Source organism: Clostridium sp. DFI.5.61, assembly GCF_024462915.1.
GTDB classification, from domain to species: domain Bacteria; phylum Bacillota; class Clostridia; order Oscillospirales; family Oscillospiraceae; genus Lawsonibacter; species Lawsonibacter asaccharolyticus.
This window is the reverse complement of record NZ_JANGBZ010000003.1, coordinates 111541-153329: the sequence shown is the minus strand read 5'-3', so window position 1 is coordinate 153329 and position 41789 is coordinate 111541. Positions and strand designations below refer to the sequence as shown.

Sequence of the window (41789 nt, the reverse complement as noted above, 5' to 3'; positions counted from 1 at the left end):
TTTCTCTTCCTCAATTTTTCTTCATCTCCCTATTGACTTTTTATTTGCAGACTTCCATGAGAACGGTCCTGGAGCATTGTATGGCGCGTCAAAAAAATTATGCAGATGCCGCCGTATAATCCATGAAAAAGAAGGGGAGATTAGGAACGAGAATTTTTTGGATCGCGGAGGTGTGCCATGGATATGACGAATCAGGACTATGGAAAACTGGTCAACCAATACTCTCAGTCCTCCCCTCTGGGGAAAAATATGGTGTGGGCCTTTTTGGTGGGCGGCGCTATCTGTACCGCGGGGCAGGGGCTGTCCAACCTCTATCAGAACTGGGGGATGGATCAGGATGTAGCCGGCGGCGCCGTCTCCATCACCCTGATCCTGGCGGCGGCGCTGCTGACCGGGCTTGGGTGGTTTGACAAGCTGGCCAAGCGGGCGGGGGCCGGAACCCTGGTGCCCATCACCGGTTTTGCCAACGCCATGGTCTCCCCCGCTCTGGAGTTCAAAAGCGAGGATTGACCTATAATAGACATACAGTCGGTTCTATGGAGTGAGTATGCTGATTTAGTCCAAAATCAAAGCTTCCTCCCGACTTATCATTTGCACGCATTCACCTTAAATGGTGGGTGCGTGCTTTTTTGTTTTCAATGCATTTTCATAATACCTCATCAGCCTATTTTAGTCGATGGGGAAATTTTTCTTTTTTGAAGGGTGGTCAAAAGGGGTGCCATTTCTACATTCATTACGAGAGGTGCATTCGAGGTGTTTTATGACTTGCCGACCGCAGACTCTCAACCTGTTACCACAGCACTGTACCTTGAAAACCGAATACGATTCCAAGACATCACCGTGTTCGAGCCACTATGAGCAAGTGAAAGGGGCCTGGTCAAGCTCCATTGCGACGACAGCACGGGAAAACAATGGTACACTCGTCCGGCTAGGTCTCAAACCGAGGGACGACGCACCCACAAGCATGGGCCGAGGCTGAAATGCCTGTGTCCCCCTGACCAGGGGACTTGGAATCGACTCTATTTACAACTCTGTCAGGAAGGAGGTGTATGAGATGAGCTGCACACAAAAACAACAGTTGGTGTGCTTTCCGAAGGTAAGAGTTTATAAGCCGTGGTTCCGACACTTCAATGATCACAAGGATTTCCGGAACGAAGGAACTGTCCATCTATTCAGTCTCATGGCGCTCTTCAGCTACGCTAATTTTCGATCCAATGAACGCGTGATCAATGGCGACCGATATATGGAGGCACCGGGTCAGTGGATCTGCAAGCTCGGGGCATTGCCCAGAATCCTTCGAGTCCACTCCAAGACTCAGGCGCTTGAGCTGATGGAGTACTTCCAGAATCATGGATTCCTTACCTTTGAGATCTTGGATGAGGAAAAGGAAATACTCCGCTTCACGATTGCCGATTGGAAAGAGCACTGCACACACCTACAGTATAACTATTACAGCTATAAAGGATCGGGATTCTTTTTCTTCCCGCTGCCTGTCGGCAGACTGCTTCTGAAGACTGCACGAAAGGAAGTCGGAATTGTATTCAGTGAATTGGACGCCATCATGGATATGTGGCTCCACACAATCCTGAATGACCCCAAAGTGCGAGGATCTGAGTATATGCCGGTTGTCTATTACTCCAATATGCGAGGTATGCCGCTGCTCTCATATACTTACCTTGCTCGTCGTTGGGGCTGGTCAAAGTCCCGAGTCGGACGCTTCATGTTGAAGGCCGGCGAATATGGAATTATCAGCCGTGTGAGTTTTTCCAGCTCACGCGGCTCTGTCATTTCAATGTGCCGCTATCGTGAGATGATCTACGGTGAAGGCTGTGAGGAACTCGAACTAAGCAGGATTGGCGAGATCATTGGTATTGCTAAGGCGATTGATGTGGTGGAAGCAGACGACAGCAAACTCGATATCAGCGTCGAGTCTCGCGTCCCGCCAGAGAAAACAATAGGTAAAGCCAGAAAGTCCTTGAAAATACAGGTGTTTCTGGTGGTTCGCTCCTCTTTTTTTGCTCGGCAGATTCCATTAGTCTTCTACAGTTCTTTAGACTGGGAGATGTCTGAACAGGAGAAGAGTAGTCGTGACCCGCCCAAAGAATCCACACTCGGAAAGGAGATGAAATCATGACCTCTGACAGCACACCCGTCTTTGCGCTTGAGAAGGAAGCGTTGAAGACTGAGATTGAGACTGGCCTTCAGGTTGGCGTAGATCATCTGGAGGACAAGCCGATGAAACGCAAGCCGGTGGAAAAGTATCACAACACCAGGTACTTGCTCAAGCAATACCGCAAGGTGGCCTATGCGATCCAGATCTCGGAGTCTGACATGAATGTCAGGATGGAGATGGAACATGGCACCCGGCTTTCCACACTGGAGGTCAATGCAGAGCTTGCGGGGGTTGATTTATCCGGCTCAAAGCTTGAAGGATATGCACGCACAGTCATCCGGAGCAAGAATATGCTCCAGATCATCAAAAACGCGCTGAACACGGTAAGGCTGGATCCGGATCATGGGGAGTTGATGTACCAGATCCTCTATCTCACCTACTTCTCGGAGAGGAAGCTGGCCAACCGTGAAGCAATCCTTGCAGAACTCGAGCGAATAGGTTTCCAAATGTCGATGGTGACTTATCACAGTTACCTCAATATGGCGATCAAAGCCATCGACCGCATTTTATGGGGTTATACGGCTCGTGATTGTATGGAAATCATCAAGCAATTTCTGCCCTGAACTAAAATTGAACTATTTCCGAACTGTATTTGAAGTCCTGCTTAATTGCATCTGTATTCCATAAATGCTAAGATGATAGCGTCGAAAAGTTTCATCGATGGACGGCCCTCTGCTCTGCCGGGGGCATTTTTCATGCATAAGCCAGGAGTTTGGGTCGCACTGCCCAAGCCCCTGGCTTTTCTTTTCGGCTCTAGTTGAAAGGAGGACTTCCCAGTATGAATCAGAACAAACCTGCCGTCGTCAAGAAGCTGCAGGAGCGATTCAGAAATGTAAGCGTTGGTCGTGGACTGTATATAGCATTTGTGATGCCTACGATGCTGAGCATGTTTTCCACTCGTGCTTTCGCCGCGGATACCATTTGGACGAAGGCGAGTGCGATCATGCAGGATGTGTATACGCAAATCCTCAGCATCAGCACCATTGCCGCAGTTGTTACGGCTGCCGTTGCGCTTCTTCTGATGAACTTCTCCAGATCCGGACGGACGGTTGACGAGTCCCGTGCTTGGTTGAAGCGGATCATCATTACTTGGGCTATCCTGAATAGCCTTGGCTTTATCATGGCCTATGTGACGCCTTTCTTCGCCGGTGGCACTTGGACGCCTTAAAGGAGAAACAAGACATGAAAAAAAGCATCATCTGCTTGGTATCCGGTATCGTCGCTGGTATCGCCATGTGTTTGACAGCGGCTTACTTCCTGCCTGAGAGCAGCTTCGACGACGAGTTGGGCTGCTTCTGATCTGACGCAGGAGGTGTTACATGGGTATCTTAGACAGCATTGTTGAGTGGATTGCCACGCAGATCATGAACCTGCTGGACCTGGTCACAGGATCCGTTCTTGGAGCGCTGGGTTGTGACATGAGCACTTTCTTGCGTTACTTTCCAGCCGCTGAGACACTCTACGAAGTCTTTGTAGCGATTGCTGTTGGCTTTATCCTTTTGAACCTCGTGTGGCAGCTCTTCAAAAACTTCGGGCTTGGTGTGGGCCTTAGTGCGGAGGACCCTACCAAGCTCGCTATCAAGTCTATCCTCTTCATTTTTCTGGCACTGTTTGCCGATCAGATCATGGTGCTCGTCCTGGGAATCGCCGGCACACCATATGGCTGGGTTGTCGATACAGCACTACCTCCCATTGAGTTTTCCAACTTCGGTAGCGTGCTCACGGTGATAGTCGGATGCCTCGCCTCCGGATCCGTGAGCCTTATTGTTTTGATCCTTGTGATCATCATTGCCTGGAACTATATCAAGCTCCTGTTTGAGGCAGCGGAACGATATATCCTTGTCGGAGTTCTGATCTATACGGCGCCCATTGCGTTTGCGACAGGTGCGTCAGAAAGCACATCTAATGTATTCAGCGCGTGGTGCCGAATGCTTGGTGGTCAGCTTTTCCTTTTGATCATGAATGCATGGTGCCTGCGCCTGTTCACAAGCATGGTTGGCAACTTCCTTGCCAATCCGCTGTCCATATGAGGAGGTAGACATGAAACGAAAACGCATATTCACAATCCTTGTGCTCGTGCTGCTCACCTGTGCTCTGTCCACAACTGCTTTTGCCATCGATGAGAGTGAAGTGGAAAGTGCCATTGCAGCGTCCAGTCAAGAAGAAGTTGCCGGCAATATCTTCATCTGGTTCCTGTGTGCCATTGGGTTTCTCAAAGTAAGTCAGAAGATCGATAGCTTCATGGCTTCCCTGGGAGTCAATGTTGGCAGGACAGGAGGAAGCATGCTGGCAGAACTCATGGTAGCCGGCCGTGGTATCGCCACTGCTGCAGGTGCATTTGGAAGCACGGTTTCTAATCGTCACTCCTCGCACGGTACACACAATGGTGGTCAGGCAGCCGGCGCAGCATTTACCGGTGGCGGAAACGGCCTTGTCGGGGTCACCAAACGAGCTGTGGGTAATGCTGCAGCATCAAGTGCAACAGGCACCGGATCTGGTCTTAGCAGCATCATTGGTGGTGCTATGTTCGGCTCCAGCTTAGCAAGCGGGGGCAAGTTCGCAACTAGTGTGATCGGAGCTGTTGCAAAGGGAGATATATCCTCTGTCGGTTCGATCACCGGAGAACAGGCGTCGGAAGCATTGACCAGTTATCTTGGCTACTCAAGTGCTGCGGCGAGTGAGATACAAACGGATGATCCGGTCACAATTCCCACGGCGCCTACCCCAATGAACGGCGAAGATGTTGTCACCCTCGATGGAGGATCAGCAGCCGGTGTTATCCCACCCGAAACTCAACCGTGGGCGGCGCCCAGTGCCCCCAACCCGGTGGTTTCCTCTCCGGTGGGAGCAAAACCAGTTTCTGAAGGAAGCGCATTGACCGGCGTGATCACAACTGCTACGCACACAGCTTCGACCACCCCCACGGCCCCATCTCCCGGCACTGTCCGCGAGGGGGCTGGTGTTCCCAGTTCGCCTCCCACATTCCGCAATGTCGAAATTGGCGGAGGGCGCATCACAGGACACGAAGTTGCTCCTGATGGTCAGTCTGAACGGGAGTTCGCTATGTATAGCACTGAGCAGTATATGGCTCCTACCGGCCCCTACGATACCGTAGAGACGATAGATGGCTCTTCCTGGTACAGGCAATATGCACAGCCGACTGTCGAGAAGACTCCCTATAAGGATGGCGACGATAAGATTCGGTATGAGGAGCGCATTGTTCCTCAAATGCCGCCCGTGCCCAAGAGAAAGGACAAAGTCTAATGAGTGAAGAGAACAGACAGCAACAGTCATCTGCTGAATCCACAGTAGCTGGCGCTGCGAAAACCGGTAAAGCCATTGCCAGCATCGCAAAGGGTGCCGCAACTGGTGGCGCTCATGGGGCGGCCGTTGAGGCTGCAAAATCCTCAAAGAAGTGGACCATTCCCATCGTAGCCGTCATCTTGCTTTCGGTTTTGATTATTGCCATGCTGCCCTCGGTGATATTCGGATCCCTGCTTGGCGATGGCACTGATACTCCTAACGGGATTTCCGATGATACGGTGCTGGTGCAGAACTTGGCGGATATCAACAGTGGTATCAGCATGATCCTCTCTGCGGGACTCGATGATGTGCTGGCACGGATCGACAGTGATTTCACTGCTTCCGGCTGTGACGGTAAGGAAGTCAATAATCCGTTCGGTTCCGATGTGGTGTTTAACGCCAATGCAATCGTTTCCCTGTACTGTGCCTATAAGGACACTGACGCGACCTCCATTTCCAAGGATGATATGGAGAGCCTGCTTGCAGCAAACAAGGACAAACTCTATTCGTTCACCTATACAGACGAGGTGAGAGAAGTCCCCTCTGAGCCTGAAGCAGAAAGCACGGAAACGGTTGCGCCTGACACCACAACCGAGGAACCTCCCGAGCCGACTTATGAGACCATCCGAGTCTACACCATCTCATACAATGGCGAGGCTTATTTTGCAGATCAGGTATTCTACCTGTCTGACGACCAGAAGCTGCTGGCAAGCCAGTATGCGCAAAACCTCACCGTTCTGTTGGGCGATGGTGTTTACCAGGGCCTGAGTGAAACCGAATTCTCTGCCATGGGACTTTCCTATGACGGAGTCATTTTCTCAGATGGTGAGACGCAGGTGGTCTACTACAACCAGTTGGACGAACGCTGGAAGTACGAACTGTACGGCACAGACACCATTGGCGGTTACGCCTGTGGGCCTACCGCTATGTCCATCGTCGTATCCAGCCTGACATCCGAAACTGTCGATCCTCCTCACATGGCACAATGGGCCTATGAGAACGGCTATTGGTGTAGTGGAAACGGCTCGTACCACTCTTTAATTCCCGGTGCTGCTGAGGCTTGGGGATTGAGTGTAGAGGGCTGTACGGCAACAGAGCCCCAGCGCATCGTTGATGCCCTAGCTGATGGAAAGCTCGTGGTCGCCATCATGACAAAGGGACACTTCACTTCCAGCGGCCACTTCATTGTGCTGCGCGGTTGCACAGCTGACGGAAAGATACTCGTCGCAGATCCTTCCAGTTATAAGCGCTCCGAGAAGAGTTGGGATATGTCCATTATCCTCAACGAAGCTAGTAAGCGCGCTGGATCCGGTGGGCCGTTTTGGATCATCGGAAACTGACAATAGAATAGAGGCAGAACATGAGCAAACCGAATGAAGATCGGGATGTCTACTATATCCCACCAAACTTTCTCACAAGTGGGCGCTTATTTGGCGGCATGATTCGGGCACGCAATGCGATTGAAGCTTGCGTGCTCGTCTTATTAACAGGTGTCCCCATTATCAAGTTGCCCTCTTCCCTTACTACACGGATCATCATTTTGTGCCTGGTGTCTCTGCCACTTGGAATCTTTGGTGTGATTGGATTTGAAGGTGATTCGCTTTCTGAGTTCGCTGTTAACTGGGTGCGTTGGCTCATCCATCGCAGGACACTATACCGATCAGACACTCCGGTTCCAGAGGCACCTGAAAAACCAATGAAGGCTGTGTCGGGAATGTCGGCACCTAAGCCGCCCGAGCAGTTAGGGATCAAGATCAAGGAGAACCCCAAGAAGCGGAAAAAGCGCAACCCTGTGAAGAAACCCCATAAAGCAAGCAAGCACAAATCATCAGTTGCAAAGAAAAAGCAGCCCCTCCACGCAGAGGACTTCATCCCGGTCAGAGATATCCGAAACGGCATTATCGAGACTACAGATGGTCGCTATCTCCGTGTGATTGAGGTGGAGCCGATCAACTTCTTGCTCCGTAACATTTCCGAGCAGAAGAACATCGTCGCCAGCTTCGCAAGTTGGATGAAGATTTCTCCTGTAAAGGTCCAAATCAAAGTGCTGACAAAAAAGGCCGATATCGGCAAGCACCTCAATACCATTGAGCGTGAAATGGAGGCAGAGGATAATCCCAAGTGCCGGGATCTCCAACTGGACTACTACCATCTAATCCAGACGATCGGTTCCCGTGAGGCCATCACACGACGCTTCCTCGTCATCTTTGAGTATGAGGCAGTCACCAATCGTAAGCCGGAATACGCAGAGATTGTTTCTGCACTGGAGACCGCTGTTCAAACAGCACGTCAGTACTTTCTGCACTGTGACAATGCCGTTGTCGCTCATGAGGATGAGAACATCTTCCTTATGGAAGTCCTCTACACCATTTTCAATCGTGCCACCTGCGAAGTAAAGCCCGTTGAGAAGCGGGTCCGTGAACTGCAGGCAGCGCGGAAGGACACCGACATTTCGGTTCCTGTACCACTCAAAAGTGTGCTGGCACCTGAGTCCATTGACCTGACCCGTGGGTCCTATGTCGTCATGGATGGTGTCTATCATGCATATCTGATCGTACCCTCTGACGGGTATAACCCCCGAGTGGTCGCCGGTTGGACGAGCATTCTCGTCAATGCGGGCGAAGGCATCGATGTGGACTTTTTCTTTTCCCGCGAACCAAAAGAGCGTATCCAGGCTAAGCTGGGTCAGCAGATCCGAATTAACCGCAGCCGACTCAAGGATACATCGGACACGAATACGGACTTCGATGATTTCGAAAGCGCCATTCGATCCGGATACTTCCTGAAGGAAGGTCTTGCGAACTACGAGGACTTCTACTACTGCAACACCCTGGTCACGGTTACTGCAGATACTCTGGAAAACCTGGAGTGGCGCATCTCTGAAGTGCGTCGCCTTATGATCTCACAGGATATGGACATTCGTATCTGCCGCTTCAGGCAGGAACAGGCGCTTCTCTCGATCCTTCCGTTCTGTAAGCTGGATAAGAAGTTGTTCGAGGCCAGCAAGCGCAATATGCTGACATCCTCTGCGGCCAGTTGCTATCCCTTCACCTCGTTTGAGATGAGTGACGAGAATGGCATCTTGCTCGGTGTTAATCAGCATAACAACAGCCTGGTCATCGTGGATATCTTCAATAGCCGGGTTTACAAAAACGCCAATATGGTACTTCTTGGAACAAGCGGCGCAGGTAAGACCTTCACGCTCCAGCTGATCGCTTTGCGCATGAGGCGTAAAAGCACGCAGGTATTCATTATCGCTCCTCTGAAGGGACATGAGTTCCTGCGCGCATGCAACAATATAGGAGGTGAGTTTATCTCCATAAGCCCTGCCTCCAAGCAGTGCATCAATGTCTGTGAGATCCGTAAGCAAGACTTGAGCGCCAATCAGCTGATAGATGGCGTTGTCAATGAGAACTCCATTCTGGCAAAAAAGATCCAACAGCTGCACATCTTCTTCTCTCTGTTGATCCCCGATATCAACCATGAAGAGCGTCAGCTTCTGGATGAGGCTCTGATTCGAACCTATGCAAAAAAAGGAATCACTCACAACAACGAGTCGCTGATCGACCCAGACCACCCGGATCGGTATCGCGAGATGCCCCTGCTGGGAGATGTCCATGAGATCCTTATGGAGTCTCCGGAAACGAAGCGCATGGGCAACATTCTCAATCGTCTTGTCAACGGCTCTGCGAAGACCTTCAACCAACACACCAATGTCCAACTCGATAACCTCTATACCGTACTGGACATCTCTGAACTTACAGGCGAGCTGCTCCCTGTGGGCATGTTCGTTGCTCTGGACTATGTTTGGGATAAGGCAAAGGAGGATCGCACCAAGGAGAAAGCCATCTTCATTGATGAGGCGTGGGAGCTGATCGGAGACGACGATACCAGTAACCCGAATAACGCAAAGGCGCTGGCCGGAGAATGGGTCCAAGAAATCTTCAAAATCATCCGTGGCTATGGCGGCGCAGCTGTTGCAGCTACGCAGGATATCGGCGACCTTGACAGGAGCCGATTTGGCAAAGGCATCCTGAATGTTGCCAAGACGAAGATCATTTTGAATCTGGAGGAGGATGAAGCCCGAAGAGTGCAGAGCATCCTCCACCTGTCGGATGCTGAGATCATGTCGATTACCCGTTTTGAGCGCGGCCAGGGCCTAATCTCAACAAACTCCAACCACATCACTGTTTCCTTCAAAGCTTCCCCTCTGGAGAAGCAGTTGATCACTACAGACCGCATGGAGCTCAATCAAATCCTCCAGGAAAAGATGGCTCAAAATGCGCATAATGCTGACTTATGAAAACACACCACGAATGTCGTTTACATTAGCTCTACACTATGCGTAACAGCAAAGATCTTTTACACTATGCGGTTTCCTAAGTCTACACAAAGGAGAGCAAAATGAAGTTTGCATATGCTGCCCGAGATCGAGAAGTGGCCTTTATCATTCGGCTGCTGACCATCTTCGGGGTCGTTGAACAGCGACAAATGCGGTTGCTCTTCAATCATTTGAGCAATCGTTCCTATGGCCAGATCCTCGCACGACTCCGGCGAGAGGGTCTGGCCTACTTTTCGCCGGACGGCCAATTCCTTGCCACAAGTAGGTACTCGCTGGACCACGGAAAGACCCTTGAATCTGTCATGGTATTCTGGGCATTCATCAAAATGCGAGACAATGTGCTGGACTTCTGCGCAAGCGACCCTCCGGCTATTTTATCGTTCTCTTCTGCGGCCAAGGATTATGACCTGATCCCTGGCAGTAAGCAGAATATCCCTGCAATCAACGCAGCTCGCACCGTGGTTGCGGAAGCGACAGTCCGCCTGATCGTTGTTGATGATCTGAGCACTCTGGATGAGGTAGAGCCCAGACTGGTCAACGATTATGGCATCTTAGTCGGCCCGAATGGTGTTGAGCAAATCTATAAGATGTGAGGTTACACGATGGAAAACCCCAAATATATCCTTGTTATGCGCCAGGTCGCTTCAGATTATGACGGCATCAGCCATGAACTCTTCCAGATAGCCAATAATCTGGAGCGCATGGATCAGTTCAACCCCCAGCAGAAGCTGTTCAGCCTGGTTCGTAACGCTGAAGTTTCCACGGTCTCCCTGCGAAATCTCACGGCTCGAACGGTCCGTGATGATACCGCACACTTCTACGGTGAGGTGGCTGATCTGCTTGGAATTCGGATCGATGAGACCCATGACTGGCTCAAAATCACAGTGCCTGCAATCCTACCGAAGCGAAACCAGAGGGATAATCAGGCGTTTCTGACACGCCCTCTGCGCTATGCGCTCCTCGACTTCCTCAAGGAAAATCCGATGGAACGGTTCGGAAGCTGTGCTATCTGCATTGTCCATAACTACGATGAGGCACTCGGTAAGCGGCGCATTCGAGACTACGATAACATCGAAACCAAGAGATATCTGGATGTGATCGAGTCTATGCTACTGACCAACGACAGCGGGCTGTTGTGTACGGTGCTTCAGGCCACAAAGGTGTCTGATCGAGACTGCACAGAGTTCTATCTGATGCGACCCGAGACCCTCTCTACATGGGCTAAAAACCACATAAAATCAACTACCAATTCCTGCTTTGAATGAGAGGCAGAAATAGGTAGTGATTTTGAGCCTTCGGGCTGTCCTCACCCAGGGGCTGCAGAAATAGGTAGTGATTTGAGTGAGGTGTTCTGGCTGGGTGTTTTTTGCTTGGTCAGTTTCTGCGCAACTTCGGCAATGCATGCCGCAGCCTCGGGCAGCCTGTCGGCAGCCTTACTGTTTTCAAGATTGGAGTGCCTATGATTACTTGCAAGAACGATCGGTTGCTTGAACTGCTGTGGTTTGTTGGGTACTGTATTGAGTTTCCGACGCAGTTGGCGGTTCGCATCGGTGGTGGTGCTGAGTGGAATCGCAGAGTGATGTATCGGGCGATTCGAGAGGGCTATGTGAAGCTCTACCGCAGGAAACATAAGCGGCATGTAATCCGGTCTCTGAGCTTAACGCAGAAGGGATTTGATTATGTGGCGCAGAGTGATCCTGAGGCAGTGGCCATGATCTATTCTCGAATCAATTGTTCCGAGCGCGTGTACCCATCAAAAGTCGATAAAATCCTGAGACTTCACGCTATCGCCGTGGGCACGGTCATGGCCCATGCGGCCGATGCAGAGATTTTGATCTCACAAAAGCCATCCCTGATGTCCCCGGCAAAGCGCACCTCAAACACAATCACCCCAGATCCAACCCAGTGTTACTACTATGCGTCCCACGAACTGCGAGTCGCCATCGAGGAGTACTCACCGGAATCCGTTTCCAAGAGTTCCCGCACGATTGGTATTGTGGTCAAGGGGAAGCATTGTTATTTCCTCTACTTCACCGGCAGCACACGGATGTACTGGATGAAGAACAGCGAGGAGAACTACGCCGCAGCTGTGAAGAGCTTACTTCTGGCCAGAGGCTTTGGCGTCACCACGATCCATCAGGTCGTGATCGGCTCTACTATGAGCGTGGCGCAGCGCCTATGCCACAGTGCAAAACCATTTGGCAACAAGTACTTTGTAGTTTCCACATTCTTCGCCCAGTGCCTCTTCCTAACCAACAACCCCGATGGTGATTCTCTATTGAAAATCATCCTCAATCCGGACATGGCGCTGGAACTGAACCAGGCCATCCTTGCACCTTACCATCCACCACGGACTCCCAACCGGGAGTATGACGCCATCGATGTCCAACACGACAAACCGGTCATCCTGAATTATCAATGTGATCTCCTGAAGCTATCGGATATCCGTCCGATCCCAGAAGGGTTCCGTGGAAGTCCCATTATGCTCTGCTTCGATTACCAGGCTCAGACGGTTCAGGGAATTGTCGGACCGGCCATCGAAGTGCGTCCAGTAGAAAGTATGAGCAACCATGGAAAAAAGAAAACTGAAAATAGCCCTTAGCCTTGCTGTCCTGATCCCATGCGTGTTGTATATTGCCGGTATTATCGCCCAGTTCATGATCAACATCAACGCATGGAAGGCAGCCGGCAGTGACTATAGCGTCTCCCCAGGTCTCCCATCCCTGGAGCTTGCAGATGTCTTTCGATCCATATTCCACTTTCCAGAAGGCCTGATTGCCATCGGTGTGGTAGTGGTGGGAATTGTACTCATCTGCATTTTTGGACTCCGGATCGGATGGGGCCAAAACGGAGTCACCGATTCCGATCGGAATCTCACTGTCTCAAGCTCTGGTAGCTACGGCACAGCGAGCTTCATGTCACCGAAGGAGGCAAGCGCCTGCTTTGATGTGACAAGTGCGAAGAAGACCGAGCAGGACATCCTTGGCATGTTACCTGATGGTCAAATCCTCACACTCCCCAAAAACACACGCCTCAATTCCAACCTCGCCGTATGTGGCTCGTCGGGCACAGGCAAATCCAGATCCATATCCCGAAATCTGGTCCTCCAAGCGGTGAAGCGTGGTGAGAGCCTGATCCTTACCGATCCAAAATCTGAACTGTATGAATCCATGAGCGAATACCTTCGAGACAATGGATACACAGTTAAGGTCTTCAACCTAATTGAAATGGATCATAGTGATTCGTGGAACAGCCTCAATGAAGTTGGTTCCAGCGAGCTGATGGCTCAGACCTTCGCCGACATCGTACTGCAAAACACCAGCGGAGACTCGAAAGACGCGTTCTGGTACAACGCTGAGCTCAACCTGCTAAAAGCGCTGGTACTGTATGTGGCGTTGGAAATGCCCCCGGAGCAACGCAACCTGGCTACAGTCTACGATCTGCTCTATACACAGACGGAGAAGGGCCTGTCCGACATCATGGCCAGTATCAGCCATGAGCATGTGAACCAATACACCGGCGAGCTTCTTCCGCCATCCCCTGCAGCCGCACCTTACGCCATCTTCAAGCAGTCCAGCGATACGGTTCGAACCAGTGTCATCATTGGCCTAGGCAGCAAGCTGGCCGTACTGCAGGCGCAGCAGGTGCGGAACATCACTTCCTATAACGAGATCGATCTGGAACTTCCGGGAAAGCAAAAGTGTGCCTACTTCTGCATTGTGTCCGATCAGGACAGCACCTTTGATTTTCTCAGCTCTCTATTCTTCAGCTTTCTATTTATCCGCCTGATTCGCTATGCAGATGGATACTGCGAAGGCGGTATGCTGAGCACTAAGGTCAAGTTCGTGCTAGATGAATTTCCGAACTGCTGCCTGATCCCTGACTTCACCAAAAAGTGCTCTACCATCCGGTCACGCGGATGCTCGGTAGCCGTCTTCTTCCAAAATGTAGGTCAGATGCGCAACCGATACCCTGATGACCAATGGCAGGAGATCCTCGGTGCCTGTGACTCCACGGTGTTTTTGGGTTGTACCGATATGCTTACGGCGGAGTACTTCAGTGATCGCATTGGTACCGCTTCCGTTGAAGTGGAGGGTACAATGCGAGAACTCAATACCATGCACATCACCAACTACACACCAAGATTCCGCAAGACCAACTCACTTGGCCGGCGTCAACTGCTTACCCCTGATGAGGTCCTGCGTTTACCCCCGGATCAAGTTCTGATCTTCATTCGAGGTCAGAAAGTCATGCGAGCCAAGCGCTATGACTACTCCCTGCATCCGGACTATAAAAAGCTGAAGAGCCGCAAAGCGATCCTGCATGAGCCTGACTGGAAGACCAGCCAGGCTTCTTCTGTATCTGCAACCGGCCCTTCACCATCCTCATCCATGGCCACCCCTGTGGAAAAGGGCAGCGGCAATCGGCAGAAGAAACCACCTGCGAAGCCAGCCCGTAACACTGAGCGCGAGGTTGTGAATGCGGATGACATCTTCTAGGAAAGGAGCAGAAGAAATGCCTAAGAAGAAAGTAACTGAAGCTGTTGAAGAGGTCGTTCAGGAACCGGTTGTTTCTGAACCTGTGCCCCCTCAGGCACCCCGGCGTCAAGGCAGTGATGACCTGCTTGAACTCAATGATCTGGAGCGTGGCGTTACCCGTGAGGATAGCGAAGACGCCAAGTGGGGCTATCTTGCCGGCGCAGCGCGCAGGCAGCAGATCCTGACCGGCATCGTCAGCAGCGGCATTATTCAGACCGAGAATGGTCTTCCTGTTTGCCCGGTTGATTTTGAAGGCCTCCGCATCCTGATCCCCATTCGTGAGATGGTGTTGACGGAATGGCCTGAAGAGGATCCCATTCCTCGATCTGTCAGAATCCAGATCGGGCGTATGCTGGGTGCGACCATAGACTTCATCCCCGCGGCCGTGGATATCCGCAATCGTGCGGCAGTTGGTTCCCGTAAGGCGGCCATGCTGCAGCGTCAGAAGCGGTACTATGCCACCGGCCGTGTAAAGCCCGGTATCCTGATGGCGTGCCGTGTTCTGGGTGTCGGCAACAACACCATGACGGTGGAAGCTTGCGGTGTGGATACTGAGATCTATGCCCGCAATGTCTCCTGGGAATGGTTCTCTGACATTGCGGATCTGCACTCCACCGGCGACCTGGTCGTGGCCAGGGTCATGGATGTTTCTTACAACGAGGAGCGGGATGTCTATTCGGTCAACCTCTCCATCAAAGAGGCATCTGAGAATCCCGATCGGGCAGCCCTGGAGAAGATCACTCCCAACTCCAACTATTTCGGTGTCGTTACCGGCGTGAAAGACCGCGTGTTCTTCGTCCGCCTTCAGGTGGGCGTCAATGCCAAGACTAAGCTCTATCGTTCCATCGACATGCCCAGCAGACTGGATACGGTCAGCTTCCGTGTCACCGGAGTCGATGAGGAAAACGGCATCGCGCTGGGCTTCATCACCAGAATCATCAAACGCCATACCAGATTGAGGTAACCTTATGAAATACACTCCCAGCAGCCGAGATGCTCTTGACGCTCACTGCAGGGAGGTCATCCGGTCCTGCCTCAACATTGTGGAGCAGCATGGTGACACCTATGTCGCCATCCACAAGGACGACGAGATCGACTGCGTCGTCCTTGTCTCCATGATTCGAAGCTATCCCATCATGTCCATCATTGTCGCTGACAAGATCCTGTTCGCTGACATCAATGCCGATCAGATGTATGGCGTTGCGAACGAACTGAATCTGGACTCGGTCACAGGTTGGCACTCCGTCTTCCTGGCAGATGACAGCATGATCTACATGTACCGGCAATGCCTCTGGCTTTCGATGAATCTGACCTACGAAGACCTCCTTGCCATGCTGAAAGAATGCATCAGCGAATACAAGCGCGGCAAAGGCCGCCTTACTACCGGTGATCATCCGACTAACCCGGTCGCATGACACCCACGAACAGAAAGGATCAAGATCCATGAAGGAAAAAATCACTTCCTTGGTGCTTGTTCTCGTCGTTGCCATGTCCATGACGGTGGGAGCAAGTGCAGCATCGTACATTCCGGACGATGTGACCTATCAGAATCTCAACGGGCAGCAGCTTGCGATCAAGACCTATACGCTCCTGCCCGACCAGGACCCTGCAGATCTCTATGAAGAGGACTTCGAGCATGATGGCTTCCTGTACTCCATGAGTGACATCATCAAAGAAGAGCAGCACTTCCAGGAAGAGAATCTGCACACCGAGGTCGTCACTGTCACAACTGCCAGTAAGAACCTTGAAGATATCCTCGCAGAGCTGAAGCCCACGATCGAGTTCGACGACGGCATTTCTTCCGGCACTCTGTCTCTGGACCACAGCACGATCAAGACGGAGGCAGCCGGCTACAAGAGCAGCTCCTACACTGTCACCGCAACCAAGAACTACACCGGCCTCGATCGAAATGATTCTTCTTACATCGATAAGACTGTAGAGAAGAATGGCAGAACCCTGAGCCTGTCCAATGTGACCTGGAGCGTGGAGCGTACGGCGCTGGTAGGCGATGAACTCGTTCCCGCCACCTATTCCGCAGTCGCTACTTATTCCGGCACTGCCAGCTCCACTGTCGCAACCGGATACATTACGACCGCTGAGTACAAAGGCACCGTCGTCTCTTCCGGCATCTCCAGCATCCTTTATACCGTAACCTACCTGGGCACCGAGATCGTTCCTGTGGAAGAGGAACCCACTTTCAATGGCTCGATCGTGGTGATCCCCGTTATCGGCGGAACCATTCTTTTGGCCACTTTGTTGTTGCTCGGCCTTCTGCTTCGTAAGAATACTACAGTTTACAAAGCGACGGGCAAAGGCAACGAGTATGAAAAGTGCGGCCGACTGCGTCTGAAGACCAAAGACCCCGAACTTCGTATCGATCGCCTGAAGGATATTCCGGAAGGTATGATCGCAGTCGAAGTGGATCAGGCAGTCGCAAAGAAGCTGTTCGGCCAGACCATCGCCATCCACTGCTATGACAACACAGTCGAGCATACTGTTGGCACGGTCAATGGCCAGTACTGGTTCAAGGTCGATATCGGCACTCAGGAAGGTGAACCCGATACTGAGGAGGAACCCGTATGAAACTCAAACGCATTTTGACCCTGTGCTGCATGTTGACTATGGCCCTCGGCATGGCGAGCTCTGCCAGTGCCGCAGACTACTCGTTCGAAACCTCGGCCAATCCCGTCTACTACGGCAGCACCAACTACGAGGATCTGTATGATGCCGGCTACAACTACGGTGCCCGCAACCAGATCGACTACGATATTCCAGAAATCCAGTACGGCCTAAGCCAGGAGTTCCTGGAGACCTCGCTCAATAACCCCTATCTGAGCAGCGGTATCCAGTATGGCCTGAGCGGTGGATCCGCAACGACTGTATATCCGGAGTCCGATTTCAGCAATTCCAGCATCATCTCTGGTGGCAGCCTAATCGAAGTTCCGTATCAGCCCTCTGTCACCATTACTGATCTGAAACAGAAAGATGGCAGCATCGGCAAAGTCTCGATCGACCGTGTCAGCCTGAGCTGCAAGGTGTATGAAGGCGCTACTGACAGCTCAATGTCCAAAGGAGCTGGTCACTATACCTCGTCTGGCATCTATACCGGCAACATTGGTCTGTTCGGCCACAATCGTGGCAGCCATGCCTATTTTGCTAAGCTGAAGAATGTGAAGATCGGTGACATCGTGGAGTACAAGACCGCGATCGGCACCAAGACCTACCAAGTGACTTTTGTCGGGTCCATCTCCTATACCGACTATTCGTACCTGAATGAGATGGGAGATAACCGAATTACCTTGATCACTTGTATCGCTAACCAGCCCTCTCTGCGTCTGTGCGTGCAGGCAGTAGAGATTCGATAAATGAACTGGAGGAACACTATGAAAACCAATAAGCCCCGCAATCGTGAGAGTCGTACCAAGCCCATCCCCACCGAGTCCAGCGTAGCCATTCGGCTGCGCCTGCCTCGCGAGTCCTATGACCAGATGAGAGATCTGGTTAAGAACAGGCGGGCAACCAAGGAAGACATCTTCCTGCGTGGCCTCCAGGCCTACTGCAATCAGTAATTCATCCCTACGCCTTTCCCCCGCAGAGAGTGGCTGGAATACACTTGATGAGGTGAAAGAAAATGAAGAGAATCGGATCCTTTATCGCCGGTCTTCTGGTCGGCACCATGCTCTTTGGCGGCTCCGTGGCCTATGCGGCCGGCGTCGTTGCTGAGCTGAGCAGCCATCGGTTCTTTGTCGATGGTCAGGAAGTGAAGATGACCGCATACGCTATCAACGGCAACAACTATGTGATGCTCCGCGATATCGGCAAGGCGGTTGGTTTCAATGTTCATTGGGACAGCACCAACGGCTGTGTCCAGATTGAGAGCGATAAGCCGTATACCGGCACAGCTCCCGCGAAGACGCAGAGCGTGGCAGTGGGAGCTAAGAAAGCTGACTACACACAGGCGGATGTCATGCCCGAGCCCAAGGCGGGCGACAAGATCCCCTGCAGCGACGGCTATGTGTATGAGATCACCGATGTGAGCAAGTACCAGAACAGTATGTTCGCTACGCAGGAAACTGACACCCTGCCGGACCCCACCTGTGACTGGAGCCTGCTGGATCAGCCGACTCTGCCCGAACCCGAGGCGAACCACTTCACTTCCGGTGGTAAGGAGTACATGTTCGTGCGCAACCTCTTTGAGACCCGTCGCATGCAGTACACCCTCTATAACGCCATCGGCGACAATCCGCAGACCTGGCAGAACGGAAAGCCCGTAACCAGAGCGGATGGCAGCCCTCTTGTGACCGTGAAGCTGTCTATTCCCGAAAGCGTGGCAGCCAACAGCTTCTGGCCCTGGCGTTCCGACCAGATCGTCGAACTTTTCAATTCCTGCCCTCCCGGCGAGTACGCCTTTGAGGCATGGGATGTCTATTGTGACGGAGCCTTCCAGTACACGGAATATTACATCTCCGTAAAATGAAAACTGAATATTGTTCCCTGCGGAGGCAGTGTGCTGAAATACGCACACTGCCTTTTTCCATACCGATCCAACCCAAGAATGCTTTATGCATTCACGATAATAAGCACGGAGGTCAATCCAAATGAAAAAACGAGTTGTTTCGATGCTTCTCGCAGTTGTCATGATGCTTGGTATGTTTCCAGGCACAGCTCTGGCAGCCGGTTCTGTCGAAGAGGCGCTTGGAGAAGTCAACATCTACAACGGCGAGCAGAAGCTCAGTTACCTGTCGATCAACGGCAGAGTGCGTGAGCTGATCTATACCTACTACAACTATGTGGATCGCAACGGTCAGACGAAAGAAATCCCTGCGTACTGCGTCAACCCCAATATCAAGGGTGTACCTCAGACTGTTGCTCCCGGTGAGAGCATCAAGTACCTCGCCAACGAAATCGGCAGTGATCCCAAAGTCATGGGCATCATTGCAAATGGCTATCCCCATCGCAGTCTGAGCGAACTCAAGCTGGAGAATAAGTATCAGGCATACTATGCGACCAAAATGGCGCTCTGGGCGTACTTGCTGCCCAACTGGGACATCAACAACATGAAGGTCAACCCCAATCTGACCGGAGTGGAGCTGGAGCGTGCCAATAAGATGCTGGCAGCCGTGAAGGATATCTACCGTCGCGGCACCGTATGGAGCACTGCCCTTTCTCCTAATGTCACGGTGGAAGCCGACCAGGAGACCGCCTATCCTGCAACCATCAATGGTCAGGAATATCTCCAGCAGATCTTCACGGTCACTTCTGAAACCTGGGTGTGCAACTACGCTGTAAATGTTGCCTTTAGCGATCCCTCTGCGGTTCCTGCCGGCACGAAGATCGTTGATATGGACAACAAGGAAATTGATGTCATCACCACCAAGGCCATCGGAAAGGGATATGCCGGACAGTTCAAGGTCCTGTATCCTGCCAGCGCAGTCGATGGACAGAGCGGCAGCGTCCAACTGAGCTTTCGTACCAATGTCTATAAGTACGCCATCTACTACGCTGTGTGCGCCGAGAAAGACAAGTATGGCAACCTGCAAAATTACATGTGCGATACCGATCCGACCACGCCTCTGGCTCTGACGGCATACAGCAACTACACCGACACCCCTGAAGAGGAACCCACCGAGACCAGCATGAAAATCCTCAAGTACGAGGAAGGCACGACCATCCCCCTGAAGGGCGCGATGTTTGAAGTGGTTGATCCCGAAGGCGCATCGGTCGGAACCTTTGCCACCAACTCCAAGGGCCAAATCGTTATTCCTCTTACTCTGGCCGGCAACTACACCGTCTATGAGCGCGAAGCCCCTAATGGCTACCTGCTTAGCGAGGAACCCGCCCAGAATGTCAAAGTTGAGTACGGCAAGCAGGCTACGGTGACTTTTGAAAATGCTCCGTATGGCAACCTAATGGTGAAGAAGTACTCCGACTCCGGTATGCAGCTGCCCGGTGCCGCGATTCGAATCGAGCACATTGAGTCCGGTGCCGTATATACCGGAGAAACCAATTATGCCGGTACTGCTGTTTTCACCGAGATCAAGCCTGGCGCTTATCGCATCCAGGAGATCGCAGCGCCTGCCGGCTATATCAAATCCGATGAAGTCTATACTGCAACCGTCATCTCCGGCGACACTGTGGAAATTCCTATCGTGAACGAGGAGAAACCCGGCCTGCGTGTGATCAAGTATGACTCTAAGACTCACGAGGCTCTGCCCAATATCTCCTTTGAAATTTCCAAAGATGCACAGTCTCTGGGCACCTTCCAGACTGATGAATTCGGCGAGATCCTGTTAACCGATCTGGAACCCGGCACCTACCTTGTAAAGGAAGTCGCTACCGACTCCTCTCACATCATCAATTCCACACCTCAGCAGATTGAGCTGGAAGGCTCCGATGGCATTCTGGAGTTGATCTTCTTCAATGATCAGAAGCCGGGTATCCATCTTGTAAAGCTGGACAGCACCACCTTGGAGCCTCTGCCCAACGCACGGTTCCGTATTGAGCTTGTCGGTGGCACCTTCTCCAAGGAGTACACCACCGACGCAAATGGCGAGATCGACCTGACCGATCTGGAGCCTGGTGCCTACAAGGTGACGGAGCAGGCCGCGCCGGATGGCTACCTGATTGATGACGCCACTCGTGTCATCCAGATTAACGGTAACGAAAATGCCCAGTTCGTGTTCACCAACACCCAGAAGCCCAGCTTCCGTCTGGTGAAGCTGGATAGCTACAGCGGCCTCGGCCTCGCTGGTGCGACCTTCAGAATTGCGCAGATTGAGGACGGCTCGCATTACCTGGATCGCGTAACTGACACCAAGGGCGAAATCAACATCTCCGATCTGGAACCCGGCATTTACTCCGTGGTGGAGATGGATGCTCCGGAAGGATATGTGAAGGACTCCCGTGAGTATCATGTGGAGCTGTTCCCCGGTCAGAACAGCGAACTGGTCGTTTCCAATGATCGGATGCCCAATTTGGAGATCCTAAAAACTGATGCCATTACTGGAAAGCCTGTCGCCGGTGTGACCTTTACCGTCAAGCGTGTGGATTCTTCCACACTGACCACCGTGACCTCTGACGGGAATGGCCGCTGCTATCTGGAAAAGCTGATGCCCGGTGTCTATGAGATCTGGGAGCAGTCAGTACCCGATGGCTATCTGCTCAACGAAGCACATCAGATGATCACGCTGTTTCCCAACAGGACTGGCACCGTCCAGTTCCAGAACTATCCCAAGCCCACCCTGACAGTCAATAAGATCGACAGCATTACCGGCGATCCCATTAAGGGTGCGAAGTTCAATGTTACTTTCCGTTCCGATAAGACCTCTACCGGTGAGATTCGTGATCTTGGTACCTACTACTCGGATGAGAACGGTCAGTTCTTCATCGATAAGCTGGATGACGGCTGGTACACCATCACCGAGCTGGAGCCTGCTGCGGGCTATTCCATCAAAGATCCCACTTCCCAGCAGGTCTATGTGGAAGCGGGGCGCGGCAAGGTCGTCACTTTTGAGAACACCCCCCTGAGCGCCATCATCGTCAAGAAGGTAGACTCCAGCACCGGTGATCCTCTTCAGGGTGCATGGTTCCGCGTGCGGTTCCTTGGCGGCACCTCCGGTACTGGAGGCACAGTCATCGCTGAGCGTCAGACTTCTTCCAACGGCACTTTCATCCTCACAGGTCTGAAGGCTGGCACCTATGTCGTTGAGGAGATCTCCGCACCAGACGGCTATGTGCTGAGCGAAAACGATATTCAGACGGTATATTTGAGTGGCAACGAACAGGATGTCATCACCGTCACCTTCGGGAATGAGGCCAAGGGTAGTGTCCTGATTAAAAAGATTGATGCAATTACCCGCGAGCCTCTGTCCGATGTGGAATTCATGGTCACAGAGTCCAACGGCACCGTCGTGGGCAACAGAAACGGTAAGTATGTAACCGATAGCGTCGGCACCATTCTGATCGATGGCCTTGATCCCAACACTACACTGGTCATCAAGGAAGTGCGTGCAAAATCCGGCTATGTCCTGGACGACACGCCACAGACCGTCAAAGTGCGCTCCCACGAGGTCGTGACGGTGGAGTTCCGCAATCAGCCTCTCGGCGGCCTGCGCATTGTGAAACTGGACAGTGTTACTCGCAAGCCTCTGGCAGGCGTTGAGTTCCGTGTGGCTTACGCCGATGGCAGCTATGTGCCTGATGAAGGTGGCAAGCTGTCTTCCAACGGGATCTATCGGACGGACGAAAACGGTGAGATCTTGATCAGCGGCATCGTTGGCACGCTGGTCGTCACAGAGACGAAGACCATCTCCGGCTATGTGATCGATGAAGAGACCAGATCCCAGACCGTCGTAATCGATCCCGATGATCTTCAGACGCTGACCTTCTATAACAGACCTGCTGGTGGTCTCCAGATCATCAAATCTGATGAGGATACCGGCGCACGCATCAAGGGTGTCAAATTCGAGGTTCGGAAGATCAACGGCGAGATCCTTGGCACCTACACGACTGACCGCAACGGTGTCATCAGCATCCCCAATGCGGAGAATGGATGGTATACCATCACCGAGCTGAAGGCAGCCGAGGGCTACGAGCTGGATGCCACGCCCGTCAATGTCTGCGTCAAGGACGGTGAGACCACCACGGTGGAGATTACCAATCAGCGCATGGCGTCGATTATGATCCATAAGGTCGATGCGGCTACCGGCGAGGGTATCTATGGTGTCAAGTTCGTCCTGTACGATGCAGGCAAGAATCCCATTGGCGAGTATGCGACGGATCAGGATGGCTACATCTACATTGATGACGAGCTGACTCCCGGCAAGTACTATATCCGTGAACTGGAGGCGGCCGAGGGCTACATCCGCGATGAGCAGTACAAAACCGTCTATGTTGAGGCGGGTAAGTGCGCGCAGATCGAATGGGAGAACAGCGCTGTAACCGGTCAGATCCAGGTCCGCAAGTATAGTGCTGACGATAACCTCGTCACTGGCCAGCGCGCCGGCTCTGCTCTGGAAGGTGCGGTGTTTGAGATCACGCAGGCCCGTTCCGGTAAGGTCGTGGGCTATATTGTGACCGATGCACGCGGCGTCGCCGCTTCCGATCCTCTGCCTCTGGGCCGCTACTTTGTTACGGAGGTGTCCGCACCCAAGTACTATCAGCTCAGCAGTGAGAAGATGGAGGCCGAGATCGAGTATCCAAACCAGATCATCAAACTCTCCGCCTACAACAAGTCCGCCAATCTCGGCGTGACCATTAAGAAGACCGGTAACCGCGAGGTACAGCCCGGACAGGTCATGAGCTATGACTTCTCCGGTATCGGCAACACCTCCAATGTTGCGCTGAACAGTTTCTTCTGGCATGACCGTATTCCGACCGATGCCACACGCGCAATCAGCGTGACCACCGGTACCTACAATGCGAGGCTTTATTACAAGGTCACCTTCAAGACCAATCTGAGCGATTACCGGACTCTGGCCAGCAACCTGCTGACCTCCAACAACTACTCTCTGAGCCTCAATGCAGCAACCCTCGGCCTTGCTCAGGGCGAGTATGTCACGGATGTCCGGTTCGAGTTCGGCACCGTGCCCAGCGGCTTTGCGTCCGTGGTGAAGCCCACCATGCGTGTGCAGGTGCTTGGCACCGTGAGCAACGGCTACCAAATCATCAACAGAGCTGATGTGGGTGGTCAGTACCTCAACGAGTGGCAGACGGCCAAGGCCACCTGGGTCACCACCGTCTGTCGCTTCAACAACAACCCGCTTCCCAAGACCGGATATTGATCTCGAGAGAGGTCGTTTCCTATAACCCCCGCCAGCCCCGGAGCTCACGCTTCGGGGCTGATCTTTTGAACATGAGGAGAGTATTATCATGAGCAAGTTTTTACCTATTGGTACCAAAGGCGAGCTGCTGAACAGCGACATGATCGCCCGCATCATTCCCAAGGAAGATGGCGGATGCATCATCCTCACCAAAGATGGTCAGCACTTCCACAGTGAGATCGACCTTCACGACGAAGTCAATGACTACAACTCCATTCGTTCCATTATCCCTTGCCAGGGCGTCAGCGCTGTCTATCTTGATGATGATGATGGCGACAGCGAAATCTGCCCCTGCGCTTTTGTGATGCTGATGTCTGACGGCAAAATTGAGCCTTTCGTCTTTGCAACAGACAAAGACATCGAGCGAATCGCCAATAAAGGCCATACCGGTTTTACCGGATTCGTTCCAACCAAGTAAATAACGAAGGCCGCTGCTCCGGCAGCAGCCTTCTATTCCAATACAAGTGGAGGAATGTCAAACATGGGTAGATTTATCAACCTCGGTATCGCGATTGTCAACACCAGCTACATTATCCGTGTGGAGATGGAATCCGATGGCAGAGCGGAAATCTATATGTCCGATGGTACGATGTTTCGCTACGATCACTTCGATGCCTCCCAACTATATGGCACAAATGAAAAGAAAGAGGGTGCGACCTCGTTGCATCTGCAAGAGGAACTCCGATATGACCAATCACACTCCATGTCTACTTGATGAAGCAGCAACCTTCATGAAAGTACAATACCTCTCTTACCTGCGGTTCCTGTCCACTGACGGTCGATCCCGTTTAGCCGCATTTCTTGAGACTTTTGATGCCGCAGAATACACACTTTTTTAGTGGAATGATGCCATTGAATACTTGAAAGCTGGAGTGAAACAGCAGACCGCGCAGGTGGCTCGTGCACAACTCCTACGCGCCCTTAGAACCACCTGATGGCTCTATATCAATATTGCATAGGTGGACATGTTCAACCAAACACCCAGAACTGGCATTTCCATCATGTGCGCCCACTATTTCTATTCGGACGAAGGAGGATCAAATATGCCCTGGATTATCAGCAATGGAAAAAGCTATGTGGAGATTATCGGCAACAATCAGATGATCACCACTGCCTATATCGATCGCGCGCATACATTCAACAATAAGAAGACGGCAGAGAAATACTGCTCTTTGCTGCCAAAGGCGATGAAAAACCTGAAGTATAAGGTCATCTTCATCTCAAACCCCAATCCCGAAAATCCTGATCTGCAACTGGAGCTACTGACGCCTGAATTCTACCTGACACGGCTGAAGAATTTCAGCGATTTCATTCACACCATCCAATGCCAGAGAGAAACACTGGTGACCGGCCAGCGGAAGGCGGAGCTGGAGATTGAAGACATCGAGCACGCAGCGGAGTTCTATAACCTGGATGCCTCACATGGATACCAACTCTATAAACTTCTGCACGATGCCCGTGTGCGCCGGCGCAAGTGCAAGAATGCAATCGCTTGGATCGATTTCATCTTAGAGCAGCGCCCTGAGCGGTTTGTGGAGAACGATCCATCAGCTCGCATTGTGGGCACTCGCTCTCGCGATTATGCGCCACGAGCCCTGCCTGAACTCTTTGAGTGGGAGAACGAAGGACAGACCAGTATCTCGGTCAGTTAATTGTCGGCACCAATGGACAGAAGCCCTTGAATATGGTATTCTAAGCGCAAGAAAACATCAGTTTTTGCAGTATTTAGCTGTACCGTGACCCGTGGAATAGGGGGCTTTTATGAATAACCAGGCATACGATGATACAGCGACTCGGAACCCGAGAAAAGCATATACCGACTATGAGAACAGTACTTATACTGTTGTTTCGAAGGTGGCTTATTTAATCGGAGTCCAAAAGCGCATTTTTGAAAACGAATATGAACCACCAAAGATGGAATGGTATGAGAAATTACACGCAGACAAGAATGCCCGCATCGTGCGCAACCTCTGCATGATTCGAACGGCTTTGGAACTCAATTTTAAAGCCATCAATAACCGTATGCGTTTCGATATGTGCAATCTCCACTCGCTTCCAGAGTATGTTCCGCAGGATAGCCTGAACGAACTCTTGCAGGATGGTATTACGATTGTTAGATCCAGAGCTTTGCCTGCCGAGTATATTGTAGATATCAATAAGCATATCAGCAACCGCATTAACAACTGCAAGTCGCTGTTTCCATTATGGCTGAAGTGGGAATATGTCCGGAAGCTCTTCCTCATGCCGGATGGCCTCAACAAGAAGGGCATCAAGGCAGCAGCGGCAGATTATTACGCCAACAAAAATAAGTACCCGTACCAAGTCTATATCAATTGGTCCTACATGGACTCTGGCAACATCCTCTACAATGACAAGAAGTTTGTTTCGCTTCTATATGAAGCCAATGAGGATTATTTCACAGACTTGAGCAAAGTGTCTGATGCCGGTAACCTCACAAAGGCTGGTATATACAAGTTCCTGGACAAGAGTGAGCGCGTCGTCGTTGTGGTGGATTGTGAAAACTCCGATCCCTACAAACTGTACGCAACCTTGAACAATCTTAATCAGGAAGCACTACTCAATAAGATTTGTAAAATCATCCTCTATGATGATATTCATACCACATCGGCGTGGAAGATTTTGGAGCGCTTCACCCAAATTCCAATTGAGCATGTCCTGATCGAACGCATCAAAGAAAACAAGTCACTTGTTGACATCCGTTTGACCACCGGGACCTGCCGTGAGTATTATCAGAACAATGTGGACTCGTTCATTCTTGTATCCAGCGACTCCGACTATTGGGGGCTGATTTCGGCAATGCCGGAGGTTCGGTTCTTCGTGATGGTAGAAAGCGAGAAATGCAGTCCGACCATCAAAAATGCGTTGATCAATGCCGGCATTTCTTATTGCTATATCGACGATTTTTGTACTGGTAACAGTAATGATATCAAGGTTGCGGCAGTACTTCGCGAGGTTCGCCAGAAACTCGACCAGGCATTTCACCTTAATGTTCGAGATATTCTGGATGAGGCCTGTAGGGCGACCAGAGCTGACATGACGACCGCAGAGAAGAACCAATTTTATGACAAGTACATTAAAACCATGCATGTTGATATCTCTCCCAACGGGGAAGCAACGATCGTGCTTGGAAAATAGTCCCGCATATTGGAACGAGAGGCTTTGACCCTCTCGTTCTATTTTGCTGCTATTAAACCAGCAGTTCAATGACAACTTCAAAAAACAAGGTTATCATGATATCAACGACAAGAACAAGGAGTGAGCGATATGAATCTCAAAGAAGCTTTCCGCTTTCAGAATAAGCTGCAGTCCATGATGGCCGATGCGCAGAGCATCCTCGGCAACAATGGCAACATTACCAAGGTGCAGAACACCTATCTCCGCCACAAGGTCATGGCAGAGGCGGAGGATGAAGTCACTATGGAGGCACCTTCCACCGAGTATAGCGAGAATATCACCGAGATGGCAGAGTTCCTGCTGTTCCTCCTGGACGAGCGGGAAAAGCTGAGTGCTGCGATCCATAAGGCGAAGGTATCCCTTCCGCTTGGGGCCGGCCTGGATGGCGAAGTGAGCCTCAACGGGAAGCGCCAGGAGATCGCCACTCTGCTCCGTCACATGGCCGGCCTGCGCAATGGCGAGGTTTTGATCTCTAACGGGGGAGTTGGCTATCGGTTCAACAACGAGGGTAATCAGGTCTCCTACCGCTGCGATGTCAAGCGTGTGACCACCATCAATTTCGATCGCAATAAGATTCGAAAGATGTGCGCTGATCTGAGCAAGAAGTCCGATGAGACCTCTGCCGCTTTGGATGTCGCTCTGGTCAACACCCCGGTGGAGTACGAAGCTCCGTTCGATGTGAACGAGACCTTCGCAGAGGCTTTTGAAGCGCATATGTCCGCACTGAGCTGATCAAGCCCTTGCGGCTTTGCTCCGACTATCATGGATGCGGCAGAAGAAGAGAACGTGGCGACCGGTTCAGTTGCAGACGAACTATAGTGCTGCAAATCAAAACAATCCGCTCGGTTGATTCTGAGCTCCAAAAGAAGACATGATCCGTTTCATTAACGGATGCTACGAACCGTCTTCCTATCCATCAGCGCCCAACGCTGTTGCACCATGTCGTGAATACGCTAACGCCGAATCTCGACCTTGCCACCTCACATCTCCCTATTCTGTTGGATATAGATAGATTTCCTATCTTGATATTGCTGGCCTTTGAGCCGTTCATACGTCAAGGAATGCTACCCTCGCTCCTCAGGGAGCCGGCGAGCGCATGGCCTTGGCAAAAATGGTCTAAGCGATCTTGGCTCTCTGCCGTATCCGTGATAGTCGGAGCAGTTCTCCCATAAATAGAGGCGAGCAGCAGGCTTCGGCCTGCTGCTCACAAATAATCAGATTCAGTTGTGATGTCCGAGATACCAGGATGTCCTCCATAGGTACTTCAAACAACGCGCCGAGAGCATACAGATTATCAACGGAAGGCAGGCTCTTTCCTTGCTGCCATTTGTAGATCGCCTGTGGCTCTTCAAAACCGAAGTACGCCTGCAGGTCGCGGACACTCATCCCGCGCTCGACGCGAAGACGGATGATGTTCTTTCCGGTCGCAATCGGATCAATGACTGGAAACTGCTTCGTGTTCATGGCAATCGCCTCCATCTAAAGAGTCTTCCCAAACGGGAGTACTCCAGAATACTGGAAGAGGCTTCAAAAAGCAAGAGCAAACGCAATTTTGTAAAGAAACTGTCACATAAGGAGGTCCAATCGTGAGTCGAGAATACAATGAATTCTGCTGCTGGACGATTGAAAAGTTCTCATTCTTCCACAACTACTTCGCAATCATCGATACAGCGGATTACCTTGCAGACCAGCTTTTTATCAAGCATCAGGTCAGAGTAGGGTTCGGCCCTGAGTTCGTTTGCCCGGATGCTCCCTATCGTGTCATCATGTGCAAGTGCCGGAAGCGTGATGTCGATGCTTTCCTGGCAGCGATCCGTGAATTGCCCAACAAGATGCTCCTGTGCGGGCATCCTGACTACCTTACATTCTGCGAGGATCTCAAAAAGAAAGTCCAAACCGTTCGAGACAATGGAGGTGTTCTCACCAATGAAGCAGATGATACCGCTCAAAAAGCAGAGCAAGAAAGCGCAAAAGGAGCAACATGCCAAGCAGCGCGGTAGCTGGTATGGTATTTCTCCTGTCACAAGAACTGTTCCAAATGGTAAAGCCTATGACCGAAATCGAGTTAAACGAGAAGATCGAGAATTTACTGACTGAGTCAGCTCCCGTGCAGTCATCCAGGCGAACTGGCTCTGCGTATCGAAGAGAAATGCGCATCCGCAAGAATGACGCGCTCATGCGCATTGTCACGAGAAGGTATGTGCCTCATGCCGGCTATATCGATTACGGCTTTGATGGTGACACGCTGCTCCATTCGGGAAAGTACATCAAGTATCCCAAGAACAGTAATTGCCAGCGGTGGATGAAACGAGAAACCTGCCGAAAGTCCCGGAACTGTCAGGATCTGCCCCGAAAGGGGAACTACTATCGGCGCCTTTTTGACTACTGGTGGACATTGTATTAACTAGAGAGAGGATTCCTGCAGCGCAATGTGCGGGAACCCTCTCGTTTCTTAGTCTATATCTCTTTCAGGCGCCTGTAGAATGTTGATCTCGAACTGATACCGGTGCGATGCATGGCTTCTTCTTCCGTTACTTTATGGTTGCGGAAATCCTTGGCGATTTGGCGGAACAGATTTGGATCGACTGCAATCTTCTTCCGACCAGCGTATTTTCCATTGTTCTTTGCCTGTGCGACGCCTTCCTGGTGACGCTGCTTATTCTGCTTCGCTTCCATCGATTCCTGAACCATGAGCAGGTTTAGTAGCAGACTGCACTCCTCTTCAGAGAGCTGGTGCGAGTCCGTTTCATCCCAGATATGAGCGCCACTCCTCAAAATCTGAAGGAGAATCTTTCTGAGCTGGCGGCTGGTCTTCGCGATACTTTGAAATCCCTGAATCGAAACAAGGTCGGCTGGCTGGAGATCGGGCGGCAGGCTGTTGATCGTTTCAAATGTGATAGTACGAGCAACTTCCGCCCGCTCAACGATCAGGTTATCGGTACCACAGCGCATATCCGACCGGAGCAGCCACTCAAAGCGATCATAGTAATCCAGACCAACTGCTTCAAGTAGTTCCCAGAGATCTTCTCGACTTTCGCTGGGGGTACGCTCAGAAATGAAGTACGGCGTCATATTAACACGATAATATCGCTCAAGCCGCATGGACATATCCAGCCCGGGAATACCCTGGAAAATGGAGGACGGCAGGGTATCGATTACACTCCATTCAGGAGTGAAAACATACTGGAAGTTCTGATCATCAAAGCGCTCAAGATCAACTCGCCCCACAGCATACTTATTGCCGTTGCGGTCCACGGCATAGATTATGCCGCTGCTGCGGTAATAGGGCTTTCCCTGCAGGGGAAGCGTATATTCGTTTAGGCTTTGGTAATCATGCGTAACAGGCCTCATGAGCCACTCCTTTCCATGTCACAACTGGCGATATGCGTACATAAGGATCTTTTCATATCGTTGCTGCAGCATGACTTTATAGAAACGCTTACGCACCTCTGAGATCCCTTCCACTTCGTCAATAAGAGTATTGATTTGATTAAAATCAATGCGAGGAACAATTCGCTTTAGGGCATCATTGCAAGCCTCGAATTGCAAGCTGCTGATCACTTCAAAATAGGAACTTTTGCGATTCTTCACCTTGATGTGTGAGGTGGGGAACTTATAGATCCGTTGGTCAATTTCTTCCCCGGAGGAGAGTACGGCCTCCAGCTTCTCGTCCGTATTCAGCTTCGGGTAGAGGCTTGAGCCATTGTCATATACCGGGGCGATCCGGTATTGATTATCTTTCTTAATGAAGCCCCAGTTCCCACCATGCCGGTCAAAATTGCCGATCAAAGCATCCACGATGAACATATCCCAGAAACGGTCGATTGTCTCCTCGACATTTGTTGACTTCATATTCTCGCGCAGCATTGCGGTAATATCTTCATAAGTGTACTGATAGAGCTCTTTGTCCCTTTCCAGCGAGCTTTCGCCGACACCGTTGAAGGCAACAAGATCATCTTCGGGCTCTAAGAAATTTTTCATAACGACTACATTTTTGCCCTCATAAGTGCCAAGGAAGGTTTCCTGTACGGGAATGCCAAGTAGTTGAAAAATATGGCTTCCCAAATACTCAGAAACATAATTGAAGATCAAGCCCACTTCGGAATTTTTCTGAAACTTGACGATATAACGATACCCGTCAATAATGATTTCGAACTTCTTTTCTGCCCCAGAGAATAACACGGGTGTCTTTTCGTACTTGCTGTAATCTCTCATGATAGACCTCCCATTTTGATCTTCACCATTATTATATCCACAACGAGTGAAAGTGTCAATAGAGCCGGTATATATTTTGATACGCTCATAAGCCGGCGAGTGTGAATCAAATGAAAAAGCCGCACCATGTAAATGGTGCGGCTTAGGAGGTAGTACTAACCGTGTCGAAATCGATGCGGTTAGTCTTTTTCACCCTTCCGGGTCTTATAGTCCGCTTCAATTGGCGCTTTCCAATCGGCACTCATAGGAGCTCCGCTTCTCATGCTTGTAATCGCGCAGCTGACCACTTCATAGTTCAGCCTTGTCCCCACGCTGTCGGAGTGGTAATTGACCGCGCGGTCTTCACTAATACCAAAATGCTTTGCCGTCTCGACGGCGTCAATATTGGCGCCGAGGAACAGGAATTCCCAACCATACTTGCTCTTCTCATGCTCGATCATCTGCTTAACACGAGCGCTATCATAGCGACGACTCGCATTTTCCATTCCATCCGTCGTGATGACGAACAGGGTGTGCGCCGGAACATCTTCCTCTCGCGCATACTTGTGGACGTTGCCGATGTGGTGGATTGCGCCTCCAATCGCATCCAGCAAGGCGGTGCAGCCGCGCACACAATACTCCCTATCAGTCATGGGCTTGATGTCTCGGATATTAACGCGGTCATGGATCACTTCGCTTACATTGTCAAAGAGGATGGTGGAGACCAGCGCTTCGCCGGGAGCTTTCTTCTGCTTTTCAATCATGGCGTTGAAGCCGCCGATTGTGTCGGACTCGAGCCCACTCATGGAACCGCTGCGGTCAAGGATAAAGACGATCTCAGTCAGATTCTTATTCATTGCAAATACCTCCAATAAATTATGGCTGTTTGGTGTTTCACCTTACAGCCATATCTTACTTTGATATTCGCTTCATTTGGTCGCTTGTTAAGCGACAATTCAATGAAAGGCGCAAGCAAGGATGCTTGCGCCTCTGGATTTCTCAGGATGTGTGATGTGCGTAAAACTCGCTCTCTGCAACACGAATCACGAAATTGTATTCCAGTCGATTTGCCTTGGACATGTCGATGTTATACCGCTTACTGACCTGACGCAAATAGGCAAAATACTCTTTGTCCTCACGAGTCAACGGAGACACCCAGCCTGTCCGTGAAGCATGATCTTCTACCTGACGCAGATACTCAAGCTCTTTTTGTTCCATCGCAGCACACCTCCGGAAAAGATAGCATATCAATCAGAGTTCCACCGACGAAAAGTCGCAGCACCTGATAACTATTATGCGCCAATCAGGCTTTGATCGAATGCAAACAGCGCCTCATTGATCTCAAACACGTTGTAGTTCCCTCGCTCGACAAAATACTCCACGATGATGTCGAATTTGCTGGAGTGCGACAGGGCAAATCCTGCTTTCGAGAGCATATCCTTCAATTCGTCAAGCGGCAATTCGAGTGCAAGCGCAAAGGCAATCACAGTAGGCTTTGATGGCCGATAGAGCTTATCCGACCGAATCTTTGAGAACAGCTTTCGATCAATGTTGGCCTTTTTATAGCACTCTGCATCCGTCATACCACATTCATCAATCTTACGAAGCAGCATCTCGGAAAAGCTCTCGTCGATCTGCTTCAGAGCATCGTCTAGGGAAGCTGCCTTTGCTACCATAGGTGCAGCAGGGATAGGGCAGCTCTCTTCCGCTGCAAGGCTACGCAGCCGGCTGATCCGCTCAGCATAGCTGTCTCGATGCTCTTCTACATATCGGTCATCTATGTAGGCGTTGATGTCCGCAAACAACTTGCTGCTGATCTGATACGCCTTGCGATCGAAGATGACGATGTAAACCATCATATCATTTTCAAGCAGAAAACTGCTGATCGTGTCGATAGCTACTTTGAGCGCCTCATCCTTTGGATAGCCGAAGATTCCCGAGGAGATCAGAGGGAATGCGACCGACTCGCAACCATGCTCCTTTGCGAGCGCGAGTGACGTCTGGTAGCACGAGACAAGCTTGTCATGCTCCCCATACTGCCCACCGTACCAGCGAGGGCCAACCGCATGGATCACATATTTGCATGGCAGCTTATATCCCTTTGTTATCTTGGCACTGCCAGTTTTGCACCCATTGAGCTTTTCGCATTCGACCAGGAGTTCCGGGCCGGCGGCGCGATGAATGCAGCCATCTACGCCGCCACCACCCAAGAGAGAACTGTTTGCGGCATTGACGATCGCGTCAACCTTCATTTTTGTGATGTCATTTCTTACAATCTGGAGCGGCATAAACAGACCTCCTGTGATATCTGCCTTCTGAGTAATTAAACGGCGAGCTTCTTTGGCAATAGATATATCTTCTTATCATCGAAGCAGATTTGCTCGGTACGGTTATAGATCTGGATCATCTCATCCATCTTTTCCATAAACATCCGTGTCCCTGGATTGCCTATGGAAGCGAATCGGTGAACGGCATCCTTTTCCATATCCAGAGCACTCTTCTTTAAGTGTGTTCCGCCATCCTGAAGGAATTCATCAACTGGCCCCTCTTTTACGAGCGGGATACTTCCAATGAATTTCCCGACTGCATTTCCTGCCGTGCCGATACCTTTCATGACATTAGCATCTACTGCTGAGTTACTCAGTTTCTCTAAATAGTGTGAGCTCTCCTCGAACAAATCGTGGTAAGCGTCCGACATCTGCTGCAGTTCATCCCGAATCCCGGAAATATAGGATTCTTTGAAATTGCCGCTGAGCATGACCTCCATGAGAGAAGACAGCGAGAATGTATAAAGGGACAAGCGGTAGTATTTGAATTCCTTCTCCACAGAGGTGAATGTCTGCTTCACGCCAGCCTGCGTGACGATATGCGGCTTCTTCCCAATCGACTCGGCGATCTTCTTCTGGTAACCAAGCATGTTCTTGCGTGCGCGATTTTGGTAGGTGAGAACCTGGTTATGATTGCCGCTGACGAAATGCTCGTTGTCCCAGTTATCCTTATACTTTTTGATGATGCTCATGAGGCTTTCAACATCCGCTTCTATCTCAGATTCCTTTTCGATTTCAAGGAACGAGACGATCTGCCTCTGCATATCCTCAATTTTCCCAAGCTCCTGTTCAATTGAGAATAGAGCGACCGCCATCATCATAGTGGCGGGATTGAATGCTGCCGCTGTCTGTGTGGTAGCGGTAATTGACCCAGCTTTTTGCAGCTGAACCATTTTAGATGTTCCTTCCGCAGTTTTGAGTGAGGCCCAGAAATTTCCGTTCTTTGCCGCTTTCAGTACATCACCGACACCAGCGTTGGCTATCGTATAGAGTCCATCCGCTGCGATGCTCGTCGTCTGCGTAACAGTATTCAACGCAGGGATGAGCGAAGAGACTCCAGCACCAAGCGTAGAGAGTTCCGCAATAGGAACGCTTAACACACCGCTGCTGTTCAGAGCAGTCCTTGCATCCGCCAAGAGGCTTTGGGTAATATCCAATAATGCCCCCGCATCACCGCCAGGCTGAGTCTCTATAGCGGTATTCGTATTGATGATCTCTCCCATGTCTTATCCTCCTCAATCGATTGAGAGTGTTCTCATTAGAGTCGTTGCTTTTTTCGCGGATTGGAAAAAGGCCATGTGGGAGCGGTCGCATACAATATTGCTTTACACGACCGATGCCCCGAAGGGCATTAAAGACAGCTTGGCCATTTTGAAGCATTGCTTTCCGATTGGAATGCCAAGGATCGTGATGCACCAGAGACAGCCCAGAATGCAGTATCCGATTGCCATCTCAAGGCCAAAGAAAATGATCCAAATTAGGTTGACGAGGAAGGAAAAGCCTCCACCGCCATACACAACTTCTTTCCCAAACGGGAAAAAGGCGAGACTTGCGAATTTGAAGCATTGCAGGCCAACGGGTATGCCGATGATGGTGATGCACCAAAGACAGCCGGCCAGTACCCAGGCAAGCCCGCCGATCAATCCTCCAAATAGGAACCAAAGAATATTTCCAATCGTAGACATAGTTGTCACCTCAATTTCTCGCTATTTCGCATCCGTTGCAAGCTGTCGCTCGATCCATGCCATCAGCAACCTCACGATGCGTTTCTGCTCATCCTCCGTCAGCTCACGCCCTATCGGAACATGATACCACTTGTTTAAGCAGCTGCGACAGCAGCAGGCGCAGGCATGCTGGGCAATAAACACTGGATGCCCGCGCATCGGTGTCTGTTTGCCGTCATTTGGGATGATCGCCGGCGCAAGCCGCATTCGGATGAAGTCGGCCGCATGATGCTGAATGGTTTCCATGCCCTTGCCCATTATGTACTGCCTGTCCTTTTCACTCAAATGGAACTTTGCGCGGAAAGCAGACTGTTGTAGGCGTAAAAGTGTTTGCTCAATGGTTGACATGTTGCTCACTCCAAGACCTTCAGTCCCAACTCTTTCATCTTGCGAATGATATCTTTCTCATCCATCATTCCCTCTGGAGATGATGCCTCCTGACCAGGGAATGCTTCGATACCGCTAAACTTAGCTGCCAGCTCATCCGGTTTCCAACCGCAGGTACACCACAAGCGGCTTCCATTGTGATACTGCACGATGAGCTGCATAAGAGTATCTTGCTGCTTTTCCGTCAGGCGGACACCTACCTCGCACAATTCAATCAGCACATTCTGGATCATATCCGTTGTGCGCAGATGACCAACATTCTCGGCTCGCCGATGAAACCGCATAATCTTTTCCGCCTCTGTACCGCTGTACTCTGCCAACAGGGCAGAATAAGTGGCGGGGACTTTCTTGTAATAATCCAAATTGAACCGCTCGTTCAAATTGAGAAAAGAAAACTCGTTTAATTTCTTCCCGCGATTCTCATTCGGATAGGTTTTACGTTGTTTTGGGGCGCACTCCATCGCCGTGGACTTCAGGTTCCCAATAAAAACTGCGAGTGATTTCTCCTCTACAGATGCTGTTGGTTCCGCATATGAGAGAAAATCATCGGGGACACAATAGGGGCGATCATTGCGCTCGTCCATCAGTGCATAGAAGGAAAACATCTTACCATAGCCAGCACCAATCAATTCTTTTGATACGATGTGCCGATCCAGATCATTGTGAGGTTCCTCCGTGTACAGTTCTTCGATCTCATAAACCCGATAGGGCTGCACTTCTCGACGGACAATTGCGGAAAAGGCAATAAGGTCGCGTCGATGAATCCGCGGCACATCGCTTTTTAGCTCCTGATAAACCGACCATACATCGCGAAGGGCGATGGTGCCATATAGATTTGCACAGGCGGCGAATAGAGGATGGAGGAAAGCACATGTTTCCGTTGATAAACCCGCCTGCATATATAGCCGGTTTAGAGATTTCTCCGATAGTGGTTTTGGATAGGACATATACCGTTCCTCCGCGTCCAAGGTTCAAGCTTTATTCGTACTGTGCTGCGATCGACTTGACGTGCTCCGCCATCTGCTTGACTACATCATCAGGCCCAATGACCTTCGCCGCCGTCTGAAATCCGCAGAGCCACGCAAAGAACTGTGGGCTGACGATCACATCTGTCCATACTGTAAAGTGATCTTCTCCATCCGGGACTAAGATCACATCCCGCCCGAGACGGTCGAGTACGGCGCCCACGAGATGATTTTCGAAACGGAGATGAACCTTGACCTCCTCGCCGGTGAACATGCCGAATGTCTTACGCGCATAGACGGCCATATCGAGCGCCTCGTAAGCGTCCTGACCATCTCGTTCTTCATCCAGAACGGTGATCTTTTCCATCTTATCGACGCGGTAGTGTTTGATGATCCCTGCAGCAGAATCAAAGGCAACCATGTAATAGTTCTCATCGTCCCATGTCATTGCAAAGGGACTGACAACATAATAAGCTCCGTCATGGCGGTACACGCGCTCCTTTGCGACATTATACTCGAAATACAGGAACCGGATCTTCCGATTGCTTGAGATGCCATTATGAATCTCATCGACATTATAGTAGATGGACTCATTCATCGTTTTGATCCTGTTCTTCACGAATACCTGTCGGTTGAGCAGCTGTGCGCTATGGATACTGGCCAGCTTCTCGATTTTCTTGATCAGGGACAGCGTCTTCTTATGTGTAATAAATTTTGAGGATTGGACGCTATCCACGAGGAGCTTGAGTTCCGGCAGTTCAAAGTCCCGGCTTGCTACATAGTAGCCGTGATTGTTCCCCTCGGATACCTGAATGATGTCCAAGCCAAAATCCCGCAGAGCTTCAATATCACTATAGATCGTCTTTCTCTCCGCAGTAATATAATGAGACTTCAGGTAGGCAATGATCTGGCTGGTGGTTACGGCATGGTTTTCATCTGAGTTCTTCAGCAGGTACTCCATGATGTAGATAATCTTCAGCTTCTGAAATGAGGAGCGAGGCATATGTTCATCATCCTTTCAACCTGGTCGAACCAATTTCTGTCAAGCAACGATATCATAACATAAACCCTGTCCAATAGAAAGGACAACCTTCGATAATGGCTATTTGTATCGCAAAAAGAAAGCCACGGGTTGAATACTCTCAGGTATTCAACCCGTGGCTTTCTATGAGTGTCCTTTTATTGCATCGTTATCCGGATGTTCCTCGAGGCTGCTCTCTTTGGTCAAGTAGTCTAAAAGAGCCAGCTGTGTTTTCGCTTCTGCTCAAGCAGTACACGCTCCGCTCTTTGGAGTATATCTGGAGAATAGGCTTCAGATAGCAAATTCAGTTCTGACCTCAGTTCTTCATGCGATATGCGAAAGGTGAGTTGTCTGCCATAGAGTTGCTCAGCCGCCGTCACCTGCTCCACATGATCCGAATCAAAAGGCTTCGCTTGTACTCGCTCAATACAGGTATATAGATCATCGGTAAGCGGGTAGTCATTCAGATCTGAAAGAAGAGAGAGCCCATTATCAAAGATCGGGCAAAGGCGAAATTCCTTTGTTTCTTCATTCCGCAATACAGCGAGATTGTTTGTGTGGCGATCTTCATTGAGCGTCAGGCAGTCCAATTCAAGGATAGCAGTAAGATATGCTCCAACACCGGTTAGATTTGTGACGCGCTCAACAAAACCAACCGTGTAAGCAATTCGATCCGCAGGAGAGTCGAATTTTGTCAGCGCTTGAGCAAGTCCGCGACCTTCATAGGCGCGATGGAGCCGTTCAAATGGAATCAGCATTTCATCTTTGCGCATGAAGTCATGGCTGGAGCATCCCGGTATTACTTTATCGTTATAGTGAATGAACACTGGTTGATAAACCACGAAATCATCCGCATTTGACCATGTGAGCAAACGTGAAACGATTATTTCCGAGAGTGCTTCGTATCCCATGTGGTCCGCTTTATACCAATTGCCTGACTGCTTCCATTTGGGTTGATCACCCTTTGAGGTATGGCCTTCGCTCATAATTCTATCCGCGCTCGTAAAATCAATGACTTGCATAAATGATCTCCTTCCTCGGAAGATAACGAAGTCTTAACCACATTTCGTCATCAGCTAAACGACCCCTCGTCTTTTCTACGATCTTCAACGGATCATAATCCGTTAGATCCATTTCTTGAAGCAGTTCTTTGCAGTTGCCGCGTGTCTGAGGAAAGCAGCGATCCCGTAAGAAATTTTCAAAGTCATTCCAGGTTGGGTGCTCCAGCACACCGAATGCACGATGCAGAATGTCATCCGTTTTGTTCTGGATGACCACCTTTTGGTCAAGGAAGTCTACATCAATAACCGTACAAGGCTGCCTTCTGAACATATAAGTGATGCGCATTGTGCATCCATCGCCTGCGGCTGTGTTTAGGTATCGCTCAACCGTTTGACGAGAGAGCCCAAATGTCCTTGCCAGTTCCTGCATGGATGTGCCGGCGTTGCGCATAGCCCTCATTTTATGGATAACTTCGTCGGCTATTTTGCGTTTCCGGCCAGCGTTGCGTGTGTTCTTCTTCCTATATTCTGCAGCGATCTTGCGAAGTGTGGCCTCATCGTCAGTACCGAACAGTTCTACACATAGCTTTCTATAGTCCATTGTTCTTCCTCCTTCGCATCGAATATATGCAACTAATTTAATTTTGATACATTATAGCATAATCTGGTCAACGTGTCAAATTTCACATGACCACGTTACAAAACTCTGTATTTCTCTTCAAGAGCTATTGCATTTTGCGTGCAATAGCTCTTTTCACATCCGTTCACAAAAAGTTTACAAATTTCTTTTCGAAGCGACGGGGGGTACCCCCCTGTTTTTTGAGTGAACTCTAGTAGAACGCAAAAAGGAGATGACCATTTTGAAAAAAAGAAAGACCCGAGCCCAGCGCAGCAGACCCTTCCGCTGCCCCCATTGCGGAGCAGCCATGATCTTGAGACCAGCAGCGGAGATCTACCGCGACTGCCAGAACGATCGGAAACTCTATGTCTGTCACAACTACCCCGCGTGCAACACCTATGTGGCAGCGCATCCCGGCACCAATCAGCCGATGGGCGTGCCGGCGAACGGAGACCTCCGGAACCTGCGCATCCAGGCGCACCGGAAGTTTGACCGCATCTGGCAGACCGGGATCATGACACGAGAGAATGCCTACCGTTGGTTTGCGGACTCCTTTGGATTGAGTCTGAAGGATGCCCACATTGGAATGTGCAGCGAGTACCGATGCAAGGAGCTCATCCGGCTTTGCGATGAAGTGCTCGCAAGAAACCATCGTGTCGCATAAAGGAGGTGCCTGACATGACTGATTATCAGAATGAGCTTGTAATGGAACATTTGGATCTGGTCAACTGGGTCATCCGAACCAGAATCTCAGTTCCCAACAGACCGCTATTGACCTATGATGACTTCTATGCCATCGGTTGTGAGGCCATCTGCCGTGCCGCTTTGAAGTACCAGGCGGATAGCGGCGAATTCGCACCCTTCGCATGTCGCTATATCTACAATGCCATTATCGATCACTGCCGTGCGATGAATTACCGACTCCAGAGAAGTGTAGATGCAGGTTTTGAAGAGGGCGAGGTACTCTTTGATCTGCTTGCCCATACCACCGTTGACTTCGAGGCCGAGGTCACTGACGATTCCGCTATGGCAGCGTTGCGCGCCTGTAAGGAGAAGTACCAGGGTGTTGCTCGGAAAGGCGTCGAGGCCATTGAGCTGAAGCTGCAGGGATATGAGTCTGTTGAGATTGCAGATCTCTACGGGACCACCGTCAATAATGTCAATGCATGGATCTCGCGAGCCCGCAGCAAGCTCCGGAACGAACCTGCCCTGATGGAAATTTTGTGCTGATTTGTTGTTCTTCCCAAGCCACCTTCGTAAGAAAAGTGTAGAACGGATAAGGAGGATACAGCAATGATGACATTTTATGCTGCTGCAGGCAGTTATCAGATCAGAAGCGAAGACGGCAAGAATATGCCTTATATCATGCGGCTGGGAAAGCTGCAGCCAGTCTCCATTCCGGAGTTCAGTCTCTGGAGTATGCTCCTGTGGGATGTATTGACCTATGAGGAGCTTCATAAAAAGTTCTATGACAAGATGGAGGAAACAGAGATCGAACCTTCCTCTTTTGATAAGTCCCTGGAGATGCTGGTTAAGCGCAAGCTCATCATCAAGGGTGTAGGATACACCGGTGCGGATGCGCTCTACAATATGCTTTCGGACACCTATGTGATTCCTCTTCGAGGCGTCCAGGGTACCCGGAAGCTCATGAATGTAGCCAAGCTGCTCAAGCAGAAGAAGGTAAACTTCTTCGAGGCTGTTTATCTGCTGCAGCCGGAGAAGAGTTCGGTTGCCGAGCGCAGGATCATGAAGCTGGTGCTTCAGACCCCGCTGAGCGTACCGGAGCTGGTTCGCTGCTTTGAGAACAATGTGCGCGATGTGAGTTCGGCCGACAAGGTCATTTCCGCCATCTACACGGAGGAGTCCGACAATCAGGCGCGGCTGAACAACGCATCAAGCCTCTCAGACTACCGCCACGATGTCCTGGAGGCGACAGCGAATCTCTACCTGACACGCCAGGTCATTTTGGAACATGCATAGATACAAGCCCAGAAAGCTTCATCGCTTTCTGGGCGCTTGATTTTACCACTGTCTTATAAACAGAGAAAGGAACCTGTTATGAAAATGCCACCACCCATAGCAACTAAGTTCACTCAGTTGGTTCTTACGATCCTTGCCATTACCATTCTCGGCATCATCCTCTCGTTCGTCTCCCAAGACCATACACTCCTTATGCTAT

The 41789-nt window shown here is 50.8% G+C and carries 43 protein-coding genes (1 of these 43 running past the window's edge); 30 read left to right on the top strand and 13 right to left on the bottom strand.

Features of this window, described 5'->3' with window-relative positions; translation table 11 throughout:
• The 25 genes from NE584_RS03320 to NE584_RS03200 all read left to right on the top strand — a co-directional run.
• The coding region (locus NE584_RS03320) for a hypothetical protein (protein ID WP_256181764.1) at positions 1-187 on the top strand (187 nt) is incomplete at its 5' end.
• Positions 178-510, top strand: coding sequence for a SpoVA/SpoVAEb family sporulation membrane protein (locus tag NE584_RS03315; RefSeq protein ID WP_256181763.1), 333 nt, complete (start codon positions 178-180; stop codon positions 508-510). The genes NE584_RS03320 and NE584_RS03315, both read left to right, overlap by 10 nt.
• Before the next feature lie 544 nt (positions 511-1054).
• Positions 1055-2134, top strand: a complete 1080-nt coding sequence (locus NE584_RS03310) for a hypothetical protein (protein WP_226907853.1) — start codon at positions 1055-1057, stop codon at positions 2132-2134.
• On the top strand, positions 2131-2736 hold the full coding sequence (locus NE584_RS03305) for a hypothetical protein (protein ID WP_148337152.1): 606 nt from the start codon (positions 2131-2133) through the stop codon (positions 2734-2736). Before NE584_RS03310 ends, NE584_RS03305 begins: the two co-directional genes overlap by 4 nt.
• Positions 2737-2951: 215 nt before the next feature.
• Entirely contained in the window at positions 2952-3341 is a 390-nt protein-coding gene (locus NE584_RS03300; RefSeq protein WP_187014372.1) for a fimbrial protein, read from the top strand.
• Positions 3342-3492: 151 nt separating this feature from the next.
• A complete protein-coding gene (locus tag NE584_RS03295) occupies positions 3493-4203 on the top strand; it encodes a hypothetical protein (protein ID WP_195324853.1) in 711 nt (236 codons plus the stop codon).
• A gap of 10 nt (positions 4204-4213) precedes the next feature.
• Entirely contained in the window at positions 4214-5437 is a 1224-nt protein-coding gene (locus NE584_RS03290; protein WP_226907852.1) for a hypothetical protein, read from the top strand.
• Positions 5437-6816 (top strand): C39 family peptidase, encoded by a 1380-nt coding sequence (locus tag NE584_RS03285; RefSeq protein ID WP_227151445.1) that lies wholly within the window; start codon positions 5437-5439, stop codon positions 6814-6816. Before NE584_RS03290 ends, NE584_RS03285 begins: the two co-directional genes overlap by 1 nt.
• Positions 6817-6836: 20 nt before the next feature.
• A complete protein-coding gene (locus NE584_RS03280) occupies positions 6837-9779 on the top strand; it encodes a PrgI family protein (protein WP_256181760.1) in 2943 nt (980 codons plus the stop codon).
• Positions 9780-9880: 101 nt separating this feature from the next.
• A complete protein-coding gene (locus tag NE584_RS03275; RefSeq protein WP_108979817.1) occupies positions 9881-10411 on the top strand; it encodes a DUF5697 family protein in 531 nt (176 codons plus the stop codon).
• A gap of 9 nt (positions 10412-10420) precedes the next feature.
• Positions 10421-11083 (top strand): DUF6100 family protein, encoded by a 663-nt coding sequence (locus NE584_RS03270; protein ID WP_108979816.1) that lies wholly within the window; start codon positions 10421-10423, stop codon positions 11081-11083.
• A 194-nt stretch (positions 11084-11277) separates the two neighbouring features.
• Positions 11278-12420, top strand: a complete 1143-nt coding sequence (locus tag NE584_RS03265) for a hypothetical protein (protein ID WP_226907849.1) — start codon at positions 11278-11280, stop codon at positions 12418-12420.
• Positions 12389-14317: a VirD4-like conjugal transfer protein, CD1115 family gene (locus NE584_RS03260; protein ID WP_226907848.1), complete on the top strand. Its 1929-nt coding sequence runs from the start codon at positions 12389-12391 to the stop codon at positions 14315-14317. The genes NE584_RS03265 and NE584_RS03260 overlap by 32 nt, the downstream gene beginning before the upstream one ends.
• Positions 14318-14333: 16 nt before the next feature.
• Positions 14334-15320, top strand: coding sequence for a hypothetical protein (locus NE584_RS03255; RefSeq protein ID WP_148341922.1), 987 nt, complete (start codon positions 14334-14336; stop codon positions 15318-15320).
• 4 nt (positions 15321-15324) lie between these two features.
• Positions 15325-15771 (top strand): hypothetical protein, encoded by a 447-nt coding sequence (locus NE584_RS03250; RefSeq protein WP_148341921.1) that lies wholly within the window; start codon positions 15325-15327, stop codon positions 15769-15771.
• A gap of 28 nt (positions 15772-15799) precedes the next feature.
• The gene (locus tag NE584_RS03245) at positions 15800-16939 is read left to right on the top strand and encodes a hypothetical protein (RefSeq protein ID WP_148341920.1); all 1140 of its coding nucleotides are present in this window, start codon (positions 15800-15802) and stop codon (positions 16937-16939) included.
• Positions 16936-17721: a class D sortase gene (locus NE584_RS03240; RefSeq protein ID WP_148341919.1), complete on the top strand. Its 786-nt coding sequence runs from the start codon at positions 16936-16938 to the stop codon at positions 17719-17721. The genes NE584_RS03245 and NE584_RS03240 overlap by 4 nt, the downstream gene beginning before the upstream one ends.
• 18 nt (positions 17722-17739) lie before the next feature.
• On the top strand, positions 17740-17925 hold the full coding sequence (locus NE584_RS03235) for a hypothetical protein (protein ID WP_108979809.1): 186 nt from the start codon (positions 17740-17742) through the stop codon (positions 17923-17925).
• Between the two features lie 62 nt (positions 17926-17987).
• Positions 17988-18833 carry a hypothetical protein gene (locus NE584_RS03230; protein ID WP_226907846.1) on the top strand — a complete coding sequence of 282 codons (846 nt, stop codon included), beginning with the start codon at positions 17988-17990 and terminating at the stop codon, positions 18831-18833.
• Between the two features lie 121 nt (positions 18834-18954).
• Positions 18955-24138, top strand: coding sequence for a SpaA isopeptide-forming pilin-related protein (locus NE584_RS03225; RefSeq protein ID WP_256181755.1), 5184 nt, complete (start codon positions 18955-18957; stop codon positions 24136-24138).
• Between the two features lie 88 nt (positions 24139-24226).
• The gene (locus NE584_RS03220; protein WP_256181753.1) at positions 24227-24595 is read left to right on the top strand and encodes a hypothetical protein; all 369 of its coding nucleotides are present in this window, start codon (positions 24227-24229) and stop codon (positions 24593-24595) included.
• 63 nt (positions 24596-24658) lie between these two features.
• Positions 24659-24892: a hypothetical protein gene (locus NE584_RS03215; protein WP_256181752.1), complete on the top strand. Its 234-nt coding sequence runs from the start codon at positions 24659-24661 to the stop codon at positions 24890-24892.
• Between the two features lie 328 nt (positions 24893-25220).
• Entirely contained in the window at positions 25221-25829 is a 609-nt protein-coding gene (locus tag NE584_RS03210) for a hypothetical protein (RefSeq protein WP_148337166.1), read from the top strand.
• A 109-nt stretch (positions 25830-25938) separates the two neighbouring features.
• Positions 25939-27333: an NYN domain-containing protein gene (locus tag NE584_RS03205; RefSeq protein ID WP_148337167.1), complete on the top strand. Its 1395-nt coding sequence runs from the start codon at positions 25939-25941 to the stop codon at positions 27331-27333.
• Positions 27334-27462: 129 nt separating this feature from the next.
• On the top strand, positions 27463-28104 hold the full coding sequence (locus NE584_RS03200) for a hypothetical protein (protein ID WP_226907844.1): 642 nt from the start codon (positions 27463-27465) through the stop codon (positions 28102-28104).
• Positions 28105-28488: 384 nt separating this feature from the next.
• On the opposite strand, the gene NE584_RS03195 is transcribed toward NE584_RS03200, so the two are convergent.
• Positions 28489-28836 carry a helix-turn-helix domain-containing protein gene (locus tag NE584_RS03195; protein ID WP_306797507.1) on the bottom strand — a complete coding sequence of 116 codons (348 nt, stop codon included), beginning with the start codon at positions 28834-28836 and terminating at the stop codon, positions 28489-28491.
• Positions 28837-28958: 122 nt separating this feature from the next.
• Between NE584_RS03195 and NE584_RS03190 the strand changes: the two genes are divergently transcribed.
• On the top strand, positions 28959-29372 hold the full coding sequence (locus NE584_RS03190) for a hypothetical protein (protein WP_226907843.1): 414 nt from the start codon (positions 28959-28961) through the stop codon (positions 29370-29372).
• Positions 29373-29829: 457 nt separating this feature from the next.
• On the opposite strand, the gene NE584_RS03185 is transcribed toward NE584_RS03190, so the two are convergent.
• The 12 genes from NE584_RS03185 to NE584_RS03130 form a co-directional block, all read right to left on the bottom strand.
• Positions 29830-30723 carry a recombinase family protein gene (locus tag NE584_RS03185; protein ID WP_256181750.1) on the bottom strand — a complete coding sequence of 298 codons (894 nt, stop codon included), beginning with the start codon at positions 30721-30723 and terminating at the stop codon, positions 29830-29832.
• Between the two features lie 18 nt (positions 30724-30741).
• Positions 30742-31587 carry a HipA domain-containing protein gene (locus NE584_RS03180; RefSeq protein ID WP_187014357.1) on the bottom strand — a complete coding sequence of 282 codons (846 nt, stop codon included), beginning with the start codon at positions 31585-31587 and terminating at the stop codon, positions 30742-30744.
• Positions 31588-31766: 179 nt separating this feature from the next.
• The gene (locus NE584_RS03175) at positions 31767-32423 is read right to left on the bottom strand and encodes a hypothetical protein (protein ID WP_187014356.1); all 657 of its coding nucleotides are present in this window, start codon (positions 32421-32423) and stop codon (positions 31767-31769) included.
• A 142-nt stretch (positions 32424-32565) separates the two neighbouring features.
• Positions 32566-32784 carry a hypothetical protein gene (locus NE584_RS03170; RefSeq protein ID WP_118625497.1) on the bottom strand — a complete coding sequence of 73 codons (219 nt, stop codon included), beginning with the start codon at positions 32782-32784 and terminating at the stop codon, positions 32566-32568.
• A gap of 74 nt (positions 32785-32858) precedes the next feature.
• On the bottom strand, positions 32859-33854 hold the full coding sequence (locus NE584_RS03165) for an O-acetyl-ADP-ribose deacetylase (RefSeq protein WP_226907841.1): 996 nt from the start codon (positions 33852-33854) through the stop codon (positions 32859-32861).
• A 35-nt stretch (positions 33855-33889) separates the two neighbouring features.
• A complete protein-coding gene (locus NE584_RS03160) occupies positions 33890-35116 on the bottom strand; it encodes a hypothetical protein (protein WP_256181747.1) in 1227 nt (408 codons plus the stop codon).
• Between the two features lie 102 nt (positions 35117-35218).
• Positions 35219-35578: a YccF domain-containing protein gene (locus NE584_RS03155; protein ID WP_108979790.1), complete on the bottom strand. Its 360-nt coding sequence runs from the start codon at positions 35576-35578 to the stop codon at positions 35219-35221.
• A gap of 21 nt (positions 35579-35599) precedes the next feature.
• Entirely contained in the window at positions 35600-35965 is a 366-nt protein-coding gene (locus tag NE584_RS03150; protein ID WP_147561719.1) for a DUF4186 domain-containing protein, read from the bottom strand.
• Between the two features lie 5 nt (positions 35966-35970).
• Entirely contained in the window at positions 35971-36951 is a 981-nt protein-coding gene (locus NE584_RS03145) for a hypothetical protein (protein WP_147561717.1), read from the bottom strand.
• A gap of 31 nt (positions 36952-36982) precedes the next feature.
• Positions 36983-37930 (bottom strand): YafY family protein, encoded by a 948-nt coding sequence (locus NE584_RS03140; protein ID WP_227151427.1) that lies wholly within the window; start codon positions 37928-37930, stop codon positions 36983-36985.
• Positions 37931-38202: 272 nt separating this feature from the next.
• Positions 38203-39012 carry a hypothetical protein gene (locus NE584_RS03135; RefSeq protein WP_147561713.1) on the bottom strand — a complete coding sequence of 270 codons (810 nt, stop codon included), beginning with the start codon at positions 39010-39012 and terminating at the stop codon, positions 38203-38205.
• Positions 38999-39592 (bottom strand): helix-turn-helix domain-containing protein, encoded by a 594-nt coding sequence (locus NE584_RS03130; RefSeq protein ID WP_256181742.1) that lies wholly within the window; start codon positions 39590-39592, stop codon positions 38999-39001. The genes NE584_RS03135 and NE584_RS03130 overlap by 14 nt, the downstream gene beginning before the upstream one ends.
• Positions 39593-39851: 259 nt before the next feature.
• On the opposite strand from NE584_RS03130, the gene NE584_RS03125 reads away from it, so the two are divergent.
• The 4 genes from NE584_RS03125 to NE584_RS03110 all read left to right on the top strand — a co-directional run.
• On the top strand, positions 39852-40274 hold the full coding sequence (locus tag NE584_RS03125) for a zinc-finger-containing protein (protein WP_226907839.1): 423 nt from the start codon (positions 39852-39854) through the stop codon (positions 40272-40274).
• Positions 40275-40288: 14 nt separating this feature from the next.
• On the top strand, positions 40289-40840 hold the full coding sequence (locus tag NE584_RS03120; protein ID WP_187014351.1) for a sigma-70 family RNA polymerase sigma factor: 552 nt from the start codon (positions 40289-40291) through the stop codon (positions 40838-40840).
• Between the two features lie 63 nt (positions 40841-40903).
• Positions 40904-41590, top strand: a complete 687-nt coding sequence (locus NE584_RS03115) for a hypothetical protein (protein WP_148337183.1) — start codon at positions 40904-40906, stop codon at positions 41588-41590.
• 78 nt (positions 41591-41668) lie between these two features.
• On the top strand, positions 41669-41789 hold the 5' portion of the coding sequence (locus NE584_RS03110) for a hypothetical protein (RefSeq protein ID WP_226907838.1). Its footprint extends 335 nt past the window's final position; 121 of the gene's 456 nt are visible here — the first part of the coding sequence; it begins with the start codon at positions 41669-41671; its stop codon lies beyond the right edge, outside the window.

Excerpts from the sequence above, each read along its gene's own strand:
- NE584_RS03315 (WP_256181763.1), top strand. The coding sequence starts at position 178 with ATGGATATGACGAATCAGGACTATGGAAAACTGGTCAACCAATACTCT.
- NE584_RS03310 (WP_226907853.1), top strand. The coding sequence starts at position 1,055 with ATGAGCTGCACACAAAAACAACAGTTGGTGTGCTTTCCGAAGGTAAGA.
- NE584_RS03305 (WP_148337152.1), top strand. The coding sequence starts at position 2,131 with ATGACCTCTGACAGCACACCCGTCTTTGCGCTTGAGAAGGAAGCGTTG.
- NE584_RS03300 (WP_187014372.1), top strand. The coding sequence starts at position 2,952 with ATGAATCAGAACAAACCTGCCGTCGTCAAGAAGCTGCAGGAGCGATTC.
- NE584_RS03295 (WP_195324853.1), top strand. The coding sequence starts at position 3,493 with ATGGGTATCTTAGACAGCATTGTTGAGTGGATTGCCACGCAGATCATG.
- NE584_RS03290 (WP_226907852.1), top strand. The coding sequence starts at position 4,214 with ATGAAACGAAAACGCATATTCACAATCCTTGTGCTCGTGCTGCTCACC.
- NE584_RS03285 (WP_227151445.1), top strand. The coding sequence starts at position 5,437 with ATGAGTGAAGAGAACAGACAGCAACAGTCATCTGCTGAATCCACAGTA.
- NE584_RS03280 (WP_256181760.1), top strand. The coding sequence starts at position 6,837 with ATGAGCAAACCGAATGAAGATCGGGATGTCTACTATATCCCACCAAAC.
- NE584_RS03275 (WP_108979817.1), top strand. The coding sequence starts at position 9,881 with ATGAAGTTTGCATATGCTGCCCGAGATCGAGAAGTGGCCTTTATCATT.
- NE584_RS03270 (WP_108979816.1), top strand. The coding sequence starts at position 10,421 with ATGGAAAACCCCAAATATATCCTTGTTATGCGCCAGGTCGCTTCAGAT.
- NE584_RS03265 (WP_226907849.1), top strand. The coding sequence starts at position 11,278 with ATGATTACTTGCAAGAACGATCGGTTGCTTGAACTGCTGTGGTTTGTT.
- NE584_RS03260 (WP_226907848.1), top strand. The coding sequence starts at position 12,389 with ATGGAAAAAAGAAAACTGAAAATAGCCCTTAGCCTTGCTGTCCTGATC.
- NE584_RS03255 (WP_148341922.1), top strand. The coding sequence starts at position 14,334 with ATGCCTAAGAAGAAAGTAACTGAAGCTGTTGAAGAGGTCGTTCAGGAA.
- NE584_RS03250 (WP_148341921.1), top strand. The coding sequence starts at position 15,325 with ATGAAATACACTCCCAGCAGCCGAGATGCTCTTGACGCTCACTGCAGG.
- NE584_RS03245 (WP_148341920.1), top strand. The coding sequence starts at position 15,800 with ATGAAGGAAAAAATCACTTCCTTGGTGCTTGTTCTCGTCGTTGCCATG.
- NE584_RS03240 (WP_148341919.1), top strand. The coding sequence starts at position 16,936 with ATGAAACTCAAACGCATTTTGACCCTGTGCTGCATGTTGACTATGGCC.
- NE584_RS03235 (WP_108979809.1), top strand. The coding sequence starts at position 17,740 with ATGAAAACCAATAAGCCCCGCAATCGTGAGAGTCGTACCAAGCCCATC.
- NE584_RS03230 (WP_226907846.1), top strand. The coding sequence starts at position 17,988 with ATGAAGAGAATCGGATCCTTTATCGCCGGTCTTCTGGTCGGCACCATG.
- NE584_RS03225 (WP_256181755.1), top strand. The coding sequence starts at position 18,955 with ATGAAAAAACGAGTTGTTTCGATGCTTCTCGCAGTTGTCATGATGCTT.
- NE584_RS03220 (WP_256181753.1), top strand. The coding sequence starts at position 24,227 with ATGAGCAAGTTTTTACCTATTGGTACCAAAGGCGAGCTGCTGAACAGC.
- NE584_RS03215 (WP_256181752.1), top strand. The coding sequence starts at position 24,659 with ATGGGTAGATTTATCAACCTCGGTATCGCGATTGTCAACACCAGCTAC.
- NE584_RS03210 (WP_148337166.1), top strand. The coding sequence starts at position 25,221 with ATGCCCTGGATTATCAGCAATGGAAAAAGCTATGTGGAGATTATCGGC.
- NE584_RS03205 (WP_148337167.1), top strand. The coding sequence starts at position 25,939 with ATGAATAACCAGGCATACGATGATACAGCGACTCGGAACCCGAGAAAA.
- NE584_RS03200 (WP_226907844.1), top strand. The coding sequence starts at position 27,463 with ATGAATCTCAAAGAAGCTTTCCGCTTTCAGAATAAGCTGCAGTCCATG.
- NE584_RS03195 (WP_306797507.1), bottom strand. The coding sequence starts at position 28,836 with ATGAACACGAAGCAGTTTCCAGTCATTGATCCGATTGCGACCGGAAAG.
- NE584_RS03185 (WP_256181750.1), bottom strand. The coding sequence starts at position 30,723 with ATGAGGCCTGTTACGCATGATTACCAAAGCCTAAACGAATATACGCTT.
- NE584_RS03180 (WP_187014357.1), bottom strand. The coding sequence starts at position 31,587 with ATGAGAGATTACAGCAAGTACGAAAAGACACCCGTGTTATTCTCTGGG.
- NE584_RS03175 (WP_187014356.1), bottom strand. The coding sequence starts at position 32,423 with ATGAATAAGAATCTGACTGAGATCGTCTTTATCCTTGACCGCAGCGGT.
- NE584_RS03170 (WP_118625497.1), bottom strand. The coding sequence starts at position 32,784 with ATGGAACAAAAAGAGCTTGAGTATCTGCGTCAGGTAGAAGATCATGCT.
- NE584_RS03165 (WP_226907841.1), bottom strand. The coding sequence starts at position 33,854 with ATGCCGCTCCAGATTGTAAGAAATGACATCACAAAAATGAAGGTTGAC.
- NE584_RS03160 (WP_256181747.1), bottom strand. The coding sequence starts at position 35,116 with ATGGGAGAGATCATCAATACGAATACCGCTATAGAGACTCAGCCTGGC.
- NE584_RS03155 (WP_108979790.1), bottom strand. The coding sequence starts at position 35,578 with ATGTCTACGATTGGAAATATTCTTTGGTTCCTATTTGGAGGATTGATC.
- NE584_RS03150 (WP_147561719.1), bottom strand. The coding sequence starts at position 35,965 with ATGTCAACCATTGAGCAAACACTTTTACGCCTACAACAGTCTGCTTTC.
- NE584_RS03145 (WP_147561717.1), bottom strand. The coding sequence starts at position 36,951 with ATGTCCTATCCAAAACCACTATCGGAGAAATCTCTAAACCGGCTATAT.
- NE584_RS03140 (WP_227151427.1), bottom strand. The coding sequence starts at position 37,930 with ATGGAGTACCTGCTGAAGAACTCAGATGAAAACCATGCCGTAACCACC.
- NE584_RS03135 (WP_147561713.1), bottom strand. The coding sequence starts at position 39,012 with ATGCAAGTCATTGATTTTACGAGCGCGGATAGAATTATGAGCGAAGGC.
- NE584_RS03130 (WP_256181742.1), bottom strand. The coding sequence starts at position 39,592 with ATGGACTATAGAAAGCTATGTGTAGAACTGTTCGGTACTGACGATGAG.
- NE584_RS03120 (WP_187014351.1), top strand. The coding sequence starts at position 40,289 with ATGACTGATTATCAGAATGAGCTTGTAATGGAACATTTGGATCTGGTC.
- NE584_RS03115 (WP_148337183.1), top strand. The coding sequence starts at position 40,904 with ATGATGACATTTTATGCTGCTGCAGGCAGTTATCAGATCAGAAGCGAA.